The organism is Pacificispira spongiicola (assembly GCF_012926505.1).
Lineage (GTDB): Bacteria > Pseudomonadota > Alphaproteobacteria > UBA8366 > Aestuariispiraceae > Pacificispira > Pacificispira spongiicola.
Map to the genome: position 1 here is coordinate 659122 of NZ_JABBNT010000003.1, position 56178 is coordinate 715299.

The window sequence follows — 56178 nt, forward strand, 5'->3', positions numbered from 1 at the left end:
ATCAGTCGAGCGAGTCGAGCGCCTTCTGGAAGCGGCCCGCATGCGACTTTTCGGCTTTCGCCAGGGTTTCGAACCACTGGGCGATTTCGTCGAAGCCTTCTTCACGCGCGGTGCGCGCCATGCCTGGATACATGTCGGTGTATTCGTGCGTTTCGCCCGCGATGGCGGCCTTCAGGTTCAGCGAGGTATCGCCGATCGGTTCGCCCGTCGCCGGGTCGCCGGTTTCTTCGAGATATTCCAGGTGGCCGTGGGCGTGGCCGGTTTCGCCTTCCGCGGTCGAGCGGAAAACGGCGGCGACGTCGTTGAAGCCTTCGATATCGGCCTTCTGGGCGAAATACAGATAACGGCGGTTGGCCTGGCTTTCACCGGCGAACGCTTCTTTCAGATTGTCTTCGGTTTTTGAGCCTTTGAGCGACATGGTGACTCTCCTGTCCTGTTGACCCGATAGGCGGCCCGGATCCCCTCCCGGCCTTGTATCGAGGCGATTGGTCTCAGATCCACCGGCGACGGGCGATGGGCGCCTCTATCGCCGGATCCCGCGGGGCGAAGAGCGCACGCGATCCTGCCCGTTCAACGCGAGAACGGGGAAAGTATGAGCGGGGTTCAGGGCAGAGTCAATAGTTTAGAATTTTTATAATTCTATGAATAACGCACTGAAAATGAAAATAATTCTCAATTACGATTGACCCGGATTATGACGTCCACGCGGCCCAAAGCGGTGCCTTCCGGTGGTGTCGGCAGGCGCGAAACTTCCACGGATTCCATGGGGATATCGATCAACTCGCCCTGCGGCTCGACATAGAAGTGATGGTGATCGTGGGTGTTCGTGTCGAAATACGACCGGCCCGGCCCGACGACGACTTCGCGCAGCAGACCGGATTCCCGGAACTGGTGCAGGGTGTTGTAAACCGTGGCCAGGGAGACCGACACGGAGGCGTCGCGCGCCAGGACGTGCAGTTGTTCGGCCGTCACATGCTGGTCGCCGCCGTCGAACAGAAGCTTCGCCAGGGCGAGCCGCTGACGCGTCGGCCGCAGCCCCGCTTCCTTCAATCGGCCCAACGCATCGGCAAACGGCCGCTGCGCGCCGGTAGTGGATATGTCCTTGAAACTCTTCGCCATCGGTACGCTCCCGACACAATCTCGTCGCTCAATCCCTCAAATGGGGGCAGTGAGATCTAAATTCAATCGATATCACAATACGCTATATCATACTTTGGAACAAGACCAAGAAAGCGAGCGTGCGTGATCCTTCGAACTAACCTACAATATATCGCGATTCTTTCTGAACGATACGCAATATCAGCCTCGTGGTGGTAAATATGTCGCGGAAACCGGCGGGTTCCGGCGCCCGAAAAGGTGCCGGCAAGACCTCTTCCAAGAAGGCAGCGGCCAAAAAGGCGAGTGCCAAACAGTCGGGCGCCAAGCGCGCCCCGGCCCGGACGCTGACCGCCGACAGGGATGCCCCGCGCCGTTCGTCCGCGTCCCGATCCGCACCGCGCCGCGGATTGTGGCCGCGTCTTCTGCGCCTCGGTCTGTCCGTGATGATCTGGGGGGCGGTTCTGCTGGCCGGGGTGGTCGGTTGGTTCGCCTGGGACATGCCCGACCCGAATGCCGTCATGGCGCAGGCGGGCCGGGAACCCGGTGTGACCGTCTTGGCGTCGGACGGATCGGAATTGATGAAGGTCGGCGACCTGTATGGTACGCGGGTCCGGCTGGAAGACTTGCCGCCCTATGTCCCGCAGGCCTTATTGGCGACGGAAGACCGACGGTTTTATATGCATCCTGGCATCGACCCGATCGGGATTGTCCGGGCGATGATCGCCAACTATCGATCCGGGTCCGTGCGGGAAGGCGGCAGCACGCTGACCCAGCAATTGGCGAAGAACCTGTTCCTGTCCCGCGACCGCACGATCCGGCGCAAGGTGCAGGAGGCCCTGCTGGCCTTTTGGCTGGAGGCCCGCTACGGCAAGGACCGTATTCTCGAGATTTATCTGAACCGTATCTATCTGGGGGCCGGGGCCTATGGCGTCGACGCGGCGGCGCGGCGCTATTTCGGTGTTCCGGCGACACGCCTGACCCTATGGCAGGCGGCGGTTCTGGCGGGTCTGCCGCGTGCGCCGTCTGCCCTCAACCCCTATCGCAATCCCGAACGGTCCGCGACGCGGGCGCGGGAGGTCCTGGACGATATGGTCCGGGCTGGGTTCCTGTCGGAAGCGGATGCGACGGCGACAAAGCGTGCCCGTGTCGATACCGCGCCGACCGACGGGGCGGGCGAACAGACGCGCTGGTTGGCGGAATGGGCCTTCGATCGGGCGGCGGACCTGCTGGGCGGTGTCGATCGCGATATCCTTGTGGACACGACGTTGGTGCCGATGCATCAGCGCGCGGCGGAAGCGGCGGCGTCAGAAATCGGGCCGCAGGCGCGCGCGCAGGGCGCGCGCGAACTGGCCTTCGTCGCCATGCGGCCCGACGGGGCGGTGACGGCGCTGCTGGGCGGGGCGGATCGGCGGAAGTCGGCTTTCAACCGCGCGGTGCACGGCCTGCGGCAGCCGGGATCGGCGTTCAAGCTGTTCGTCTATCTGGCCGGATTCGAAAACGGCCTGACGCCGGACAGTCCCATCGACGACCGGATCGCCCCGATCAAGGGCTGGTCGCCGCGCAATGCCGGTGCGGGCAATCGCGGCGTCGTCTCCCTGCGCGAAGGCGTGGCGCGGTCGATCAATACGGTGGCGGTCGCGGTGATGGAAACCGTCGGCCGCGACAAGGTCGTCGACATGGCGCGGCGTTTGGGCATCACCGCGCCGCTGCGGCCCGATCCGGCATTGGCGCTGGGCGTGTATGAGGTCAGCCCGATGGAGCTGACGGCGGCCTATGCCACCGTTGCCGGGAACGGACGTGCCGCGACCCCCTATGTCGTCAGCCGTATTCGCGCGGCGGCTGATGGCGAAGTCCTCTATGAACGCGACCGCGCGCCGGGGCCGCGCCTTCTGTCCCCGGAAACCGTGGCGCGGGCGAATGACGTATTTTCAGCGGGCATGTCCTGGGGCACGGGCAAGGAAGCGGCGCTGCCCGATCGTCCGGCGGCGGGCAAGACCGGCACGACGCAGGATTACCGCGACGCGTGGTTCGCCGGCTATGTCCCGCAATTGACCGGCGTCGTCTGGATGGGCAACGATGACGGCAGCCCGACCGACGGCGTCTATGGCGGGTCCTATCCTGCGCGTTTCTGGAAGGCCTTCATGACCCGCGCGATGGCGGGGGAACCGATTGTGCCGCTGACCGGGGACGCGGGCAGCTAAACGAAAAACGGCACCGCCGGTTGTCCGACGGTGCCGCTCTTCTGCCACTCCCTAACGCTTAAGGTCAGGTCGTCATGCCCTTTGCCATCGGCAGGGTCCGGATGCGGTTGCCGGTCAATTTCGCCACCGCATTGGCGACGGCGGGACCGATCGGCGGGACGCCCGGTTCCCCGACACCCGTCGGGTTGGCGTCGCTGTCGACGATGTGGACTTCCACCACCGGCATCGCATCGATGCGCAGCGGTTCGTAGAGGTCGTAATTGCCTTGATCGACCTCCCCATCCGTCATCGTGATCTCCTCCCGCAGGATGGCGCCGAGGCCGAAGCCGACACCGCCTTCCATCTGGGCCTTGATCGTGTCCGGGTTGACGGCGATGCCGCAATCGACCGCGCAGACGACGCGATGGACGCGGATTTCGCCGTCCTCCATCGATACCTCCGCGACCTGCGCGACATAGGACTGGAAGCTTTCGTGCACGGCGATGCCCAGCGCCCGTCCTTCCGCAACCGGTTTGCCCCAGCCGGCCTTTTCCGCCGCCAGTTTCAGGACCGCCGCATGCCGCGGATGGTCCTTCAGCAAGTCGAGACGCAGGGCGACCGGGTCCTTGCCGACGGCTTCCGCGATTTCGTCCAGGAAGGCTTCCGTCGTGTAGGCCGTATGGGTCGACCCCACGGACCGCCACCACAGAACCGGGACCTTCACATCCGTCGTGGTCAGGCCGACCGACAGGTTCGGAATGGCATAGGGCAGGTTGGACGCCCCTTCCACCGATGTCGGATCGATGCCGTTCTGCACCATGCCGCCGAAGGGACCGCCCGCCATGATCGACTGACCGACGATATGGTTTTCCCAGGCGACGATGTTGCCGTCCTTGTCCAGACCCGCCTTCAATCGGTGGGTATAGGCCGGACGATAGCGGCCGCCGCGCATATCGTTCTCTCGGGTCCACTGTACTTTCACCGGTGCTTTCCAGCCGATGGCCTGACCGATCGCGACCGCTTCGGACACGACATCCGCATCGCCGACCGCGCGACGGCCGAAACCGCCCCCGGTCTTCATGATATGCATGCGGATATTCGCCATATCGACGCCGGTGACCTGGGACACGATATGCTGGTACAGGTCCGGCATCTGATGGCCGCCCCAGACTTCCAACGTACCGTCCGCATTCATCCGGGCGGCGGCATTCAGCGGTTCCATCGCGGCATGGGCGAGGAAGGGGAATTCGTAATCCGCCTCCAGGACCCGATCCGCCGCGGCCAGGGCCGCCGCCGTATCGCCATCATTGCGGGCGACCGCTTGCGGCGGTTGATCCAACAGCGCGCGGTATTCCGATAGAATCTGCTCCGTGCCCCGGGTTTCGGCCTGGCTTTCGTCCCATTCGACGGTCACCAGGTCGCGCCCGGTGATGGCGGACCACATATCCTTCGCGACGACCGCGACTCCACGGTGGATGGTCACGACGTCGACGACGCCGGGCTGTGCTTTCGCCTGCGCCGCATCGACCGATTTCACCGTCGCGCCGAATTTCGGCGGATGGATCATCACCGCCGTCAGCATGCCCGGCAGTTTGACGTCCAGGGTGAAGTCCTGCTGTCCCTTGGTCTTGCCGACCCGGTCATAGCGTTTCAGATCCGGATTGCCGATTTCGGTCCAGGTATCGGGAGCTTTCAACGTCACATCGCCCGGTACCGGCAGTTTTGCGGCGGCGGCGGCGAAAGCGCCCAGGGAGGCGGCTTTGTCGCCATGGCCGATCAAGCCGTCGGCGATGGTGATCTCCCCGGCGGGGACGCCCCATTCCTGCGCGGCGGCTTGGGTCAGCATGGCCCGCGCGGTGGCCGCCGCCTGACGGTAGCGGTCCCAGGAGGTGAAGATGGAGGTCGATCCCCCGCTGCCCTGGAACGCCCCGCCGAAGGCGATGTTGCCGTATAGCGCGGTATTGCCGTTCACGCCCCGGACGGACAGTTTCTCCCATCCGCAGCCCAATTCCTCGACCACCAGCGTGGCGAGGCCGTGGTAAGACCCCTGACCCATATCGAACTGCGAAGACAGAACGGTGACCGATCCGTCCTCGGCGATTTCGATATAGGCTTCCAGCGGATTGGCGGCGTCCGAAGTCGCTTCCGTCGAAGTCGCTTCCGTTGCCTGGGCCGGACGGAAGCCGATGGCCAGACCGCCCGCACTCGCGGTGACGCCCAGCAGGAACCCGCGCCGGGACACCGACGACAGGTCGAGGCGCTGGGGAACGCGTTTCGCAATCATTTCGGGCAGGTTTTCGGGTAGCATTGTCGTGTTGGGTAGCATGGATCAGGCCTCCAACCGGTTGGCCGCTTCATGGATCGCGGCGCGGATGCGATGGTAGGTGGCACAGCGGCACAGATTGCCGGCCATGGCGTCGTCGATATCGGCGTCGCTGGGCTTCTGCGTTTCCGTCAGCAGGGCCACCGCCGACATGATCTGTCCCGATTGACAGTAGCCGCATTGCGGCACGTCCAGATCGGCCCAGACTTGCTGCACCGTTTCGGCGACCTTGTCGGAAAGCCCTTCAATTGTGGTGACGGATGCGCCTTCGATATCGCCGACAAAGGTCTGGCAGGATCGCATCGGCACCCCGTCGACATGGACGGTACAGGCGCCGCATTGCGCCAGACCGCAGCCGAATTTGGTGCCGGTCAGGCCGACATGGTCGCGTAGCGCCCATAGCAGCGGCATGCCGGGATCGACGTCGAGCGTATGCTCCGTCCCGTTGAGCGTGAATTTTGTCATGGTCTATCCCCTGATGTGAAGCCGTTCCCAAAAAGAACTCACAGCCGAGCCCGGCATCTTCTTTTGGGGAAGGGGTCGGGGCGCGGCGGCTCGGGTTAAGAGATAAGATATGACGGCCATCAAACAATGTCGTTTAAATCGCATACATTATTCGATATCATTCACGAATGAATTTGGATCGCGATATTCTCATCCACCTTCCCGCCGTCCTGGCCGTCGCCCGGTGTCAAAGCTTCGCGGCGGCGTCGAAGGAATTGAAGATGAGCCCTTCCGCCGTCAGCCATGCCGTGCGCGCGGTGGAGGAACGCCTGGGCCTGCCCCTCTTCGCCAGAACGACGCGCAGTGTATCCCTGACCGAAACGGGGCGCAGCTTCGTCGCCGCGACAGCGACCGCTACGTCGGACATCGCCGACGCCATCGAAAGCGCGCGGGCCGACCAAAACCGCGTGGCGGGGCTGTTGCGACTGAACGTACCGATGCCCGCCCTGTCCATGGGGATCGACCGGATCGTTCGGGAAACGGTGCGCCGTCATGCCGATCTGCGGGTTGAGGTCTTTTGCGACAACAGCCTGTCGGACATCGTCGCCGACGGATTCGATATCGGGGTGCGTATCGGCACCATGGTGGCCGAAGACATGGTGGCGATCCGCATGACGCCGCCGATCCGGTCCCTGCTGGTGGCGGCGCCGTCTTATCTCGAAAAATACGGGACACCGACCTGCGTCGCGGATCTGCAATCCCATAACTGTATCACCTATCGGAAGCGCAAGGACGGTCCGATTTATGACTGGACCCTGATGGAAGACGGGGGGGCGGTCGACCTTCGGGTGCGCGGCACCTTCATCGTCAACGAGGCATCCTATGCCAGACAACTCGTCCTGGACGGGGTCGGGATCATCTATGCTTATGACCGTCTGGTGGAAGACGAACTGGCCGATGGGAGTCTGGTGGAGGTCCTGCCGGAAACCCGCGTCGAGAAGCCCGGCTTGTATCTCTATTATCCGCAGCGCGCGTCACGCACGCCGAAGGTCCGCGCCTTCATCGATATCGCACGTGAAATCATGGCACCGGAACTGCGTCGATATGATCAGGAGGCCGCTGAGTAAGGCTTTGTCGATTTAGTGGTGGCCGCCCAAGGGCACGCCGTCCTTCAGGACGAAGCGCTTATCGCAATAGGGACAGTCGACCTTACGGTCCTGGCCCATCTGCAGATAGACTTTCGGATGGCCGAGAGGCCCGCCGCCGCCGTCGCAGGATACGCGGCTGTGGTCGACAATTTCGATTTCCGGCTCGTCGATCGACGGTACAGGCATGGTCACGAAACCCTTGGTTACGGTCAGGTCGGCCCTTCGGATAAGACGGAAACGCGACGGAACGCTTGCCCGTCGAGGTGTCGAGGCCTATCTAAAGGGCGCGGCTGTCCAACAGCCGCATTGCCGTTATGACCCAGGCCGCCCCTTTTGCGCAAGTCCGCTTGCGCGATTCTTACGACCGGCGGACGAACGAAGTGAAGTTGAGGAAACGCGATATGCCGCTTGATGCCCGCGACCAGACAGAAAGCCGGACGGGAACCGATCCCGATTTCGCGATTGAGGCGAAAGGCCTGACGAAGGTCTACAAGGGCCAGGGCAAGTCCGGGGAAAAGCGTGCGCTGGACAATGTCGACCTGCAGATTCCGCGCGGCAGCCTGTTCGGGTTGTTGGGGCCGAACGGCGCGGGGAAGTCCACCTTCATCAATATCCTGGCCGGGTTGGTCGTGAAGACGTCCGGGTCCGCGAAGATTTGGGGCTATGAGGTGGAGGACAATCCGCGCATGGCCAAGGCGGCGATCGGCGTCGTGCCGCAGGAACTGAATATCGACCCGTTTTTCACACCGGAAGAAATGCTGGATGTGCAGGCGGGTCTCTATGGTGTGCCGAAGGCGGAACGCCGGACCGACGCCATTCTGGAAACCATCGGCCTGACGGATAAGCGCGGCGCGTACGCCCGTACGCTTTCCGGCGGGATGCGTCGTCGCCTGCTGATCGGCAAGGCGATGGTGCACGATCCGCCCGTCTTGGTACTCGACGAACCGACCGCCGGGGTCGATATCGAACTGCGCCAGCAGCTGTGGGAAAATGTCGTGGAACTGAACAAGCGGGGCACGACGGTCCTGCTGACCACGCATTATCTGGAAGAAGCCCAAGAATTGTGCGACCGGATCGCGATCATCAACAACGGGCAGGTCGTCGCACATGACGACAAGCGTCACCTGCTGGGCCGGTTGGATGCGAAGACGGTGCGGGTCACCGTGCGCGAAAACCTGACCGATATCCCGGCGCCGTTGCAGCCTTTCAATCCGACGATTCAGTCGGATGGGGTGGAAGCGGACGGCAGGACCGTGATGACCATCGCCTATCGCCCGTCTTCCATGACGGCGGGTGAAATCATCAACGCGTTGAACGTCGCCAATCTGACGATCCTGGACCTCTCCACCGAGGAAACGGATCTGGAAGACATTTTCCTGCAACTCACCAGCCGGTCCAAAGGTTAAGGGCGGCCGCGCATGATAGGTGGGACGAATCCGTTCCGCCTGAGCGCGTTGCTGTTCCTTCTACTGGCCGCCTGCGCCCCACGGGTTGACGGCGTCGGTCCGACTACGACCACGGCGCGGATGGAAGCGGATGCCTTCGTTACGGCGGACGGATACCGTCTGCCGTATCTGTCGGCGGTGCCGTCCGATCCGCGGGCCGTGCTGCTCGCCCTGCACGGGATGAACGATTATTCCAATGCGTTCGCGGGTTCCGCGCCGATCTGGGCGGAGGCCGGGATTGCCGTCTACGCTTATGACCAGCGCGGTTTCGGACGGACGCAGGGGCGCGGAATTTGGCATGGGACGGCGGCCCTGACCGGCGATCTGGCGACGGTTTCGTCCTTGTTGCGCGCCCGGTATCCGGGCTTGCCGCTTGTCGTGTTGGGGGAAAGCATGGGCGGCGCGGTGCTTCTGGCTGCGCAGACCGACCCGGACCTGCCGCATCCCGATCTGGATCGTGCCGTCCTGTCTGCGCCCGCGGTTTGGGGCAGGGCGTTGATGCCCTGGTGGCAGCGCGCGCCGCTGGCCTTTTTCGCCCACACCCTGCCCTGGCTGGAAATCGCGCCGCGCATCCGGCGCAAGGTTTCGGACAATATCGACATGTTGCGCGGTCTCGCCCGCGACCCGGTGATGATCCATCAAACCCGGATCGATGCGATCTATGGATTGGTGAACCTGATGGACCGGGCCTATGAAGGCGTGCCGGACCTGGGAAAAGACACGCTGCTGCTGTTCGGATTGCAGGAAGACATCCTGCCCGATGCCGCGTGGAAGGGGGCCGTTTCGCGCCTGACACCCGGCGCCGGATGGCGCATGGCGTTTTACGACACGGGCTATCACATGCTGACCCGCGACCTTGCCGGGGACCGGGTTATCCGGGATATCGCAAGCTTTGTCCTGACCCCGGAAAGACCGCTTCCGTCCGGTCGCGAATGGGTGTCGGACTCCCCCTTGCCCTTTGCCGTCAAATAGGCGAACACTCCGGCTCGATTTTATGGTGTGGGAGGTCAAGACATGCGGTATTCCGACTTGAAAGAGCGCGTCGGAGGAATGAGCGGCGAAGCGTGGAAAATCCACGATCTTGCTAAGGCGCGGGCTGCCGCCGGTCACGACGTTATCATTCTGTCCGTGGGCGAGGATCGCACCGCCGTGACGCATCCGGCGCTTGTCGATGTGGCGAAACACAGCCTGGATGCCGGCAAACACCATTATGCCCCGACAATCGGTTCCGAGGATTTGCGCGCGGCCATTGCGAAACGGCACTTCCGGACCACCGGCCAGACGGTTACGCCAGATTCCTGCTGCCTTTTTTCCGGGGCCCAGAATGCCCTGTTCTCGGTCTCTCTTGCCCTGCTGAACCCCGGCGATGAAATCATCGTGCCGGAGCCGTTCTACGCCACCTATCCCGGCGTCGCGCGTGCCGGTGGGGCGAATATGGTCACGGTCCGGACCGACCCTGAGGCCGACTTCGTTCTAGACCCCGACCGTCTTTCCGCCGCGGTGACGGATCGCACGCGGGTCATTCTGATAAATTCGCCCAACAATCCGACCGGCGCGTGCTATCCGCGCGACGTCATGGAAGCCGTGGCGGATATTTGTAAAAAGCACGATCTGTGGCTGATTTCGGACGAGGTCTACTCCGATTTCGTCTATGACGCGGACCATGTCGCCCCAGGCGCCTTGCCGGGAATGGCGGAGCGTACGGTGACCATCGGGTCGTTGTCCAAGTCGTACCGTATGAGCGGCTGGCGGATCGGTTGGGCTGTTTCGAACCCGGAGTTGAACGGTATTCTGGACGACCTGATTTGCTGCATGCTCTATGGCGGACCAAGCTTCGTGCAGGACGCGGCTCTCTCGGCCTTGGCCGAGCCGCCGCTGCCGGGGGTTGAGGAAGATAAGCGCGACATGCTGGAGGCCTATCACCGGAAACGCGATATGGTCATGGGCATGCTGGGCGATACGCCGGGTTTGATCTTGCGTCGTCCGTCGGCGGGCATGTTCGTCATGGTGGATATCCGGCCCACCGGACTGAGCGATTTCGAATTCGCTTTCAAGCTGCTGGAGGAAGAGGACGTCAGTGTCATGACGGGCTCAGCCTTCGGGCCCAGCGCGGTCGGTCATTTGCGCCTCGGCCTCGTGGCGCATGAGGACATGCTGGCAGAAGCTTGCCGCCGCATTGATCGCCTTGCCCGGAAATTGATGGCCTAGGTCAAGGTCAGGCCGAATTCCAGGCTCGATTCCGTCAGCCAGTGATGCATGTCGACGGCATAGGACCGGGCCGCGTAAAGGTCGGCGCTGTCGTCCGTCCGGCAATGCAGGATGGCGCTGAAATGGCCTAAGAGCGTGACGATGCAATCGCCCGGCGCCATCCGGTCGACATCCACCGTCGTGCCCTTGGCCAGGAGGTCGCGCAGATTCGGCCCGGTAATACGCCAGACGGTTCGGGCATGACCCTGGTCTGTCAGCGCAGCGGCACCGCCCAAGGCGGTTTCCAACGCGGCGAGCAAGTCGCCCGCTTCCGGTTCCACGACCAGATACCGGTTCGGCCCGGTATTCAGGATGGCGCGGCCAGCCGCATCCTCGACGGCTTGCACCGGCGCGGGGACCGCCTGACCGGCGATATCCGTCAGGGCGCCCCAGGCATCGACCTGCACCATGGACAGCGGTGTGCGCAGGGACAGCGTGATTCCCGGTCCGGCGGGACCGATGGCGCCGCTGGTTCCCGCCTGCCAATGCCCGTCCAGGGCGGATCGTCGTTTCAATACCGTATCAGTCATGCAGGCGCTTTCCTTCCGGATCGACGAAGACAGGGCCGGTCACGCGGGCCTGAACCGCGATATTCTTCAGTGGATGCGTGACCAGAACGGTTTCCCCCTCCCGCGCCAGCCCGCCTTCCAACAGGGCCAGGGCGACCGGGATATTCCGTTCCGGACTGAACCCGTTGGCCGTGACATGGCCCAGCATTTTGACGGGTGGATCGGTATGGTCGACGGATACGATCTGCGACCCGTTGGGCAGGGACGACCGCCCGTCCACCGGAACCAGCCCGACCAGCTTCTTCCGCGTCTCGCCGGTCATGCCGGGGCGGAAGGCCAGGGCCTTGCCGATGAAATCCTTCTTCTTGGACAGCATCTTGCCCAGGCCCAGATCGTCGGCGGTCGTGCGCCCGTCCAGTTCGGACCCGGCGACGTGGCCTTTCTCGATCCGCATATTGCCCAGGGCTTCCAACCCGTAGGGCACGATGTCGAATTCCCGCCCAGCCGCCATCAGGGCATCCCAGACCTGCTGGCCGTAATCGCTGGGCACCGCGATTTCGTAGGCCAGTTCACCGGAAAAGCTGATGCGGAACAGGCGGCCCGGCACACCGTCTTTCGTCCGGCAGGGCGCGCAGGCCATGAAGGGGAAGGCCGCGTTCGAAACATCCAGATCGACGACCCGTTGCATGACCTCGCGGGCCTTCGGTCCGGCGACGGCGATGGCGGCATATTGTTCGGTGACGCTGGTTGCCTTCACCTTCAATTCCGGCCAAACGGCCTGCAGCAGAAATTCGATCTTCGCCATGACCGGCACGGCGTTCGCCGTCGTCGTGGTGATGACGTAATGCGTCTCGCCCAGACGGGCGACCGTGCCGTCATCCAGCACCATGCCGTCTTCGCGGAGCATCAGACCATAACGGACCTTGCCGACGGGCAGGTTGGAAAAGCCGTTGGCGTAAATCCGATTGATGAAGTCCAGCGCGTCCGGCCCTTGCAGGTCGATCTTGCCCAGGGTCGTGACGTCGCAAATCCCGACCGATCCGCGTGTTTGCCGGGTTTCGCGGATATAGGCGTCGCGCATGCTTTCGCCCGGCGTGGCGGGGTAATGGCGCGGGCGATCCCACAGTCCTGCGGGCACCCATTCGCCGACGCGGGCGTCGTGCCAGTCATGCATCGGCGACCGGCGGCGCGGCTTATACTGCTGACCGCGTTCGGACCCGCCCATCGCCCCGATCGAAATCGGCGTATAGGGCGGGCGGAACGTCGTCGTCCCGACCTTTTCGATCGGTTCCCCGCGCAGCGCCGCCATGATGGCAAGGCCGGTCAGGTTTGACGTCTTGCCCTGATCCGTGCCCATGCCCAGCGTCGTGTAACGCTTCAAGTGTTCGACGGAGATATAGCCTTCGCGATGCGCCAATTGGATGTCCGACGCCGCGACATCATCCTGATGATCGACGAATTTCTTCGGATGACCGCCGAACAGGCCGGGCGGCGGGTCCGGCGCCTCCCACAGGGGCGCGGTCGGCGCGAAGCGTTCGATATCGACCTGCGGAATGGCGAAGGTGCCGGTGGCGGAGAAGCCCGCCGCCTTGGCGGCTTCCAGCCCGCGGACGCTGCCTTCGGACAGGCAGCCATAGAGCGTGAAATGACCGGCGGCGGACCCGGCGGAGCGTTCCGGTCGTTTCGGAACGCCGGGCAGGAAGCAGCTCAATTCCGCGTTCCAAACGGGTTTCGCCCCGGTCTGGCTGGACAGATGGACGGACGGTTGCCAGCCGCCGGACATGGCCAGCAGATCGCAGGTGAACTCCCGCACCGTGCCGCCGGTCAAGGGCATGACGTCGACGCGCTGCAAGGTCGGGCTGCCATGCGTGTCGACCACGGCATGACCGGTCAGAACCTCAATCCCCGCATCGCGCACGGCTTGGGTTAACGCGGATTGGGCCGTGTCGCGGGAATCGACGACGGCCATGACCTGCGCGCCCGCCGCCGTCAGGTCCAGCGCGGTGCGATAGGCATCGTCGCCGCTGGTGAAGATCACCGCCCGCTTCCCGGGCAGGACGCCGAACTGGTTCAGATAGGCGCGCACGGCCCCGGCCAGCATGACGCCGGGCCGGTCGTTGTTGCCGAAGACCAGGGGCTGTTCCAGCGCACCCGTGGCGAGGACGACCTGCGCCGCGCGAATCTGCCACCAGCGTTGTCGCGGTTTATGATCGACCGGGACGGCCAGATGGTCGGTGACGCGTTCCACACAGCCGATCATGTTGTTGTCGTAATAGCCGAAAGCCGACGTTCGGGACAGCAGCCGGACAGTGTCACGGCTTGCCAGCGTGGCGAGGCTCTTCGCCACCCAGTCGGCGGCCGGCATGCCGTCAATGTCGTATCGATCCTGACGCAACCGCCCGCCGAATTCGGCATGTTCGTCGATCAAGATCACCCGCGCCCCGGTCTCGCTGGCCGCCAGCGCCGCCGACAGGCCGGACGGCCCGCCGCCGACCACCAGGACGTCGCAATGGACGCTGCGCCGGGCGTAGGTGTCGGGATCGGTTTCATAGGTCGCGCTGCCCATGCCTGCCGCGCGCCGGATGACGTGTTCGAACATCATCCACAGCCTGGTATTGGCAAAGGGACCCATGAAGGTTTTGTAATAGAATCCGGCCGGTAGGAAGCGCGCGAAGACCTGGTTCACCGCCTGCACATCGAAGGCGAGGCTGGGCCAGCGGTTTTGGCTTTCCGCGACAAGCCCGTCATACAGCTCCACCATCGTGGCGCGGGTGTTCGGTTCGCGGCGTGCGCCGCTGCGCAGGGCGACCAGGGCGTTCGGTTCTTCCGGCCCGGCAGAAAACACGCCGCGCGGCCGGTGATATTTGAAACTGCGCCCGACCAGGGACACGCCGTTCGCCAACAGGGCGGACGCCAGGGTATCGCCCTCGAACCCTTGATAGGTTTTGCCGTCGAAGGTGAAGGACAGCGGCTTGCTGCGGTCGATGCGTCCGAATCCGTCGATACGGCTCATTTCTGTGTCTCCGACGCGGCGCGGCAGCCGTGGATTTCATGGGTCAGCGTATCACGGTCAACCACGACCCATTGGCGGCATCCGCCGGCATGGTGCCAATATTCCCGATGCGGGCCGCGCGGATTTTCGCGCTGATAGACGGCGTCGAACCATTCCTGTTCCGACGCGCCCAGATCGGGCCATGCGATTGTGGCGTCGCCGCCATAGGTGAACTCGTTGGCGTCGCGCAGGCCGCAATGGGGGCATTTGAATTGGAACATGGCTTACGCCCTTCTTTCTCGCGCCGGCCCTCTCCCCCACCCGGCCACCCAATAGCTTACGATGCCGTGGGTGGCCGGGTGGGGGAGAGGGCTGGTGCCGACCGAAAACATATTAATGCGCGCCGGGGACCGGACCGGCCCCGCGTTCATCGACCATGCGGCCCTCACGGAACCGGGCGAGGTCGAGCCCCTTGTTGATCCAATGCGGCTCGTCATGGGCGATCGTATGGGCGAAGACCCAGCCGGAGCCCGGTGTCGCCTTGAACCCGCCATAGCACCAGCCACCGTTGAGGTAGAGGCCCTGTACCGGCGTTTTGCCGATGATCGGACTGCCATCCATCGTCATGTCCATGATCCCCGCCCAATGGCGCAACAGGCGCAGGCGACCGACCGACGGGATCATGGCGCAGACTTCCTCCCCCAGATGTTCGATCAAGGGCAGGTTCCCACGCTGGGCATAGGAGTTATAGCCGTCCAGATCGCCGCCGAAGACCAGCCCGCCCTTGTCGGACTGACTGATATAGCAATGACCCGCGCCGAAGGTGACGACCCCGTCGATGAAGGGTTTCAACGGTTCGGAGACGAAGGCCTGCAACAGATGACTTTCGATCGGCAGCGTCACCCCGGCCATGGCCATGACGTGGCTGGTATGACCGGCGACGGCGACCCCGACCTTTTCCGCGCGGATCGGCCCCCGGCTGGTTTCGACGCCCTTTACCGTGCCATTTTCGATATGGAAGCCGGTGACCTCGCAATTCTGGATGATGTCGACGCCCAGACGGTCGGCACCGCGCGCCAGACCCCAAGCGACCGCGTCGTGTCGCGCCGTGCCGCCGCGCGGCTGCAACAATCCGCCGACGATGGGGAAGCGGGCATTGTCGGTGAAATCCAACATTGGGGCATATTGCCGGACCTGTTCGCGGTTCAGCAGTTCCGCGTCGATCCCGTTCAGACGCATGGCGTTGCCGCGCCGGGAATAGGCATCCATTTGTGCGTCGGAATGGGCGAGGTTCAGCACACCGCGCTGGGAGAACATGACATTGTAGTTCAGGTCGACCGACAGGCCTTCCCAGAGCTGGAGCGACTTCTCGTAAAAATGCGCGTTGTCTTCCAGCATGTAGTTGGATCTCACGATGGTCGTGTTCCGACCCGTATTGCCGCCGCCCAGCCAGCCTTTTTCCAGCACCGCAACATTCGTGATGCCGTGTTCCTTCGCCAGATAATAGGCCGTTGCCAGTCCATGGCCGCCGCCACCGATGATGATGACGTCATAGGCCTCGCGCGGGGCCGGATCGCGCCAGGCGCGGCTCCAGTTACGCTGGCTGGTAAGGCCGCCTTTAAGAACGCTGAAGACTGAATAATGGGACATGGTCCGTCGGAATCCTCTCCCCCAGAGATGGTTCAGTTTTAGAGAGAGGGCGCGCCGACGGAAAGGCTCATTCAGGTCATGCGGTGTTCTGTTTCCGACATGTTGAATGTCGTATTACGCGGTCGGGCGTTTAAATGCCGCGCGGGCGGCCTCCGCTTCCGCGCGCAGGGCGCATCCGGTGGCGTGATCGTTGATCAGGCCCATGGCCTGCATGAAGGCGAAAATCGTGGTCGGGCCGACGAATTTCCATCCGCGTTTCTTCAGGTCCTTTGACAGGGCGATGGAGACGGGAGAGGTAGAGACCGTTTGCGGCTTCGGCAAATCGCGCGGGTCCGGTTCGAATCCCCAGAAATAGGCGGCGAGCGACCCTGTCTCGGCCACCAGTTCTTGCGCGCGTCTGGCGTTGTTCAACACGGCCTCGATCTTGCCGCGATGGCGCACGATTCCGGCATCCTGCAACAGACGGTCGATGTCGGTTTCGTCATAGAGGGCGATCTTGTCGTAATCGAATCCGTCGAACGCGTTTCGAAAGTTTTCGCGTTTGGTCAGGATGGTCCGCCAGCTCAGGCCCGACTGAAACCCTTCCAGGCAGATCTTTTCGAACAGACGGATATCATCCCCGACCGGAAAACCCCATTCGCGGTCGTGATAGGCGAAGAATTCCGGCGCGGCGGCGCACCAGGCGCAGCGCGGACGGCCGTCGGGACCTTCAACAGTTTTTGCCATCGCTTGATCTCTCAACGGGTCAGAAAGGCCAGGGGTGCCGCCGTCATCGACGGTGCCACTTCCAGAATTTCCGGAACGACCACGTTTTCCGCGACGAAGGGGTCGGCATTCACTCTGTCGGTTAGGTCGGCCAGTGTCGTTTTATGCGCCAGGATCGTGCCGCCCGCCGCCGGTTGCAGCGACCCGGCCAGCAGGAAGACGCCATCGTCAAATCCCTGTTTGATCCAGGCCTTGTGCCCGTCCATGAAGGATTGTGCGCGGTCCTTATCGGCGCCGAAGCGCAGGAAGACGATGAACATGCTGGGTCCCTTAGCTCAGTATTTTTGGGGCGGATAGGGCGGTCAACCAGTGCTCCATCTCGACGACCTCCCGCTCCACGAAGGCCTTGTCGCGGAAGGCGGTCGCCAGGGTCGCGACGCCCTGACTGCGGGCCAGCAGTTGCATGGCAAGGGTATCGGCATCCGCCGTGCGGCCCATCAGGGCGAATTGCCGTTTCAGCCAGTCCCGGAACAGGGTGAACAGCGCGTTTGCCTGTCCCTGCGCCGGATGGTTCAGTTTCGCCAATTCGGTCGACAGCGTCCCGATGGGGCAGCCGTAGAGCATGATCTTCGATTGGTTGACGATCAGGATGCGGATGAAGTTTCGGATGCGCGCCTCCGGCGTCGCGCCGTCGGCCTCCCACATGTCCAGCATCTCCTGCCGGTCCATCAGACGCTTCTGGATCACCGCGTCCAGAATCTCGTCCTTGGTCTTGAAGTGGTAGGAGATATTGCCGCGCGCGATCCCCACCGCTGCCGAGATATCGGCAAAGGATGTCTGCTCGAACCCCTGCTCATAGAACAGCCGGTCGGCGGCATCGATTATCTGGTCGCGTGTTGCGTTTCGGGTCATGGGGATGCCGTAATTAAGACGTTTGTCTTATAATTAGGGCAGTCGTCTTAATCGTCAAGGATTATTGTCTGGATATTCGGGAGTCGGTTTGGCGGAAAGTCGGGATCAGTCCCAGTCGCGGAGCTTGTCGGTTTCCCGCCGTTCCTTCTTGGTCGGACGGCCCGCGCCGTCTTCGCGCTGGGCGACGGGCGGCGGCAAATCTTCCCGGCGGCGCGGCTGCGGTGGGGACAGGTCCTTGTAGAGGGCTTGCGCTTCAGCGGCGGGGCCGCGGCGCTCGCCCAGCGCGACGACTTCAATCACACGGATGGCGTCGCCCTGTGGAAAGGTCAGAACGTCACCGACGGAAATGCCATGGCTGGCCTTGCGAATATGCTGCCGATTGACCCTCGCATGCCCGGCGGTCACCGTTTCCGACGCCAAGGTCCGCGTCTTGAAGAAGCGTGCGAACCACAGCCATTTGTCGATGCGCAGCTTCTCGGTCATCGCTTGCCCGCCTTGGCCGACGGCATCAGCCCCTGAAGAACGGCGAAGGGGGAATCGGGGTTCGGCTTCGTTCGGGGCGGCGCGTTCTTTCGCGCGGTCTGTGCTTTGCCGGACTTTTTCGCCCCTCGGTTTCGGGTGGCGAAAGCGTAAACGACAGGGCCATCCTGTGGTGTTTCCGATGCCTTTTGGTCTTCCGTCTTCTTCAGGCCCAAGCCTCGCAACACGCTGGACAGATCCGGGCTGTCCGGGGGAATCCCCAGTTCCTCACAGAAGGCGGGGTCGGCGGTCAGCGTCTCGCCGCGTTTCATCTGCCGGATGCGGGCGGTCAGGCGTTCCCACCGATCGATGCGGATCGCTAGGGCGCCCGCCTTCGTATAGCCCAATAGGGGCCACGCCTCCTCCGGCATCCGGGAGGCAGGCAGGCTGAAAGCCGTCTTATTTGGGATCTCTGGCACCGGATTGCCGGTCCAGGCGGCCCAAAGGAAAGCCCGCGCCCGCACCGACTTCGGGTCTAGCTGCGAGGCGAGGTAAATCCAATCCCGGCCGAAGCGCACACCGATCCGCGTCAGCGCCGCGCGCGCATCGTCGCCGAGGGCCTTCAAATTCCCGGTAGCGTCCTTGCGGTTTAGGCAGCCCATGCCTTCCCGCAATTGAAACATCAGTCCCCGTGCCGCGGAATCCAGGGCGGCGGCGTCGATTTCGGGCGCCAGGATAGGTTTCAGGCGGCGCAGGAAAAAACGGTCCAGAAAGGTCTGGATACGCTGGCGCGCCCGATCCGCGAGACTGCTGTCCGGGATCGCATGGGCCAGTAGGACGGCGCGCGGGGCCAGCGGCGTGTCGCCCTTGTCCAGTCGGGCGATGGCGCGGCCTTGCCAGGTAACGCGCCCTTCCGGCGTCATGCCGAAGGCCTGGTCGTCCGCTTCTTCCAATGCCTTGATACGGCGGGGTGCTTCCTCCGCCAGGGCGCGGTGGGCGGCGGCCAGAAGCGCGCGCGCTTCCCGCCGGTCGGCGGCCTCATGCGGTTGGAAGGCGAGGCCTTCCAGATGACCGACGACATGGCCTTCGACAATGACCTCACCCTTCGAGGTCACGGCGGACAACATGCCCGCCCCGGCACCCTTGGAGCGGACGAGCACCGCCGCGCGGCGGTCCACGAAACGGTCGGTCAGACGCTGGTGCAGTGCGTCCGACAGGGAATCTTCGATTTGTCGGGCGCGCGCCTGCCAACCGGCACTGTCATCGACCCAATCCGCGCGGTGGGTGATATAGGTCCAGGTTCGGATATGGGCCAGACGCACCGTCAGCATGTCGATATCGCCGTCGACTCGATCCAGGCGTTCGACCTGTCCTTCGACCCAATCGCGGGGTAGGCGACCGCCCCCACCGATGCCGTTGCCGTCAACAAGATGCGTGAAAATCTGCGCGACCAGGGTGGCGTGGTGATCCGGCATGACTTTCCGGAAATCCGGAATCTGGCAGCAATCCCACAGAAGCTGCACCCGGTCCCGGCTGGTCGCGCGGTCCAGGATCGTTTCGTCGCGGATCAGCGCGCCCAGCACGGATTGATCCTCCGCCTCCCGCGCGCGCACCAGTTCCTCGCGCGGTGGCGGCCGGTTCAGGCTGCCATACAGGCGTTTCGGCGATCCGAAATCGAGCGATCGGTTGCGCCAGAAAATTTGCCGAAGCGCGGGGTAATCGTGTTCCTCCACCCGACGGATGATGTCTTCATCCGGGGGCGGGACGTTGTTGGTGACCCCGAAGGTGCCGTCATTCATATGCCGCCCGGCGCGGCCGGCGATCTGGCCGATTTCCGGCGCGGTCAGGGGGCGTCGTCGCGCGCCGTCGAATTTTCGCAATTGGGCGAAGGCGACATGGTCGACATCCATGTTCAGCCCCATGCCGATGGCGTCCGTCGCGACCAGATAGTCGACCTCCCCCGATTGATAGAGGTCGACCTGCGCATTGCGGGTACGGGGACTGAGCGCGCCGAGAACGACCGCTGTTCCACCGCGCTGCTGACGGAGCGCTTCCGCCAATTCGTAGACCTGATCGACGGAAAAGGCGACAACGGCGCTGCGCCGTTTCAACCGATTCAGCTTCTTCGATCCTGCCCAGGACAAGGTCGACAGACGCGGGCGGGTTTCGACCGTCGCGTCGGGGACCAGCAGGCGGATCATATCCGTCATGCTGTCCGATCCCAGGAACATTGTTTCCTGCCGTCCGCGCGCATGCAGCAGGCGGTCGGTGAAGACATGCCCGCGTTCCGGGTCGCCGCAGAGCTGGATTTCATCGACGGCCAGGAAATCGACCCGCCTGTCCAGCGGCATCGCTTCCACCGTGCAGACCAGGAAGCGGGGATTGGGCGGGATGATCTTTTCCTCGCCCGTGATCAGGGCGACAGCGTTGCGGCCGACCCTCTCCGCGATGCGGTCGTAATTCTCCCGCGCCAGCAGACGCAGGGGGAACCCGATCATGCCGGTGGCATGGCCGAGCATCCGCTCCACCGCGAGGTAGGTCTTGCCGGTATTGGTTGGGCCGAGCACGGCCCGGACCGGCGCATAGTCGCCGCTGCGTGCCGATCCGACTGATCGAGAAAAGGTCATGTCCTGACTTTCGGCCCGATGAGATTTCACTTCAAGGCTCTAACGCGATTCCGGTAAGGCCGCGCAACAGACCATTTCGTGAAAAAATAGATTGAATGACCAATCAATTTTTGAAACGATCATTCATCCACTTGAAAAATAGAGGTTCTATCCGTGGCGCGGCGGTCGATTGAAGATATCCGAAAAGCGGAACTGATCGTCGCGGCGCTGGATGTCGTGGCGGAAGACGGACATGACGCGGCGACGGTGCAACGCATCGCGGCGCGGGCCGAAACATCCCCCGGGATCGTGCATCACTATTTCGGTGACAAGCATCGGCTGATGTTGGCCGCGATGCGCACGGTCCGCAAACCGGTGGCGGAGGTCTACCGAACGGCGACGCATGATGCCGGAGAATCGGGCCGTGCCGCCTTGGATGCCTGTGTCGCCGCCCATCTCGGTCCCGGTGTGCTGACGGTCCGACGGGCGGCGGCGTGGCTGCAATTCGCGGCTCGGGTTGCCTATGAACCGGACTATGCCCGTATTCATGCGGCTGTTCGCTGCCGACAGGTCGCGGCTCTGCGGCGGGCGCTGACACCGCTTATTGCGGACCCGCAGGCCCGTCATCTGACGGCATTGCGGATCGCGGTGGCATTGGACGGCTATTGGACGGAAACGGCGACACGGGAAGGCGGCCTTTATCCCGGTGAGGCGGAAGCGGGTATCGCAAGTCTTTTGCGCGAAAGCCTTTTGTAAGCGACACCGACGCGGGATACACTTCGACCATGTTTGGAACCGTGCGCCTTGTTCAGTCCCTGCCGAAACTCCTTGTCTTGATCCTGGGGTTCGCGGTCCTATCCGGCTGTTATTTGCCGAACAAGTTCACCCTGACCATGCAGGTCGCGCCGGATGGGCGCTTTGCCGCCGCCTATGACGGGACGCTGACGCAGCTTCAGTTCCTGCAACGCATCGGCAGCGGCGAATTGCAGGGCGCCCAGGTCGACGAATATGTCACGATCTACGAAAACGACATGCGGCGCAGCCCCAGCTTCAAGGAAGTGACCTATCTGGGGAATGCCGAATATCAGGTGAAATACGAACGCCAGGGCAGCCTGACCGAAGACCGGCAATTCAGTTTCCCCAGCCGCAACGGCACGATCATGGGCCTACGGTATTGGACGGCGGAAACCGCACAGGATCATCTGAACCGCATTCGCCAGACCAACCCGCCCGCCTTCAATGCGATTGCGGAGGCCGGGTTCTTGCGCGAGCCCTATATAATGGAAGTGTTCGGCGACCGGCTTCCCGCCAAGATCCGTCAGGACCTGACCGCCAACGGGTTCTGGATTCGCGGAGAGATCCGCATCTGGACCGATGCCCGCGTCGCCTATAGCAATGCCGATCAGGTCGTCCAGGGCAGCCCCAGTCTTTATATTTGGAACATCGACGATCTGAACGATAACGCGCCGCAAATGGTCATGGCCTGGATGCCGCCGAACAGCTGACGCTGGCGCAAATATCCTAAATATTCCTTTGAAAACGGTTGCGTGAAAGAACTTTCGTTCGGGCGCAATCCGGGCACAGGGCCATGTCCTAAATAAGATGAAGTCTTTAATGGCGCGGATAGGGAAACCGCCGTCTGCTTGTCTTTCGCGGAATCGAACTCTACGGTCACTGTCAGGCCGCGTCCGGGCCTTCCCCCTCCGAAACGGAGAAGCATGATCCATGCAGGACGGTATGCATTCGAACCGACTCTGATCGAGCCGACGCATGAGGAGGGATTGCGGCACCCGCTCGCAGGAGAAGGTTACCATGACATTATCCGCACCGATTTACCGACTGAAACGACAGGCCAAGCTCCGGTCGCGCGAAACCGGCATGCCGCTGCATGCGGCGCTGGATGAGGCGGCGCGACGAGAAGGTTTCCGCAATTGGAACCACTTGTCCCAATCCATCCCGGACAATCGCGGGGCGGCCGTCTTCCGGGACTTGATGCCCGGCGACTTCATGCTGCTGGGCGCGCGTCCGGGACAGGGCAAGACATTGCTGGGCCTGGAAATCGCGGTCGCCGCCGTGCGGGCCGGCTGGGACGCGACATTCTTCACGCTCGACTACACGGCGGAAGACGTCGTCGGTCGATTGCGATCCCTGGGGATTGATCCGACTTCTTTGGGAGACGGATTCCATTTGGACATGTCCGACGAGATTTGCGCGGAATACATGATTGCGCGGCTGGAGGAACGGTCGGGGCGCAGGCTCGCGGTGATCGATTATCTCCAGCTATTGGATCAACGCCGGGATAGGCCCATCCTTCGACAACAGGTGGAAGATTTGAAGGTCTATTTAGGGAATTCCGGCTCGATCGGGGTGGCGATCTCTCAGGTTGACCGCGCCTTCGACGCGGGCGGGAAGGCGATACCCGATCTGACGGATTTGCGCCTGCCCAATCCGGTGGATGTCACGTCCTTCACGAAGTCCTGCTTTCTGCATGACGGGCGTATCGAATTCTCTGGCGTGGCGTAACCCGCATAGGAACGGAGGCCTCCAGAAGAGGCCTCCGTCAGAGTTTCGCGCCTTGTCGCGCGCCATTTCTGATGGTTCCCAGACCCACCGGCCGTTGTGAGCAGGGCCCGTCCACCGCATCGGTTTTGCGGCGGATGCTTCACCGTCGGAATCCCACCGACCGCGTAAGAAGAAGTGTCGCGCCGAACGATTTTCGAGTCAATGCAGCCGTCTCGCACCGCGAATTCGCGGCGCATCAGACGTTAAACGCCTGAACCGGATGATAATTCGGCGAGGATCGGGCCGGTATCGTTGCGGCGCGAAGTCCATAGTCCGCGATTTTGTGCTTCTGTAAGACGCGCGGCGATGTCTTTCAGGGCGTCCGGATTGTGATCGCGCAGGAAGTCGCGGACGGTATCGTCCATCAGATAGGCCTCGAACACCGCGTCGAAATGATGGTCGGACACGGCGCGCGCGGTGGCGGCGAAAGCGAACAGGTAATCGACCGTCGCGGCCATTTCGAACGCGCCTTTGTAACCGTGCCGCATGACACCTTCGATCCATTTCGGATTGACGACGCGGGCGCGGACGACACGGCCGATTTCGTCTTCCAGCCGTCGGACCTTCGGGCTTTCCGGGCGGCTGTGATCGTTGTGATAGACCGGCACGGCCTCCCCGGACAGGGTGCGCGCCGCGACCGCCATGCCGCCTTCGAACTGGTAGTAATCGTCGGAATCCAGCAGATCGTGTTCGCGGTTGTCCTGATTGTGCAGGATTGCCTGCACCCGTCCCAACCGGCGCTCGAAACCGCTGCGGTCGGCCTCTCCCTCCCGGCCCGCGCCATAGGCATATCCGCCCCAGGCCAGATAGGCATCGGCAAGGTCGCCTTCCGTCGTCCAGCCTTTCTCGTCGATCAAGGCCTGGAGACCCGCGCCATAGGCCCCTGGTTTGGACCCGAAGACCCGTGCCCCGGCCCGACGTCGGGCATTCTCTTCGTCCAGGCCGGTGCTTTGAAGTTCCGCGACCTCCGCCGCGACATTGGCGGCCAGCGGGTTAACGTCAGCCGGTTCGTCCAGGGCCGCGACGGCGCGTGCGGCGCTGTCCACCAGATCGATCAGACCGGGGAAGGCATCGCGGAAGAAGCCGGAAATGCGCAAGGTCACGTCAACGCGGGGCCGGTCCAACAGGTCGGCGGGCATGATTTCGAATCCGGTGACACGGCGGGACGCGCTGTCCCATTGCGGACGGACGCCCATCAGCGCCAGGGCCTGGGCGATATCGTCGCCGCCGGTGCGCATATTGGCGGTGCCCCAGCAGCTGAGAGCCAACCGCGTTGGATAATCGCCATGTTCCTGCGCATAGGTTTCGACCAGCAACTGCGCCGACTTCCAGCCCAGGGTCCAGGCGGCGGGCGTCGGCAGGGTGCGGGTATCGACGGAATAGAAATTCCGCCCCGTCGGCAGGACATCCGGGCGCCCGCGCGTCGGGGCGCCGGAGGATCCCGGCATCAGGAACCGTCCGTCCAGCGCGGTCAGGGCGCCGGACAGTTCGGCTGCGCCGCAGGCGGTGACGGTGTCGCGCAGGGACCCGTTGACCCAATCCAAGACAGCCGCGCTGGCCGGGCCGGGCGGCGACACCTGCCCATCGATCAAGCGGCGCGCCAGGCCTTCCAGGCGTTCCACGGTGTCGCCATTGCTGCGCCAGCTATCCGAACCGGACAAGGCCGCCGGTTTCGGGCCGGTCCAGGCATCGCCCATGGGGCAGTCCAGCGGATCGAAATCGCTCGGAAACGCGAAATCCTTGGCCATCGCCCGGATCAGACTGGCATCCGCGCCCTCGCCCTTCGCGCGCGGCACGCGGGTCAGCGCGACCAGCAGATCGGACAGCTGATCGCCGTCCGGGCTCTTCCCGAAGATATGCAGCCCGTCGCGGATCTGCATTTCCTTCAATTCGCACAGATAGGTATCCAGCTTGGCGAGCGCCCGATCTTCGTCGTCACCGTCGGCGATGCCGCAATCCTTGGACAGGCCGATACGATAGGTCAGGTCCAGAATATCGCGTTTCAGCACCTTGATGCGGCGCGGATCCGTCCCGGCGGCCTCAAAATACTCATCGACCAGCAGTTCCAGATCCTTCAGCGGTCCATAGCTTTCGGCGCGGGTCAGCGGCGGGGTCAGGTGATCGACGATCACCGCCTGGGCGCGGCGTTTCGCCTGCGTGCCTTCGCCGGGGTCGTTGACGATGAAGGGATAGATATGCGGCATGGGGCCGAACACGGCCTCCGGGAAGCAGTCTTCGGACAGGGCGACGGCCTTGCCGGGCAGCCATTCCATATTGCCGTGTTTGCCCATATGGATCATCGCATGGGCATGGAAAGCGTGCCGCATCCAGGCATAGAAGGCCAGATAGCCGTGCGGCGGGACGAGGTCCGGGCTGTGATAGGTTTCCTGCGGGTCGATGTTGTAACCGCGCGCGGGTTGCAGGCCGATGGCAATCTTGCCCAAGCGGAAGACGGGCAGGGCGAAAGACCCGCAATCGACCTCTCCCGTCCGATAGAAAGGATCGTCTTCCGGACGACCCCACCGTTCCGTGACGGCATTCCGGACGCTTTCCGGCAGGCTGCCGAAGAACAGGTGATAGTCGGCGAGGCTCAGGCTTTCCCGGACCTCGCGCCCCCTGACCGCGGCATTGGTCGGCCCGGCCTTCAGATAGTCGATCAGAGCGTCCGAGGTGTCGAAGCCGCCGTCGACCGTGTATCCGGCATCCTTTAGCGCCGCCAGCAGTTCCAACGTCCCGGCGGGCGTGTCCAAGCCAACGCCGTTCCCCAGGCGCGCATCCCGGTTCGGATAGTTGGCGAAGACGATACCGACGCGGCGGTCGGCCGCCGTCGTATATCGCAACTTCAACCAGTTTGCGGCCAGATCGGCAGTGAAGCGGCATCGGTCGGCGACGGGTTCGTATTCGACGATATCCGCCTGGATCAGGGGATCGCGCCGTGCCCCACCCTTGAAACTGACGGCGCGGGCCAGGATTCGCCCATCCACTTCCGGCAGGGCGACGTTCATGGCGATGTCGCGGGCGGACAGGCCGCGCGTGCCGTCGCGCCAGGCGCTTTCGTTCCCGCCGGAAAAAACGACCTGGAGGACCGGGGCGTCGACCGCATCGAAGGGCGTCTGCGTCCGCGCCGCGCCCGGGATGGATAGGGCGAAACCGGTACCGTTCAGGACGATGCCCGCCCCGCCGTCGACCAGCAGACTTTCCACGGTTTCGGCGGCGACGGGGTCCTTCAGGCTGGCGGCATAGATCGGCAGCGCATCCACGCCCGCCTTGTCCAAGGCGTCGATCAGCGCATCGATGACTTTCAGATTCGCGGCCTGATACAGGGCGCGATAGAAGATGATCGCCGCGACGGGCCGGTCTTCATGGCGCGGCAGGTCGGCGAGGCTCGGAAGTGTCAGGCCCGGCCAATAGAGTCCCGCACGCAGCAGCGGCGCCGGTTCCTTCCAGTCCGTTTCCCGCCCCAGAAGATCGGCGGCATAGGCTAATAGATGTTCCGTATTGTCGATGCCGCCCTGGACGCAATATTGCCACATCCGATGAACCGCGTCGCCGGGGAGGGTAGACAGGCCCTGCAATTCGGCATCCGGTTGATCGTCGCCCGGCAGCCATGCCAGCTTGATCCCCTTCTTGCGGCACAGGTCGGTCACCTCGTCCGTGCCATAGGGCCAATAGCCGCGCCCGCCCAGCAACCGCCCGATGACCAGCTTCGCCCCGGCCAGGGTTTCTTCCAGATACAGATCGACGGAATAATTGTGGCCCAAATGCAGAAGGTTCGCGGCGCGCAGGCTGGGCGCGCCCGCATCCTTTGCCAGCCGCCGCGATTGGGCGGCGGCGAGGCAGGCGATTTCGGTATCGGCGGCGGTCAGAAAGACGATCTCACCGGGTTCCTGACCCAGATCGACCGCTTCCGATCCGTCGTCAATTCCGCCGGGGGTCGCGGCTAGAAGATGCATCGGTTACCAACACCTAAGGTCGGGCACCCGAAGCCGGGTGGATGGATTATTCGTCGCCGCCCGCCGGGATCGCCATACCGACCAGATGGTATCCGCTGTCGACATAGTGAACTTCGCCGGTCACGCCCGCGGACATGTCGGACAGAAGATAGAGGGCGGAATTGCCGACCTCTTCCAATTCGATGTTCCGACCCAGCGGAGACGACTTGCCCTGCCAGTTATAGGTGAAGCGCGCGCCCGCGATGGCCGATCCGGCCAGGGTGCGCATCGGTCCGGCGGACAGCGCGTTGACGCGGATGCCGTTCCGGCCCAGATCGACCGCCAGATAGCGCACGGAAGCTTCCAGCGCGGCCTTCGCGACGCCCATCACGTTGTAGGACGGCATGACCCGCTGCGCCCCTTCATAGGACAGCGTGATCAGGCTGCCGCCGGGGTTGAGCATGGGTTCGGCGTATTTCGCCACGGCCGTAAAGGAATAGCAGGAGATATCCAGCGTATGCTTGAAGTTCGACCGCGTCGTGTCGACATAGCGGCCCTTCAATTCTTCCTTGTCGGAATAGGCGATGGCATGGACGACGAAATCGAACTTGTCCCAGACCTTGCCCAGATCGGCGAAGGTCTGCGCGATGCTGTCGTCCGAATCGACGTCGCAGGGCAGGCAGGCCGCCGCCCCGACGGATTCCGCCAGCGGCTTCACGCGCTTCCCGAAGGCTTCGCCCTGATAGGTGAAGGCCAGTTCGGCGCCATGGGCATGGCAGGCTTCCGCGATGCCCCAGGCGATCGAATGGTTGTTCGCCACACCCATGATCAGGCCGCGTTTTCCGGCCATCAGTTCGGTCGTGTTCATGGGCGGATCAGTCCGTGTATTTTCTGAAGGCGAGGCTGGCATTGGTGCCGCCGAACCCGAAACTGTTGGAAAGGACGAGGTTCAGACCGGCATTGTCGATCCGTTCCCGTGCGATGGGCATGCCCTCGGCCTCTTCGTCCAGTTCGTCGATATTGATCGACGGGGCGATGAAGTCGTTTTCCATCATCAGCAGGGAATAGATCGCTTCCTGCGCACCGGTCGCGCCCAGCGAATGCCCGGTCATCGACTTGGTGGAGGAGATCGTCGGCAGTTTGTCGCCGAAGACTTCCTTGATCGCCTGAAGTTCGCGCGTGTCGCCGACCGGGGTGGAGGTGCCGTGGGTGTTGATATAGCCCACCGGCTCGTTCAGCCCCTGAAGCGCCAGTTTCATGCAGCGCACGGCGCCTTCGCCCGACGGCTGCACCATGTCGAAGCCGTCGGAATTCGCACCGTAGCCGACCAGTTCGCCGTAAATTTTCGCGCCGCGCGCCTTGGCGTGTTCCAGTTCTTCCAGAACTACTGTCGCGCCGCCGCCCGCGATGACGAAACCGTCGCGGTTCTTGTCATAGGCGCGGCTGGCCTTTTCCGGGGTGTCATTATAGCCGGAGGACAGGGCCGGCATCGCGTCGAACACGACGGTCATGGTCCAGTCCAGTTCTTCGCCGCCGCCGGCGAAGACGATGTCCTGCTTGCCCCATTGGATCATTTCCGCGCCGTTGCCGATGCAATGCGCACTGGTGGAACAGGCGGAGCTGATGGAATAGTTGACGCCCTTGATCTGGAACGGCGTCGCCAGAGTGGCGGAGTTGGTCGAAGACATGATGCGCGGCACCATGAAGGGGCCGACCCGCTTCGCCGATTTCTCGCGCGCAGTGTCCCAGGCCCACAGCATGTTCTTGGTCGACGGGCCGCCGGATCCCATGATCAGGCCGGTGCGTTCGTTCGACACTTCGCTTTCGGTCAGGCCCGCATCCGCGATCGCCTGTTCCATGGCGATGTAGTTATAGGCCGCGCCGTCGCCCATGAAGCGCATCAGCTTCTTGTCGATATGCTCGGTCACATCGATCTTCGGCTTGCCGTGCACATGGCTGCGGAAACCGCGTTCGGCATAGTCTTCGCTATAGCTGATCCCGCTTCGGCCGGCCTTCAGGGAATCGAGCACTTCCTCCTTGTTGTTCCCGATGCAGGACACGATGCCTATACCGGTAACGACCACACGCCGCGTGTTCATGGTCTTTCGCAGCTCCATTCTGTTATCTGTTGGACCCGGCGGACCGGTTCCGAAATTGCCTATAGGCGCCGGTCTCTTGGACCCGCTGTGACCCGTCTCGTAACCGATATGGGGTCTCTACGCCTAAATGATAGTCGTTTCTTCAGGACGCGCCGGTCTTCAGGAAGCGCCGGCGGCGTCTGTCGTGAACAGGCCGACCTTCATATCCTTCGCTTCCGCCGCGGGTTTGCCGTCGACCTTCATGATGCCGTCGGCAATGCCCATGACCAGCTTGCGCATGATGACCCGCTTCAGGTTGATCTCGTATGTGACCTTCTTCGCGGTCGGCAGGACCTGATCGAACAGCTTCACCTCGCCGACACCCAGCGCACGGCCCTTGCCCGGCGCGCCCAGCCAGCCCAGGAAGAAGCCGACCATCTGCCACATGGCATCAAGGCCCAGGCAGCCCGGCATGACGGGGTCGCCTTCGAAATGGCATTCGAAGAACCAGCGGTCCGGCGTGATATCGAACTCCGCCAGGATCTGGCCTTTCCCATGCGGGCCGCCGTCCTCGGTGATGGAAGTGATCTTGTCCATCATCAGCATCGGCGGCAGCGGCAGTTGCGCGTTGCCCGGCCCGAAAAGCTTACCCTTCGCGCAGGCAATCAGATCCTCGTAGGAGAAGCTGTTCTGGCGCGCGGATTCGGTCGCTTGTTGTCCCGTCAAATGTTCGCCCTCGTTATCGTTGAAGCCGCCCGCCGCTCCGTGACTTCCGAATCGGTTGTCACGGTCGGCCCGGCCGACAGCCTGTTACACAGGTCGAGTCTTACCGAAACTGACCGGGTAACACAATGGATTGCGGCTTATGTGCCGGGGGAACATGTATTTTCGATTGGATCGGCAGGGTTGAAAAAAACAGACTTGACGTTCATTTCGTGAACGCGCTATGCGTTCGCGGCGTGAACATGGCTGCGGACCTTATGAAGCAGCGCCTGCCCACCGATGTTTCCGACCTGAAAGAACGCCGTCAGACATGACTGACAAGAAAGCTCAGGACGACACCCTTTCCGATGCGGATCTTGCGATCACGCTGGGGTTGTTGACGGCGGTCGAACGGGAAGATCGGGTCACGCAACGATCGTTGGCCAGCGAATTGGGAATCGCCCTGGGCCTTGCCAATTCCTATTTGAAGCGCGCCGCCCGTAAGGGCTGGATCAAGGTGCAGCAGGTTCCGCCGAATCGCTACAGCTATTTTCTGACGCCCCAGGGGTTCAGTGAAAAGGCGCGGTTGACGGGGGAATATCTGACGTCCTCCCTGACATTCTTCCGGCGGGCGAAAGACCAGATCGGCACGGCGCTGACCGATTTCTCGGAACGGGACTATCGCAAGGTCGTCCTGTTCGGGGTCAGTGAATTGGCGGAGATTGCCGCCCTCTGCGCCCTGGGGATGGATATCGAACTGGTCGGGATTGTCGACCCGTTCAGCGGCAAGGATCGCTTTGCGGGGCTGCCGGTCGCCCGGCGCGTGGAAGACCTGCCGGCGGCGGAGGCCTATCTAGTCACCGATGTACGACGATCCCAATCCTGTTACGACGACCTGATCGCCCGGTATGGCCGTACCCGCGTCGCGGCGCCTCGTTTGTTGCATATCCGTCAGAAACCCTTGGCCGCGGCCGATCAGGGCGATGAAGGTAGGGCGTCATGAAGCGCTGGTTCGTCGTCTATACCAAGGCCGCGCAGGAACGGATCGCGGAAATCAACCTCAAGAAACAGGGGTTCGAGACCTATCTTCCCCGATTGGCGCTGCGCAAGAAATCGGCGGGGCGCGCGATTTCCGCCGTCGTGCCGATGTTCAGCCGCTATCTGTTCGTGCGGCTCGACCTGGACGCGATGCCGTGGCGGTCGGTGAACGGCACTTTCGGCGTTTCCAATCTGGTTTCTTTCGGAGAACGCCCGGCACCGGTCGCGGATGCCGTCGTCACGGAAATCATGCAGCGGCATGACGAGGACGGCGTGGTGCGTCTGTCCGCCCAGGACGTCTTCACCCCCGGTGAAAAGGTCGAAATCGAAGACGGCCCCTTGGCGGAGGTCAAAGGGCTTTTCTCCGCCGCGTCCGCCAAGGAACGCGTGATCGTCTTGATGTCGCTGTTGGGTCGGGACGTTCCGGTCCGAATCAGCCCGGATCGACTGCGCCGGGCGTCTTAAAGCCCGGCAACGACTTAGTGAACCGTGACCGGTTCGATTTCCAGGTGTTCGGCGGCGAACATCGCGGCGTCCACGGTTTCCGCCGTGGCCAGTTGAATACCGTCCGCGCCGCGCAATTCGTATTGCACGCCCTCGTCGGTTTCGATTTCCCGGATATAGCCGACGACGCCGATTCCAAGCCCCTCTAACTCGCCTGCCGTCAGGGTTTTCAATTCACCCTGGGTGACGAATTCACTGGGGATGACATATTCGTTTTCGTAATCAGACATCTTCTACATCCAGGGCCCGGGTCTTTCGGCCGTTATTCGCCTTGCCGCGCCCTTTATCGGCATTGATGGCGATCGTTTGTACGCGGGTTTCCTGCTTCGGCCGTTTCAGGTCGATATCCAGAAGCCCGTTGGTCAGGCTGGCGCCTTCGATCTCGATCCCGTCCGCCAGGACGAAACGCCGCTGAAACTGACGCGCGGCGATGCCTCGGTGCAGGAAGATACGGTCCTGTTCGTTGGCGTCGACCATCTGGCGGCCGACGACGACCAATTGGTCGCCCTCGCGTTGGATCGACAGGTCGTCTTCGGAAAAACCGGCCACCGCCAATGTGATGCGCAGCCGGTCTTCGTCCAACTGCTCGATATTGTACGGGGGGTATCCGTCCGAGGACATTTTAGCGACCCGGTCGAGAGTCCGCTCAACCTCGTCGAAGCCGAGAAGCAGCGGACTGTTGAAAAGCGTCATGCGCGCCATGGCGATCTCCTTAGTCTCAAGCGAGAGCCTACCGGCGCGTTTCGGAACCCTGCCATAGGCATTCCCGCGCCACTGACCCTTATTTGGCCGGGAAGACCGGAAAATTCAAGCCGCGCGATTCCTGACATCGGTCCGACGCAGCAGGGTTTCCCCCGCGCGGCGGCGCGGGCATACTGCGGCCCGCATCCTGCCAGTCCATCCGCATCGAGGGTTTTCATGTCCGAAACGCCGCAGCATCTCTATCTCGTCGACGGGTCGGCCTATATCTTCCGGGCCTTTTTCGCATTGCCGCCGATGAACCGGGAAGACGGTACGCCGACCAATGCGGTTTTCGGCGTGACCAGCATGCTGCTGAACCTGATCGAACGCACGGATGCGGATCACGTTGCCGTGATCTTCGACGCAAAACGCCAGAATTTCCGCAACGACATTTATCCCGACTACAAGGGGCACCGTCCGGACGCGCCGGAGGAACTGCGCCCGCAATTCCCGATCATTCGGGAAGCGGTGGAGGCATTGAGCCTGCCCTATGTCGAAATGGAAGGGTTTGAGGCGGACGACCTGATCGCGACCTATGCCAAGCAGGCTGCCGCCGCCGGTGCGGAAGTCACGGTCGTTTCTTCCGACAAGGACCTGATGCAGCTGGTCGACGACCATATCTCCATGTGGGACCCGATGAAGAATCAGGTCATCTCCTATGATCAGGTGATGGAGAAATTCGGCGTCGGCCCGGACAAGGTGGTGGATGTGCAGTCGCTGGCCGGGGATTCGACCGACAACGTGCCCGGCGTCCCGGGGATCGGCATCAAGACGGCGGCGCAGTTGATAAACGAATACGGCGATCTGGATACGCTGCTGGAACGCGCGTCGGAAATCAAACAGCCGAAACGCCGCGAAAGTTTGATCGAATTCGCGGAACAGGCCCGCATTTCCCGCCAATTGGTGCGCCTGAAGGACGATGTCGCGGTCGAGGTACCGATCGCCGATTTGAAGCGCCGGGCGATGGACAAGGACCGCCTGCTGACCTTCCTGAAGGAAAACGGATTCAAGCGCCTGATCGCCCGCGTCAGCGACGGCAGCGAGACCGGCGCATCCGCTTCAGACGCCCCCGCGCCGCCGAAACCGGCGGATGCCAGCTACGACCTGGTACAGGATGCGGATGCGTTGAAGGCCTGGATTGCCCTGGCGGAAAAAGTGGGGACGGTGGCCGTCGATACGGAAACCACCAGTCTGAACCAGATGCAGGCCGAACTGGTCGGCGTGTCCCTGTCGGTGGAGGCCGGGAAGGCGTGCTATATCCCGTTGGCCCATGTCGCGCCGGGATCGGCGGGGGATGGCGATCTTTTGAGCACCGGCGACGATGCCGAAGTCCCGAAGCAGATGGACAAGGCGGAGGCGCTGGCCCTGCTGAAACCCATGCTGGAAGATCCGGGCATTCTGAAGATCGGGCAGAATATCAAATACGACGCCGTCGTGTTGGCGGGGGAGGGCGTCGCCGTCACGCCGATCGACGATACGATGCTGATCAGTTTCGTGCTGGAAGGCGGCATGCATGGCCATGGCATGGACGAACTGTCGGAATTGCATCTGGATCATAAGCCGATCGCTTTTTCCGAGGTCGCGGGCAAGGGCAAGTCGCAGATCACCTTCGCCGAGGTGCCGTTGGACAAGGCGCGGGACTATGCCGCGGAAGATGCCGATATCACCCTGCGCCTGTGGCAGGCGTTGAAACCCCGCCTGTTGGAAGAAAAGCTGGTCACCGTTTACGAGACGATCGAACGGCCGCTGGTGCCCGTTCTGGCGATGATGGAGCGGGAAGGGATCAAGGTCGATCCGACCGTGCTGCGCAGCATGTCGACCGATTTCGGCAAGCGTATCGCCGATCTGGAAACCGAAATTCATAAGGAGGCGGGCCGCAACTTCAATGTCGGTTCGCCGAAGCAATTGGGCGAGGTTCTGTTCGACGAAATGGGTCTGGACAGCGGGCGCAAGACCAAGACCGGGGCGCAGTCCACAAGTTCCGATGTGCTGGAGCCGCTGCGCGACGCCCATCCGATTGTCGCCAAGGTCCTGGACTGGCGCATGCTGTCCAAGCTGAAAAGCACCTATACCGATGCCTTGATGGAAGATATCCATCCCCGAACCGGACGGGTGCATACGTCCTATATGATGACCGGGGCGCAGACGGGACGGTTGAGCTCGACCGATCCGAACCTGCAGAACATCCCGATCCGAACGGAGGAAGGCCGCGCCATCCGCAAGGCCTTCGTCGCGCCGTCGGGGTCGAAGCTGATCTCCCTGGATTATTCGCAGATCGAATTGCGGCTCGTCGCCCATGTTGCGGGAATCGAACCGTTGATCCAGGCGTTCCGGGACGGTCAGGATATTCACGCGGCGACGGCGTCGGAAGTCTTCGGCGTGCCGATGGCGGACATGACGTCGGATGTGCGCCGCAAGGCGAAGGCGATCAATTTCGGCATCATCTACGGCATTTCCGCCTTCGGTCTGGCCAACCAGATCGGCGTGGCGCGGGGCGAGGCCCAGGCCTTTATCGACCGGTACTTCGAACGCTTCCCCGGCATCCGCGCCTATATGGATGAAACCGTCGAATATTGCCGCAAGCATGGCCGGGTGGAGACCCTGTTCGGGCGCCGTATCCATATCCCGACCATCAACGACAAGAACCCGATGCGCCGCAACTATGCGGAACGACAATCGATCAATGCGCCGATCCAGGGGACGGCGGCGGATATCATCAAACGCGCGATGATCCGCATTCCCAAGGCCTTGGAAGATGCGGGCCTGTCGGACCGGGTGAAGATGCTGCTGCAGGTGCATGACGAACTGGTCTTCGAAGCGCCGGAGGGCGATACGGAAGCCGCCATCGCCTGCATCAAGGCGGTGATGGAAGGGGCCGCCCAGCCGCTTCTGGATCTGAAGGTCCCCCTGATCGTGGAGGCCGGAACCGGCGACAGCTGGGCGGAAGCGCACTAATCTTACGCGCTGTGTTCCGCCCTCGGCGCGGGGCTAGGGCGGGTCGCGATCGACAGGAACAGGGCGAAGACCGACAAACCCACGGCTGTCAGGAATGTCGTGGAGAATGCCCCGGCTATCAGGTCGGGGGGCGTTTCCGCGGCGTTTTGGGATCCGGTTGCCGCAGCGAAAACAGTCGCCATTACCGACGCGCCGATGATGAAACCCAGATTGCGGGAAAGACCCAGCAACCCGGCGATCATCCCCCGTTTGTCGTCCGGGGCGGCGACCATGACCGACGCATTATTGGCCGCCAGGAAAAGCTGGAAGCCCGGCGTCAAAAGCATCAGGGACAGGATATAGCCGGTCGTGCCCAAATATCGCGGCGCCATCGACAGGCAGATCAGACCCAGGATCGTTTGCGCAAGCCCCAGCACCAATGCCCGCCCTGCGCCGATCCTGTCGGTGATGCGGCCTGCGGGTATACCCGACAGGGCTGCGGTCAGGGGGCCGACGGCCATGACAAGGCCGACCGTCGCTTCGTTCAACCCCAAGGCATAGGCCAGGAAGAAGGGTCCGACCACTAGGGTCGTCATCATCACCGCCGTGATGAGGAGATTGGTGACGAGGGCCGCGGCAATGTACCGGTTCTGTAGCACGGTGAAATCCACCAAGGGCGACTTCCGCGTTCGTTCGACCCAGACGAAGATGATTCCCCCGATCCCGGCGGTCAGCAGCAGCAACAGGCTATCCGTTGAAAACCCGGTTCGACTGCCGGTCACGGAAACGGTGAATGCCGCCAGCGTCAGTGTCAGGACCATCATCCCGAAGATATCTATTTGCGGCCGATTTTCCGACGGCTCGGCGGCTTTTCCGGGGACGCCGCGCAGGGTTACGATTGCCGCGACGATACCGCCCGCGGCTAGGGCCACGAACATAGGACGCCACCCGGCACCGGCAATCGTCAACCCGCCGAGGGAGGGGCCGAGTGCGGTTCCGATCGCCGACATTGTGCCCATGAGACCCATGGCGGCGCCGGTTCGTTCCGTCGGCACCGTATCGCGGACGATGGACAGCGGCAGGGCCATTAGGATCGCTGCCCCGATCCCCTGCACCGCGCGGGCGGCGATCAATCCGGTGAAAGTCGGCGTCACGGCGCAGGCCGCCGATGCCGCGGAGAAGAGGACGAGCCCGGCGAGGAAGACCCGGCGATGTCCCAATAAATCGCCGAGCCGCCCGGCCGTTACGATGGTGACGGTGACGGCCAGCAGATAGGCCAAAATGACCCATTGTACCTGTGATGTCGGAACGGAGAAGGCGGTTGCCAATGTCGGCAGCGCGACGGTCGCGATACTGATACCGAGTGAGGCCAACAAGACCGCCAAGGCCAGCGCGGGGAGGCTGCCGTAAGAGGATGAGAGTCGCTTTTTCATGGTCTTGCCCTTGATGAAAATTGATCTTGGGTGCACGCTGCCACTTCAAGTCAACTTGAGGTCAAGCATGAAAATGATCGATATCGGCCAATTGGCCGCGCAATCGGGCGTCCCGGCATCGACATTGCGGTATTACGACGAAATCGGCCTGATTTCGTCGGTTACCCGGCATGGGTTACGGCGGCAATTTGGGCCGGAGGCGATTTGGCGGCTGCGTTTGATCGCCTTGGGTAAAAAGGCCGGGTTCTCCTTGTCTGAAATCGCCGATGTCGTCGGCGCGGGCGGTGTAACCGAATTGCCCCGGCCGGTCCTGAAGGCCCGGGTCGCCGAAATTGACAAACAGATTGAGGAATTACAGGTCCTGCGCGATACGATTCAGCATGTGGCGGAATGCACGGCACCGTCGCATTTGGAATGCCCGCGTTTTCAGAAATTGTTGCGGATCGCGACGCGCCAGAAATCAGGCGACGGGTAACGCGGGCAATCAGCCCAGGGCCGCGACTTGTTCGCCGACATCGATGTCCAATTCGGCGGCGACTTCCAAGCCGCGATCTTCGAACGCATCGGTGTCGGGATGCCGGGCGGCCCAATCCGCGACCACGGCGTCGCGGGCGTCGAGCAGATAGGCGATCTGCGGTTTGAACAGGATCATCATGGCGCTCAGCCATCGGTTCGTCGCCCAGGACGGGAAGGCGTGATCCATTTCAAACCGATCGATCATGCGCTTCATCGCATCGGCGGGATACCAGGTTTCATCCGTGACCCAGCGATTCACGGTGAACAGCTTCGATGCCCGGCCGCGCTTGTCCATGCTGATGGCAACGATATGCGCGCCGACGCGGCTGTCGTTTTCCGCCTGCGGCACGGTCAGCGGCAGGGGGGCGACATCGTCGGGCATGCCGTCGTAACACAGGAAGGTGTGGAAATGCCCGTGTTCGTCGGGCCGTTCTTCCTTCGGATGGGAATGGTAGTAGTAGAGGGAATGCGTTTCCCAATCCACGGCGTCACCCTTGGGGTAGTGGCTCCATTCATAATAGGAACCCTGATGACGCAGGATTTCGGAAACGACATTGCTTGAGGTCTTTTTCAGGATGCGCTGACAGTTCAGCACCTCCGCCCCGGCGGCGCGCAGCGTCGAACGTTCCTCATCGCTCATCACCGTCAAACAGCGCGCGAGGTCGAACGGTTCCAGCGTGGAGCCGTCGCCATTCACATGGACCGATTTGGGCGCAGCCGATTGCGGCATGGATTACTCGTCCCACAAGGAAAAGGCCGGATGCGTCAGTTTTGCATCCGGCCCCTTCGGGAACAAGTCGGCAGTTGCGCGGATTAGGCCGCGAGCTGTTCGATTTCAGCCGTCGCCCGGTCCACCGCCGTCTCATCGAGGTTCTGTCGGTCGGCGGCCACCACTTGCACGTCGGTAATGCCCAGGAAGCCAAGCATGAACTTCAAATACGGCGTGGTGAAATCGGCGACGCCGTTCAGGTCCACCCCACCGGATGCAAAGGTGAGAATTGCCTTTTTGCCTTTCAGCAGGCCTTCGGGGCCGCTTTCGGTGTACTGGAACGTTTCCCGGGCGCGGGCGACGAGATCGATCCACGACTTCAGCGCGGCCGGGATTTGGAAATTGTAGACCGGCACCCCGATCACTAGGACATCTGCGGCCCGGAGTTCGTCAATCAAAGTATCGGAAAGGGACAGGGTCGCTTTCTGGTCGTCGCTGCGCTCCGCAGGATCGGTGAAGGTCGCGCCGAGCCACGCGCCGTCCACCATTGGAAGGCCGGCGGATACGTCGCGCAGGGTAACGGAAACGTCGCCGTGTTCAGCTTTCAGTTTCTCGATTACGCGGTCGCTCAGGGCGCGGCTGGTGGATGCGTCGCCGCGGGCGCTCGAATCGACACGCAGGACAGCAAGCGGGCGATTGTCGTTTTCGGAAGATGTGGTCATCGTCGGTCTCCATCATCGGATCGGGTTAAAATCTGTATGGGCGTAAAATAACCATGCCTGATTTGGAAAAAATCCCGGTATAAAGAACAATATTGTTTCCAAAATCCGCCAAATCTCCGAGGCTTCCCGAATCCTGTAGAATCGGGTCTTGTCGGCATTCTCGTCTCAGAAGGCCCGTCTCAGAAGGCCCGTCTCAGAAGGCCCGTCTCAGAAGGAAGGAAAACTCCGATGCCATTCGAACTCCAGATCGCGGCGATTTTGGCCGGCGGGGGCGTCGCGGTCGGGGTAATCCTGTCCTGGGTGACGCTCGTTCGGGGCAAGGCTGCCGAACTCTCCGCCATGCGCGCGCGGGAAACGGAACTGGCGCAGATCGTCGAACAGGTGCGAAGCGACCTGTCGGCAGCGTCGGCCCGGTTGGGGGCGCTGGGAGAAGACCGCGAGGAAATCCGACAGGAACGGGACGTCCTGCGGACCAAGCTGGAGGCCGCCCAATCCGACCTGACCGACCGGCGCGTGCAAATCGAAAACCTGCAAACCACGTTGGACGCCGAACGCAAATCCCATGCGGAAAAACTGGCGGAACTGGAAAACGTCCACGGCCAGATTGAAAAGGAATTGAAGATCGCGATGTCCGGTCTTCTGGACGGGGCGAACAAGACCTTCCTGGAACGCGCCCAGGAAGTCTTCAAACAGCAGCAGGAAAAGGGCGAGACCGGGATGAAGGCCATGGTCACGCCGATGAAGGAAGCCCTGGACCGTTTCCAGCGTCAGGTCACGGACATGGAAACCCAGCGAAAGCAGGACGAAGGCGCGCTCAGCCAACAAATCCGCCATATCGCGGAAAGCCATGGGAAGCTGAACGACACGACGGTCAGTCTGGTCAACGCCCTGCGCAGTGCCCCGAAAACGCGCGGGCGCTGGGGGGAGCAGCAGTTGCGCACGCTGTTGGAACTGTCCGGCATGGCCGAACATGTGGATTTCGAAACGGAAAAGCATTTTTCGACGGAAGACGGCGCGCGCCGCCCAGATGTCGTTCTGAACATGCCCGGCGGTCGGACGCTGGTGATCGATGCCAAGACCTCGCTTTCCGCCTATCTGGAGGCGATGGAAGCGGAAACCGAGGAGCAGCGGGAAGCCAAGCTGGTGGAACATGCGCGTCAGATCCGCACCCATGTCGACCAACTGGGCCGCAAGGATTACTGGAAGAACCTGCCCTCCGATACGGTCGATTTCGTCGTCATGTTCGTGCCGGGGGAACCGATGTATTCCGCCGCCATGGCCCGCGACCCGGCCTTGTTCGAGGACGCCTGGGACAAGCGTGTCATCGTCTGTTCGCCGACGACCCTGTTGGGGCTGGCGAAAGCGATTGCTTACGGCTGGCGGCAGGAAAAGGCGTCGAAGGACGCCCAGAAGGTGCACGAGGTCGCGACCGAACTGTACCGCCGCATGGTGAAGCTGGGCGGCGATGTCGCCGGATTGACGAAATCCCTGCAAGGTCACGTCAACAAGCACAATGCCTTCATCGGCAGCCTGGAAGGATCGGTCCTGCCCCAGGCCCGGAAGATGACGGACCTGTCGGTCGGCGACAGTCACGGCACTGTTCCGGAATTGGAGCCGGTGGAAACCGACGTCCGGGAGCCCAATCCGAATCGGGACCTTCTGTTCGACGACGCGCCGAAACTGCCAAAGCGTTAAGGCAACCGGTGTTTACGCCAGATCGGCGTCCGAAAAGCTTTCGGTACGCGAACAGAATTCGCAAGTGACCTCGATCAGGCCGTTGTCCAGCTTCAAGTCGTCCAGCGCGCCGGGTTCCAGCGACTTCAGCACGCCCTCGATCTTGGACCGGGAACAGCGGCATTCCTCCACCAATTCCTGTGGCGGGAAGACGCGCACGCCGTCTTCATGGAACAGGCGATAGAGCAAATCGTTCGGCGGCAGGCCGGGGTCCAGCATTTCCTCCGGCTTGGCGGAACTCATCAGCGCCACGGCGCGGCGCCAGGCGTCGCTGTCCGCCTTGCCGATATCCTCGTTGCCGCCTTCGTCCGGCAGACGCTGCACCAGCAGGGCGGATGCCGCCATGCTGCCGTCATCCCGTCGTCCGGCGCAGAGTTTGACGGTGGAGGCGAACTGTTCCGATTGTTCGAAATAGCGTTGCACGCATTCTTCGACCGTCGCGCCTTCCAGGGCCACGATGCCTTGATAGCGTTCCATGTCGCTGCCCTGGTCGACGGTGAAGGCAAGATAGCCCTGACCCAGCAGTTTCGGGATCGGGGCCGCCACGACATCGTGCAGTGGCGGCACCTCCCCTTTCACTTGGGCATATCCGCGCATCTTTCCGCCGCTGGTCACATCGGCGACCAGCATCGGGACGGGGCCGTCCCCTTTCGTCTGAAGGGTGAAGACGCCGTCGAACTTCAACGCCGCCGCCAGACCCGCACACAGGGCCAGCATCTCGCCCAGCAGATAGGCAACCGGGTCGGGATAACCGTGACGGGACAGGATCGTATCGACGCTTGCGCCCAGCTTGACCATGCGGCCGTGCAGGCCGGTCCGGTCGATCATGAACGGCTGAACGCAATCGTCGGTCAGCGGGGTGCCGGTCGGCGGGGTATCCCCGCCTTCCGGGATGCGGATTTCTTCTGCCATTTTACGGGCCTTAGCTTTATGGGCCTTAAACCTTGTCCAGGCACCAAAGAAGGATGCCCTTCTGTGCGTGCAGACGGTTTTCCGCCTCGTCCCAGACGACGCTTTGCGGGCCGTCGATCACACCGGCGGTCACTTCCTCCCCGCGATGCGCGGGCAGGCAATGCATGAAGATCGCATCCGGCTTCGCCTTCGCCATCAGCTCTTCATTGACCTGGAAGGGTTGCAGCAGATTGTGGCGCACCGGTGCGTCGCGGTCTCCCATGGACACCCAGACATCGGTGACGACGCAATCCGCATCCTTCACGGCATGGTCCGCATTGTGGACGATTTCCAGCTTGCAACCTTCCTTGACCGCCCAATCGACCACGTCGCGCGGCGGCTGCAATTCTTCCGGGCAAGCGATGCGAAGGGTGAAATCGAACCGCGCGGCGGCGTGAATCCAACTGGTGGCCATGTTGTTGCCGTCCCCGGCCCAGGCCACGACCTTGCCCTTGATGGACCCGCGATGTTGTTCATAGGTCATCACGTCGGCCATCAACTGGCAGGGATGGGTGCGGTCGGTCAGGCCGTTGATGACGGGCACCGTCGCATGTTCCGCCAGTTCCAGCAGTTTCGATTCTTCGGTCGTGCGGATCATGATCGCGTCGACGTAACGCGACAGGACGCGCGCCGTGTCGGCAATCGTCTCGCCACGGCCCAATTGAGTTTCCGCCGGGGTCATGACGACCACCTCGCCGCCCAATTGCTTCATGCCGACATCGAAGCTGATGCGCGTACGGGTCGAGGGCTTTTCGAAGATCAGGGCCAGAACCTTGCCGTCCAACGGCTTTGGCGCACCGGGTTTGCGGTCGCGCTCGCGGCCCGCATTGCCGCTGTCCAGCATGGTCCGCAGCGCGGCTTCGTCGAAATGGTCCAGGTCTAGGAAATGTTTAGGCATCTTTTTTACTCCACTGACCGGCGACCGTGTCGATAATGGCGGCTGCTTCGTCCACGTGTTTCTCTTCGACGATCAGCGGCGGCAGCAAACGGATCACGTTTTCTCCCGCCCCGACGGTCAGAAGACCCGCCTCGCGCAGGGCGTTCAGGAATTCGAGATTGCTGACATCCGGCTGGCAGGCCAGGCCCTGCATCAGGCCCGCGCCGCGCTGTCCGGCGAAGACGGTGGGGTGTTTGGCGACAAGGCCCGCCATCTTATCCCACAGATAGTCGCCGACCTTTTCGACGCGTTCCATGAATCCGGGTTCACCGATCACGTCCAGCACGGCATTGCCGACGGCCATGGCCAGTGGGTTGCCGCCGAAGGTCGTGCCGTGGGTGCCGGGCGTCAGGCCACGCGCGGCCTCTTCCTTCGCCAGGATCGCGCCCATGGGGAAGCCGCCGCCGATGCCTTTCGCCGTGGCGATGGCGTCCGGTTCGATCCCGGCCCATTCGTGCGCCCACATCTTGCCGGTCCGGCCGTTGCCCGACTGAACCTCGTCCAGGATCAGCAGAATGCCGAATTCGTCCGCAGCGGCGCGCAACTGACGCAGATAGTCCAGGTCCGCGGCACGGATGCCGCCTTCGCCCTGGATCGGTTCCAGCAGGATCGCGGCTGTTTCCGGCCCGATCGCATCGCGCAACGCGTTCATATTGCCGAAGGGCACGTTGTCGAACCCATCGACCTTCGGACCGAACCCGTCGAGATACTTCTTGTTATTCGCCGCCGCGATGGTCGCCAGCGACCGGCCGTGGAAGGCGCCCTCCACCGTGACCACGCGATAGCGCTCGGGATTCCCGCCGGCGGCATGGTAGCGCCGCGCCAGCTTGATCAGGCCTTCCAGGGCCTCGACGCCGGAATTGGTGAAGAAAACCCGATCGGCGAAGCTGTTTTCGGTCAACCGTTTCGCCAGCTTCTCGCCTTCCGGGATCGTGTACAGGTTGGCGACGTGCCACAGCTTTTCGGCCTGCGCCTTCAGCGCGGCGACCAGATGCGGATGGGCGTGGCCCAGACTGTTCACGGCGATCCCGGCATAGAAGTCGAGATATCGTCGCCCGTCCGTATCCCACAGATAGACGCCTTCGCCACGGTCGAACGCAATGGGGGACCGGGCATAGGTGTTCATGACTGCGGATTGTTGGACTTCAGACATCTCCTGACTCTTTCTGCTGGGGTGTTCCAACGGGCCGACCCCGCCGGAAAGCGGCGAAAGTGCAGGGGAAACCGGCTTAAGTCAACGGGAGAGACCGAACAATGAGCCCTGCCCGTCGCGGATCACGTCGCTGAGGCGTTCGACGATGGATGCGCAGCAGTCGGCGGCGTCGAAAACGGGCCGCCAATCGTCCGCGTCCCGGGTGGCAATGGCGGCGGCGAGAGCGGCCCGCGTGGCAGCGGGGTCCTTGCGGTCGTCGCGCAGGGCTTCGGGCAGATTGACCGCCGCGCAGAGCGCCTGCCAGAATTTTTCCTCCAGCGCGCCGACGGCGATGGCGCGTCCATCCCGCGCGGCGTAGATGCCATAGCGCGGCGATCCGCCGTTCAGCAGCCAGTCGCCGGGGCCGGGTGTCTTGCCGGTGGCCGAGTGGATCGCCTGCGCCCACCAGGCGAAGGGCCTTAGATTGTCGGTCATGGCGATGTCCAGATGCGCGCCGTCACCGGTTCGGGTTCGCCGTAACAGGGCCAGCGCGATCCGCATGACGGCGGGATAGGTACCGCCCGCGATATCGGCGGTCAGCACGGGGGGCAGGATCGGCAGGCCGTCGGCCCCCGTTGTCAGACCCAGGATGCCGCTTTCGGCCATATAGGTCAGGTCGTGCCCGGCCTTGCGCGCCTTCGGCCCCGTCTGACCGTAGCCGGTGATCGAACAATAGACGATGGACGGATTGATTTTGGCGACAGCGGCGTAACCGAGCCCCAAACGGTCCATCACACCGGGTCGGAACTGTTCGACCAGGACATCCGCGTCCTCGATCAACGGGGTCAAAAGCGCCAGCGTGTCCGGTGCTTTCAGGTCCAGTTCCCGGACCGTCTTGCCGCGATTGAGCAACCGATAACAGGCCCCGCTTCCATCCGGCAGAAAGGGCGGAAACCGGCGCATATCCTCGCCGCCAGGCGGTTCGATCTTGGTGACTTCCGCCCCGGCCTCCGCCATCAGCAACGTCGCCAGAGGCCCCGGCAGCAGCGTGGAAAAATCGAGAACCCGGATACCCGAAAGGCTGTCCTGCACGCTCACACTCCTTCAACGGCCCTTCTGCGTCGTCGGAAGGGCAAGACCTCCAGGAACCCGGCCCCGGCGATCAGCAAGGTACCGGTAATTTCCCGGACACCGAAAGGTTCGTCTTCCAACAGGATCGCGGCGGAAGCGACGGCGACCACCAGATCGCCCAGCAGCAGGATGCCCGCCGTCGCCGGTGACAGGCGTTTCGTGCCCCAGACAGTGAGGAACAGGATGGGCATCATCAGAACCGCAATCCCGATGGCCAGGATGGCCAGCGCCTTGGCCGGATCGGACGGGGTGGGGAATCCGCCGATCACATCCGCCGGGAAGATCGCAAGCATCGCTCCGGCGACGACCACCGTGCCCAGGGCCATGCTGCAGGAAATTTCGAACGTCCCATGGCCGCGGCTGGTATAGATTTTCGCCGATCCGATGGACCAGACCATGCCGGACACCAACGCCATCCAGTCGCCGACGGATTGCGGCAGGGGGATGCCGTCCTCGATCCCCAGAACGACGACCAGACCGGCGAACCCCATGGTCAGGGCGGCGATCCGGCGCAGGGTCAACCGTTCCCCCAACCAGATCAGGCCGATTAGCGTGGACCAGGCCGGGGACAGGTAGAACAGCAAAACGGCGCGCACGACATCGGTCAGGTTCAAGGCGATGCCGTACAGACCCAGGGCCGCGCCGATGGACAGTCCGGCGATGGCGAGCTGCCCCGGCTGAAACAGGAATCGCCGCCAGCGGAGGGCAATGCCGGGCAGCAGAACCGCCAGGACACCGACGTTCAAGACCAGGGACGGCCAGCCCTTTTCGATGCCGACCTCTTCCAGGCTGCGCATGGGAATCCAATACAGTCCCCACAGGACGGAGGCGACGACGATCGCCAGACTGGGCCAGAGCGGCGTTTCAAGTTTGTTTTCCGTGACGGAACTCACGCCACATACTCCCCGACACGCGATCGCAACACGGGTAAAACCTCTTCGTCGAACCAGGGGTTCTTGCGCTGCCACGCCGTCGTGCGCCAGGACGGGTGGGGCAGGGGCAAGAAACCCGCGGACAGATGGGTCCGGAAGTTCCGGACGGATTCCGTCATTGTGGCCGATGCGGCGGATCCCAAGTATCGCTTTTGCGCATAAGAACCGACCAAAAGCGTTAAATCGATGTCCGGTAGATGCAATAGCAGCCTGTCGTGCCAAGTTCGGGCGCATTCGGGGCGCGGCGGTTTGTCCCCGCCCTTCGGATCGCGGCCCGGATAACAGAACCCCATGGGCATGATCGCGATTTTGGTTTCGTCGTAGAAAATGTCCTTGGACAGGGACAGCCAATCGCGCAAGCGGTCGCCGGATGCATCGTTCCAGGGGATGCCGGTTTCGTGGACCTTCGTGCCTGGCGCTTGGCCGACGATCAGGATGCGCGCCCCGCCCTGCATCCGCACGACGGGGCGCGGACCCAGAGGCAGATGATCGGCGCAAAGCGTACAGCCGCGCACCTCCATCAGCAGATTGTCCAACGTCTCCGGCTTGGTCATGCCGTATAGGTCAGAATCTGGTCGACCACGGCGGGAACGGTTTCCGTCGCGGGGCCGTAGACGCCTTCCTGAAACAGGGTCGCCCCTTCCGACGGTTCCAGGTTGATTTCGACCGTCTGGGCGCGGCCCGTTTCGTTCGCCGCCGCTACAAATCCGGCGGCGGGATAGACATTGCCGGATGTCCCGATGGACAGGAACAGGCCGCACTTGGCCAGGGCGGCGTAAATTTCCTCCATCATGAAGGGCATTTCACCGAACCAGACGATATGCGGGCGCATGGTGCCGCGCGTCCCGCAATTGGCACAGGCGGATTTCACCGACATGTCATTGCCCCAGGCGGAAACCGTCTGGCATCGCGTGCAGCGGGCCTTCAGCAGCTCCCCGTGCATATGGATCAGATTGCGGCTGCCCGCGCGTTCGTGCAGGTCGTCGATATTCTGGGTGACGATCAGAACCTCGCCCGGCCAGTCCTTTTCCAATCGCGCCAGCGCCGCGTGGGCGGCATTCGGCTGGACCGCCGGGTCCAGCAGCCCGCGCCGCCGCTCGTTATAGAAGTCGTGCACGCGCGCCGGATCGGCGGCGAAGGCTTCCGGCGTCGCCACATCCTCTATGCGCACCGTCGCCCAGATGCCGTCCGCGTCCCGAAAGGTCGCCAGTCCGGATTCCCGCGAAATGCCCGCGCCGGTCAGCACGACGATCGGAAAGGCGGCGTCAGCGGTGGCCATCGGTCAATTCCATCCCGTAAATCTTTGCGAAATTATTCGGTCATGCTAACCAAAGTCGAACCCGCTTTCGAGAGGCGAAATGAGCACGGCATCCGCACCCTATCGTATCCTGATGGTCTGTACCGGGAACATTTGCCGTTCCACCACGGCGGAAGGCGTCCTGCGCCATATGCTGACGGAAGCGGGGCTTGCGGATCGCGTCACGGTCGACAGCGCGGGCACCAAGGATTGGCATGAAGGGGAATCGCCGACCCAACAAGCGGTCGTGAGCGCGGCGGCGCGCGGTTATGACTTCACGGGCATTTTCTCGCGCCCGCTGCGCCCCGCCGATTACACCGATTTCGATTTGATCCTGGGCATGGACGACAGCCATATCGCCCATCTGACCCGGTCGAAACCGGCATCGGCCAGCCCGGATATCCGGTTGTTCCTGGATGCCGCGCCGGATGTCGGGCGGCACGACGTGCCCGACCCTTACTACGGCGGCGTGGCCGACTACGAATATTCCCTGGACCTGATAGAGGCCGGGTGCAAGGCCTGGATCCAGGCGCTGCGGGAGCGTCTGTGACGGCGCCGCTGCGCCGCCGCATCGAAACCGCGCTGAACAGCGCGATCCGCCAAAGACGCCCGCTATCCGGGGGCAATATCTGCGACACCTCCCTGTGCGAGATGGCGGATGGGCGTCGCGTCGTGGTCAAGGTCCTGGAACCGCGGCCGCAGCCGACGGATCTGAAACCCGTTTCCCTGCGCGAGGAAGCGGCCATGCTCAACCGTCTGCGCCGCACGGAAACCCTTCCGGTGCCGGCGGTGCTGTATTCCGAACGGGATTTCCTGATCCTGGATCATATCGACAATGATGGGGTCGGCGGCGGATCCGGCATGATGGATCTCGCCGACGGTCTGGCCGCATTGCACAGTCAGCAGTCGGTGCGGTTCGGTTATGATCAGCCGACGCCGATCGGCCCGTTGCAGCGGCCCAATCCCTGGACGGATAGTTGGCCCGACTTTTTCCGCGACCATCGCCTGCTTTTCCTGGGGCGATTGGCGGAAGAGGTGGGCCGCCTGCCGCCCGGTTGTTTCGCGCGGCTGGAACGGCTGTGCGATCAAATCCATGCCTGGATTCCCGGTGAGGGGCCCAGCGCCCTGATCCATGGCGATCTGTGGATGGGCAATGTGTTGTTCGACAAGGGACGGCTGGCGGCGGTGATCGACCCGGCGGTTTACTACGCCGACCCGGAAATCGAACTGGCCTTCCTGACCCTATTCGGCGGGGTCGGCGATGCGTTCTTCGCACGCTATGCAGACCATAGGGCGATCGATCCCCTGTTCTTCGAAGAACGGCAATTGCTGTATCAAGTCGAACCTTTGCTGGCGCATGCCTGGTTTTTCGGCGGGTCCTATGGCCGCCGCGTGGACGAGATTGTGACGCGGTATGTCGGGCCGGGTTAAGCGCGTCCTGCGGTTCGGGGCTTTGCTGCCGCTGCTGCTTCTGGCGGCATCGGTTTATCGTCCCGTGCCGGAATTGGGCATGGGGAGCGGATTCGTCGGCGATCCGCCGGGGCGGTCGGCCCGCGAGCCGTTTCGATCCGCCGCGCCGCGCGTCTTCATCGTCTATCTGAACGGCTCCGTCGCGGAAGGCAAACCGGACCCGTGCAGCCGTCTGGCCCTGCCGCCGGTGGCGGCCGATCTGGACGGGCGGATGGTCGACGGATATCGCCTGACCGTTTTCCAATACTGCACACCGACGAAGACCGGCGGCTTCAATCAGGAGGACGGCGACGGCGTGGCGAAGGTCCGGCGCCGGGCGGCGGATACGGAATCCCTGTTGCTGCGGATGATGGCGGACGGGGTATCGTCGGATCACATCGTTCTGATGGGGCAATCGGCGGGCGCCTGGGCGGGATTGCTCATCCAAGCGCAGGGGCGGGTTCCGGTCGCCGGATTGATCGGCTTTGCCCCGGCTTTTGCGGGCCGTCGGGCCTATCGCGGCGCTGCGTGGCAGGCGGAACGCGACCGGCAGATCGCGGAGATCACGGCGTCGGATAGGTTGGACGGCTTGATCTTCGGCTTTTCCGGCGATCCGTTCGAACCGCCGGACGCGATGACATGGCTGGCCGCCCGCCCGGGCATCGCCTATCGACACTCGCCCTGTATCGTCGCCAGACCCCATGCCGCCGCTTTCAGCCCGTGCTTTCAGGCAACCGAAGCCGGACGGATTTTCGCCTATATCGCGATGCGTCTGCGGGCCGGGGCCGTCAATCGTTCAGAAAGGCAGTGATGGCCGGGATCAGTCCGGCATGTAGCGGCAGTGACGGGTCGGTGTAACTGACGAACGGCTGACCGGGGACATCGTCTTTCAGCATATGTGTCGCGCCGGTCAGATCGGCACGCACGGCCTGGGGCATCGCGGTGGCCAACAAGTCGGCGTCCTTCGGCTTGATCTGCATATCCGCATCGCCCTGGACGATCAGCGCCGGACCTGCCCAGTCGCGCGCCAACGCTGTCGGATCATAGGAGAACAGGTCGATCATGTAGCGTTGCAGCCCGGCGGTGAACATCGGTCGCAGGAACGGTGGCAATGCGGCGGGGTCGTGGATATGGCCCGCCTCCAGCGCGGAGACGGCGGCTTCGATTTGCGGCATAAAGGGGGCGTTGCCCGGCATGGCACGCATCTGGTCGACCAATAACCGGCCGATGGGACGCCCCGCCGCCGCCAGCAGGATCAGACCGCAGAGGTTTTCCGGCGGCTCCTGCGCGGCCAGCAGCGCGACCAAACCGCCTTCCGAGTGACCGGCGATCCAGACGCAGGGGGCCAGATCCGCTGCCCGCCGCACCCAATCGCGGGTGTCCTGCGCATAGGCGGCGACGGTCACGTCGTTCGGGTCGGCGATGGCGGATCGGCTGCCGAAAAAGCCGCGCTTGTCGATCCGGATAGACGCGATTCCCGCCCCGGCGAGACCTTCCGCCAGCAGTTTATAGGTGTCCGAATGCAGGCCCATCTGCTTGCCGTTCCCGTCACTGTCGGTCGGCCCCGATCCCGGAACGATGACGACCGCGTGCCGCGCGCCGTCGACGGCGATCATTTCCCCGGCAAGCGGCCCTGCGGGGCCGTCGATCCGCACCGTTTCCGCCGATGCCGTGGCGGCGACCATCAGGAAGAGCGCCGAAAGCAGGACATGATACCCCATCCGTAGATTGGAATAACCGCTAAACATCCACGACGGACCCGGCGCGCAGCCCGTATTTCTGGGCGGCGCTGCCGCCGTTCACGGCGATTTCGGCAAGGCCGATGCTGTTTTCGTACCAGAAGCCGAAACGTTCCGGCACATCGGAAAAGGTACGCGCGCGCGGCGGGGCGCTGCCGTCGGACAGGGTCAGGCGCACCGGGTCGGGCAGGACCGCCGCGCGAATGCCGGTCATCGCATTGCCGTAGCCGTCGATATAGATCACCTGCGCCAGATCGTCGGGCCAGGTCGCGCCGGGCCGGTTTTCCGGAAAGGCGGGCAAGGGAGTGCAGGCGGGCCGGTGACCGGCGGCCCAGCGCGCGGCGGCGGGGGCGAACAGGTCGCGCCCGTGGAAGGACGCGGACAGGCGTTCCGGCCGCCATTGCAGGGCGGTGCGTTCGACATGCATCGCCTGCCGCATGGCGATTTCGAACAATCCGTTATCCGGGCCGACCAGCCGCTTGCCGTCGACGTCGACCATCAGGGCCTCCCGCGCGCTGCCGACGCCGGGATCGACGACGCCGACGACGGTCGCGCCCTCTGGCAGGTCGCGCAGCAGCGCCGCCAACAGATAGGCCGACAGTTTCGGGTCGCGGCTGGGCGCGTCATGCATCAGGTCGACCAGATGCGCGTCGGGATTGGCGGCCAGCGCCGCGCCGTGCATCTGACCGACATAGGGGCCGTCCCATCGGAAATCGGTGAAGAAGAAAATCGGGCTTCGCATCGGGGCGCCTTTATCCGATCAGTTTCGCGGTGGTGCGGGCCAGCGCGCCGCCGACATCGCGCAACTGTTCGGCGCGGGCCTCGTCCTCCGGCACGCCGTCGTCGCCGAACAGCTTGTCCGCGCCGAACACCGCCAATTGTTCGGGGATCACGACGGCCCCCAGATTGGTCAGGATCTGGCGCACATGGACCAGCCCGCGCATGCCGCCGAGGCGCCCGGCGCTGGCGGAAATCAATCCCGCCGTCTTGCCCTTGTAATAGCGGCCGCCCGGCCCGCCCGCATCCTTGCGCGACACCCAGTCCAGCGTGTTTTTCAGCAAGGGCGTGATCGACCCGTTATATTCCGGGCAGGCGATCAACAGCCCGTCCGCCGCCGCGAACAGGGTCTTCAGCCGCGCCGCGCCGTCGGGTTCGCCCTGCTCGGCTTCCAAGTCCTGATTGAACAGCGGCATCGGATAGTCGGCGAGCGTTACATGCGTGACATCCGCGCCTTCCGCCTGCGCCCCGGCCACGGCGACCCGCAGCATGGCCTCGTTCAATGACCCTTTCCGGGTGCTTCCGGCGAAGGCGAGAAGTTTCGGCTGTGTCATGCGATCCTCCTGTTCTGTCCTGTCGGGTCCAAGGTAACGCGCCGTCCCATCGGGGCAACCCGAAACGACGCAGGGCCGATTATGCGGTGTGCACTGCGGAAAGCTTGCTGGACGGATCGCGTTTCCTCCGCTACAAGCCGCGCAAAGCGCTTTACTGAGACAAGAGGATCACGATGCGTCTGGGCATCCTGGAAGCCGGGCGGCCGCCCGCGCCGCTGGACGAAACCCATGGCTATTATCCGGCCATGTTCGCCGACCTGTTGCGGGCACACCTGCCGGAAGGGTCGGAGATCGTCGACTATCCGGTCATCGACAATGAATTCCCGGACAGCGTGACCGATTGCGACGCGTGGCTGATCACCGGCAGCGCGCTGGGCGTCTACGATGCCGAACCCTTCATCCCGCGCCTGCTGGACTTCATTCGCGGCGCGGCGGATGCGGGCGTGCCCATGGTCGGTATCTGCTTCGGCCATCAGGCCATCGCCCAGGCCCTGGGCGGCAAGGCGGAAAAGTCGGATCGCGGCTGGGGCGTCGGCACCCATCGCTATACTTTCGCCAACGTGCCGGACTGGCTGTCCGATGCGGTGGCGCCGGGCACGGAATTCGACACCTATGTCTCCCATCAGGATCAGGTGACGGTTCTGCCGGAAGGCGCGCAGGTCCTGGCCGGCAGCGACTTCTGCCCGAATGCCATGGTCGCCGTCGGGAACAAGATCCTGACGCTGCAAAGCCATCCCGAAATGCCCAGCGCCTATGTGAAGGATCTGTATACCTTCCGGCGCGACCGGATCGGGGCCGATGTGGTCGATCCGGGGCTGACAACCGTCGTCGAAACGCCGCGGGCGCGCGATGCAGACCGCGCCGCCGCGTGGATCGGCGCCTTCTTTACCCATGCTCTTGAAAGCTGAAGAATACCATGTCCGCTCAAAACACCCTTCGTAACATCGCGATCATCGCGCATGTCGACCACGGCAAAACCACCATGGTGGACAAGCTGCTGACCCAATCCGGCGCGGTGCAGTCGCACCAGCAACTCGCCGAACGCGCGATGGATTCCAACGACCTGGAAAAGGAACGCGGGATCACCATCCTGGCGAAATGCACGTCGGTCGATTGGAAGGGCACGCGCATCAACATCGTCGATACCCCCGGCCACGCCGATTTCGGCGGAGAGGTCGAACGCATCCTGTCCATGGTCGACGGGGTCGTGCTGCTGGTCGACGCCGCCGAAGGGCCGATGCCGCAAACGAAATTCGTGACCATCAAGGCGCTGGAACTGGGCCTGAAGCCGATCGTCGTCATCAATAAGGTCGACAAGCCGGATGCCCGTCCCGACTGGGTCATCGATCAGGTTTTCGACCTGTTCGTCGCGCTGGACGCCAATGAGGATCAGTTGGACTTCCCGGTCCTCTACGCCTCGGCGAAGCAAGGCTGGGCCGCGCGCTCCCTGGACGACGACCGCACCGATCTGACGCCGCTGTTCGAAACCGTCCTGGACAAGGTTTCCCCGCCGGAGGCCGATACGTCCGGCCCGTTCCGCATGCTGGTCACGACGCTGGAAAGCGACCCCTATCTGGGCCGCATCCTGACGGGCCGCATCGAATCCGGCACGATTGCCGTCAACCGCACGGTCAAGGGCCTGTCGCGCGACGGCAAGCAGTTGGAAAGCGGCCGCCTGACCAAGCTGCTGGCCTTCCGGGGCCTGAAGCGCGAACCGGTGGAAACGGCCAGCGCGGGCGATATCGTCGCCATCGCCGGGATGACCGTCGCCACCGTGGCCGACACGATCTGCGATCCGTCCGTGACCGAACCGGTGCCGGGCCGTCCGATCGCCCCGCCGACCATGGCCATGACCGTATCCGTGAACGACAGCCCGCTGGCGGGCCGCGAAGGCGACAAGCTGACCGGCCGCATGATCGGCGACCGGCTGGAGCGGGAGGCGGAAAGCAACGTCGCCATCCGCGTCACGGAAAGCGCGGAAAAGGACGCCTACGAAGTCGCCGGTCGCGGCGAATTGCAACTGGGCGTGCTGCTGGAAACCCTGCGCCGCGAAGGCTTCGAACTGACCGTCGGCCCGCCGCGCGTTCTGTTCCGCAAGGACGAAAAGGGCCAGCGCATCGAACCGATGGAGGAAGTCCAGGTCGACGTGGACGAGGAATTTTCCGGCGTCGTGGTGGAAAAGCTGGGCCTGCGCAAGGGCGAAATGACCCAGATGGCCCCGTCCGGCGGCGGCAAGACCCGCATCGTCTTCGACATCCCGTCGCGCGGCCTGATCGGCTATCAGGGCGAATTCCTGGCCGACACGCGGGGCACGGGCATCCTGTCGCGCATGTTCACCGGCTTCGCCCCGTATAAGGGCCCGATCCCGGGGCGCCGCGCGGGCGTGCTGATCTCCGCCGAACAGGGCACCGCCGTGCCCTATGCGCTCGCCAACCTGGAAGAACGCGGCCCGCTCTTCGTCTCCCCCGGCGACCCCGTCTATGGCGGCATGATCCTGGGCGAACACAACAAGGGCAACGATCTGGAAGTGAACCCGCTGAAGGCGAAACAGCTGACCAACTTCCGCGCGTCCGGCAAGGACGACGCCCTGAAGCTGACCACGCCGGTCCGCCGCACCCTGGAAGAGGCGCTGGCCTATATCCAGGACGACGAACGCGTCGAGGTCACGCCGAAGTCCATCCGCCTGCGCAAGGCCATCCTGGACCCGCACGAACGCAAAAAAGACAAACGCAAACGCGACGCGGAAGAAGCCGCATAACGCCGCGTCAAACGCCTGAAATGACCAAGCCGCCCGGATCGCAAGGTTCGGGCGGTTTTTTATGCATGGAGTAGGTGATAAAAACAAAATTCATAAATGAATGTGGGCAGCTAGCTACTAACTAGCTGCCCACGCAATTGTCTGTTATTTGGCTGCGGGAACGTTAGCATACCGCTTTCCAGACAACACTTCAGACACGCGACCTTGATTGATTTCAAGGCGCGCGGCTATCTGGTGCTGAAACAGGTCCGTTGTGGCAGCCAACTTCTTGATCTGAGCGGCGATCGCTGCAGTCATTTGTTTGCGTCCGTAACTTCGCATCCATATCAACCTCCTTTCCGAGCGGCCTTGTCCAACCCGAGGCTTTGGTTTAGCCTTCCGTCTGTCAGAACTATCGAGTTGCTTGGCCCGACCGCATCTTGAGATTTGGGCCATTTAACTTCCAAAAAGGGAAGGCATCATCAATGCCTTCCCTTTATTGGTTTTTCATATGAGTGCCTCCGAACTTTCGCTCGGTAGTGAGTCGATGCTCAGGGCCGCTCGAACTTTTTTAACCATCTCGCGCTTTGTCGAAGCGCCAGCACTATGAAGTACTAGTTCTTTCGTTCCATCAGAATGCTCTTTCTCTACCACAAGATCAGACCAAAGCGGTCCAGACCGGCTCCAATCAATTTGGGCTAGGTTTCTGGCGGTTTCCACAGGGTCTTTGGAAGCGAGTGCATGAACAACGTCATGGTAGATAACCCCAATCGTTTGCCAGCCTGGAGACGATAAATGGAGGGATTTCCGGTCTTTTGAAAACGCTTCCCCCATTGCATCTGCGAAAGCATCCAAGAATTCAGCCATCGCTTTGGCATGTTCTAGAGTGTTTTCTGCAGAAAGCGTTGGGTTCTCTATTTCCGCTTTGTTGCTTTCTTGGAAGGAAGCGCCTTCCATTGCTCCGCGGACGAAACGGAGCAGCACTTGCTGAACAACTATAGCTGTTGATTTGGCACCCAGAGACGCCGCCCTTTCTTCCATGCCGCCATGGTTCTTAATTGCGTTACTTTCGCGGGCGAGCCTGTTCGTAACCTGAATGTAAGGGTCAGACATATCTAGGGAAATGGCGATCCGGGGAGGGACAGCTACAGCTTTGAAGTTAAAGTCGAAGAAAAGTTGGCCCATTTCTGCACGACTGAGAGGTTCAGATTCAGGATGCGGCGCGTAAATCACGACCGGGATCGAGAAACTGCTAAGTAAGTCAACTAATTGCTGACGGTCATCGCTAGGCCTGCTCTCGTCGTAACTCATTTCTAACAACTCTAGAACACTGGAAAGACGTCCAAGACCATCGACTACGATACGGGCATTTCGAGAACTCATATCAATTTGGATGTGACCGACGCCTTCTGTGTCTGGAATCGCTAGAGGTCGGAAACCGACATGGTTTTGAATTGCGATAGAAACTGCAGGAAATGCTCCAATGAGCGTAGAACGCGGACTAAATCTTAAGCGTACATAGTCCATAATGCCACGAAGCCTTTGTCCCGCAGTCGCTCTTTGTACTTTCGAGTAAATCGCTTCGATGTCGCCGGGCAGCTTTTTCCAATGGCGAGAGCGCGGGTCGTGCCCTAGCAGGCCTTCGATGGCATGAGGGGGGATTTGAGTCGAATATGTTACAAGACGGTCGCCCACGCGGCCTTGCATGGCAGGAAAGTTTGTCGTGGGGGTCGTTACAGTGATCATAAATCGTTTCCTTGGTCGCTTTGAATACGGGTTCGGCCGCAGAAACGCGTCGCCGGCGATCAAATAAAAACAAAAATCACGCGGGATGTCAATATCCCCGCAATATAAATGTGCTTCCCCGCGTAAAAACGCACGGGGAAAGGGTTGATTTGTCCGGCAGAAAATTTTGTCGAAGCGCCTTTAACTCACTGTTTATATTGGGTTTTTCGTTTCGACAATCGGCGAGATTCAGAAACCCATTTGGCGGCATGAAATGTTCTCTTGATATGTTTAAACGCTTAATCGCCTAGCCATCTGAACCACCACCTCCAGCCTATTCAAAAACTCCGACCGGTCCGCCTTTGAGAACGGCCTTGGGCCGCCGGTGATTTGGTTGGTTTCGCGGAGGGACTGCATCAGCTCGCGGGTGGCGAGGGCTTGGCCGATATTGTCTTGGGTGTAGGTCTGGCCGTTGGGTTTGAGGGCCAGCGCGC

At 62.7% G+C, this 56178-nt stretch carries 54 protein-coding genes (1 of these 54 only partly in view); 18 read left to right on the forward strand and 36 right to left on the reverse strand.

Features of this window, described 5'->3' with window-relative positions; translation table 11 throughout:
* Position 1: 1 nt before the first annotated feature.
* Positions 2-418 carry a rubrerythrin family protein gene (locus tag HH303_RS12635; RefSeq protein ID WP_169625680.1) on the reverse strand — a complete coding sequence of 139 codons (417 nt, stop codon included), beginning with the start codon at positions 416-418 and terminating at the stop codon, positions 2-4.
* Between the two features lie 254 nt (positions 419-672).
* On the reverse strand, positions 673-1119 hold the full coding sequence (irrA, locus tag HH303_RS12640; RefSeq protein ID WP_169625681.1) for an iron response transcriptional regulator IrrA: 447 nt from the start codon (positions 1117-1119) through the stop codon (positions 673-675).
* A 200-nt stretch (positions 1120-1319) separates the two neighbouring features.
* Between irrA and HH303_RS12645 the strand changes: the two genes are divergently transcribed.
* Complete coding sequence (locus HH303_RS12645; protein ID WP_169625682.1) at positions 1320-3299, forward strand: transglycosylase domain-containing protein; 1980 nt, start codon at positions 1320-1322, stop codon at positions 3297-3299.
* Positions 3300-3363: 64 nt separating this feature from the next.
* On the opposite strand, the gene HH303_RS12650 is transcribed toward HH303_RS12645, so the two are convergent.
* Together HH303_RS12650 and HH303_RS12655 are read right to left on the reverse strand one after the other, a co-directional pair.
* Positions 3364-5604 (reverse strand): xanthine dehydrogenase family protein molybdopterin-binding subunit, encoded by a 2241-nt coding sequence (locus HH303_RS12650; protein ID WP_227421748.1) that lies wholly within the window; start codon positions 5602-5604, stop codon positions 3364-3366.
* A gap of 3 nt (positions 5605-5607) precedes the next feature.
* Positions 5608-6066 carry a (2Fe-2S)-binding protein gene (locus tag HH303_RS12655; RefSeq protein WP_169625683.1) on the reverse strand — a complete coding sequence of 153 codons (459 nt, stop codon included), beginning with the start codon at positions 6064-6066 and terminating at the stop codon, positions 5608-5610.
* A 167-nt stretch (positions 6067-6233) separates the two neighbouring features.
* Here HH303_RS12655 and HH303_RS12660 point away from each other — a divergent pair, with 167 nt between their 5' ends.
* Complete coding sequence (locus tag HH303_RS12660) at positions 6234-7172, forward strand: LysR substrate-binding domain-containing protein (RefSeq protein WP_227421749.1); 939 nt, start codon at positions 6234-6236, stop codon at positions 7170-7172.
* A 12-nt stretch (positions 7173-7184) separates the two neighbouring features.
* Here HH303_RS12660 and HH303_RS12665 read toward each other — a convergent pair whose 3' ends face one another.
* Positions 7185-7379: a zinc-finger domain-containing protein gene (locus HH303_RS12665; protein WP_169625684.1), complete on the reverse strand. Its 195-nt coding sequence runs from the start codon at positions 7377-7379 to the stop codon at positions 7185-7187.
* Between the two features lie 215 nt (positions 7380-7594).
* On the opposite strand from HH303_RS12665, the gene HH303_RS12670 reads away from it, so the two are divergent.
* The 3 genes from HH303_RS12670 (at position 7595) to HH303_RS12680 (ending at position 10846) form a co-directional block, all read left to right on the forward strand.
* On the forward strand, positions 7595-8599 hold the full coding sequence (locus HH303_RS12670) for an ABC transporter ATP-binding protein (protein WP_169625685.1): 1005 nt from the start codon (positions 7595-7597) through the stop codon (positions 8597-8599).
* Positions 8600-8611: 12 nt separating this feature from the next.
* A complete protein-coding gene (locus HH303_RS12675) occupies positions 8612-9610 on the forward strand; it encodes an alpha/beta fold hydrolase (RefSeq protein ID WP_169625686.1) in 999 nt (332 codons plus the stop codon).
* Between the two features lie 78 nt (positions 9611-9688).
* Positions 9689-10846: a pyridoxal phosphate-dependent aminotransferase gene (locus HH303_RS12680; RefSeq protein ID WP_227421750.1), complete on the forward strand. Its 1158-nt coding sequence runs from the start codon at positions 9689-9691 to the stop codon at positions 10844-10846.
* On the opposite strand, the gene HH303_RS12685 is transcribed toward HH303_RS12680, so the two are convergent.
* The 9 genes from HH303_RS12685 to HH303_RS12725 form a co-directional block, all read right to left on the reverse strand.
* Entirely contained in the window at positions 10843-11415 is a 573-nt protein-coding gene (locus HH303_RS12685) for a sarcosine oxidase subunit gamma (RefSeq protein WP_169625688.1), read from the reverse strand. The genes HH303_RS12680 and HH303_RS12685 overlap by 4 nt on opposite strands.
* Complete coding sequence (locus HH303_RS12690) at positions 11408-14407, reverse strand: sarcosine oxidase subunit alpha family protein (protein WP_169625689.1); 3000 nt, start codon at positions 14405-14407, stop codon at positions 11408-11410. The genes HH303_RS12685 and HH303_RS12690 overlap by 8 nt, the downstream gene beginning before the upstream one ends.
* Entirely contained in the window at positions 14404-14667 is a 264-nt protein-coding gene (locus HH303_RS12695) for a sarcosine oxidase subunit delta (protein ID WP_169625690.1), read from the reverse strand. Before HH303_RS12695 ends, HH303_RS12690 begins: the two co-directional genes overlap by 4 nt.
* 112 nt (positions 14668-14779) lie before the next feature.
* Entirely contained in the window at positions 14780-16036 is a 1257-nt protein-coding gene (locus HH303_RS12700) for a sarcosine oxidase subunit beta family protein (protein WP_169625691.1), read from the reverse strand.
* Positions 16037-16150: 114 nt separating this feature from the next.
* Positions 16151-16762 (reverse strand): DNA-3-methyladenine glycosylase I, encoded by a 612-nt coding sequence (locus tag HH303_RS12705; RefSeq protein ID WP_169625692.1) that lies wholly within the window; start codon positions 16760-16762, stop codon positions 16151-16153.
* A gap of 11 nt (positions 16763-16773) precedes the next feature.
* Complete coding sequence (locus tag HH303_RS12710) at positions 16774-17061, reverse strand: YciI family protein (protein ID WP_169625693.1); 288 nt, start codon at positions 17059-17061, stop codon at positions 16774-16776.
* Positions 17062-17071: 10 nt separating this feature from the next.
* The gene (locus tag HH303_RS12715; RefSeq protein WP_169625694.1) at positions 17072-17653 is read right to left on the reverse strand and encodes a TetR/AcrR family transcriptional regulator; all 582 of its coding nucleotides are present in this window, start codon (positions 17651-17653) and stop codon (positions 17072-17074) included.
* Positions 17654-17758: 105 nt separating this feature from the next.
* On the reverse strand, positions 17759-18136 hold the full coding sequence (locus tag HH303_RS12720; protein WP_169625695.1) for an RNA-binding S4 domain-containing protein: 378 nt from the start codon (positions 18134-18136) through the stop codon (positions 17759-17761).
* Positions 18133-20739: a helicase-related protein gene (locus tag HH303_RS12725; protein ID WP_169625696.1), complete on the reverse strand. Its 2607-nt coding sequence runs from the start codon at positions 20737-20739 to the stop codon at positions 18133-18135. The genes HH303_RS12720 and HH303_RS12725 overlap by 4 nt, the downstream gene beginning before the upstream one ends.
* Positions 20740-20892: 153 nt before the next feature.
* Here HH303_RS12725 and HH303_RS12730 point away from each other — a divergent pair, with 153 nt between their 5' ends.
* The 3 genes from HH303_RS12730 (at position 20893) to HH303_RS12740 (ending at position 23241) form a co-directional block, all read left to right on the forward strand.
* Complete coding sequence (locus HH303_RS12730; protein WP_169625697.1) at positions 20893-21474, forward strand: TetR family transcriptional regulator; 582 nt, start codon at positions 20893-20895, stop codon at positions 21472-21474.
* Between the two features lie 29 nt (positions 21475-21503).
* Positions 21504-22223, forward strand: coding sequence for a hypothetical protein (locus HH303_RS12735; protein ID WP_169625698.1), 720 nt, complete (start codon positions 21504-21506; stop codon positions 22221-22223).
* Positions 22224-22530: 307 nt separating this feature from the next.
* The gene (locus HH303_RS12740) at positions 22531-23241 is read left to right on the forward strand and encodes a DNA helicase (RefSeq protein WP_169625699.1); all 711 of its coding nucleotides are present in this window, start codon (positions 22531-22533) and stop codon (positions 23239-23241) included.
* Between the two features lie 242 nt (positions 23242-23483).
* Here the strand turns inward: HH303_RS12740 and cobN are convergent, their stop codons facing one another.
* The 4 genes from cobN to fabA all read right to left on the reverse strand — a co-directional run bounded on the left by cobN (position 23484) and on the right by fabA (position 30016).
* Complete coding sequence (gene cobN, locus HH303_RS12745) at positions 23484-27233, reverse strand: cobaltochelatase subunit CobN (RefSeq protein WP_169625700.1); 3750 nt, start codon at positions 27231-27233, stop codon at positions 23484-23486.
* A gap of 46 nt (positions 27234-27279) precedes the next feature.
* Positions 27280-28080 carry an enoyl-ACP reductase FabI gene (locus HH303_RS12750; protein ID WP_227421751.1) on the reverse strand — a complete coding sequence of 267 codons (801 nt, stop codon included), beginning with the start codon at positions 28078-28080 and terminating at the stop codon, positions 27280-27282.
* A gap of 7 nt (positions 28081-28087) precedes the next feature.
* The gene (gene fabB / locus HH303_RS12755) at positions 28088-29329 is read right to left on the reverse strand and encodes a beta-ketoacyl-ACP synthase I (protein ID WP_169625701.1); all 1242 of its coding nucleotides are present in this window, start codon (positions 29327-29329) and stop codon (positions 28088-28090) included.
* A 141-nt stretch (positions 29330-29470) separates the two neighbouring features.
* Entirely contained in the window at positions 29471-30016 is a 546-nt protein-coding gene (gene fabA / locus HH303_RS12760; RefSeq protein ID WP_169625702.1) for a bifunctional 3-hydroxydecanoyl-ACP dehydratase/trans-2-decenoyl-ACP isomerase, read from the reverse strand.
* Positions 30017-30323: 307 nt separating this feature from the next.
* On the opposite strand from fabA, the gene HH303_RS12765 reads away from it, so the two are divergent.
* On the forward strand, positions 30324-30995 hold the full coding sequence (locus tag HH303_RS12765) for a winged helix-turn-helix transcriptional regulator (RefSeq protein WP_169625703.1): 672 nt from the start codon (positions 30324-30326) through the stop codon (positions 30993-30995).
* Entirely contained in the window at positions 30992-31495 is a 504-nt protein-coding gene (gene nusG / locus HH303_RS12770) for a transcription termination/antitermination protein NusG (RefSeq protein ID WP_169625704.1), read from the forward strand. The genes HH303_RS12765 and nusG overlap by 4 nt, the downstream gene beginning before the upstream one ends.
* Positions 31496-31509: 14 nt before the next feature.
* Here the strand turns inward: nusG and HH303_RS12775 are convergent, their stop codons facing one another.
* Together HH303_RS12775 and HH303_RS12780 are read right to left on the reverse strand one after the other, a co-directional pair.
* Positions 31510-31764 carry a hypothetical protein gene (locus HH303_RS12775; RefSeq protein WP_169625705.1) on the reverse strand — a complete coding sequence of 85 codons (255 nt, stop codon included), beginning with the start codon at positions 31762-31764 and terminating at the stop codon, positions 31510-31512.
* Positions 31757-32236 carry an Hsp20 family protein gene (locus HH303_RS12780; protein ID WP_227421752.1) on the reverse strand — a complete coding sequence of 160 codons (480 nt, stop codon included), beginning with the start codon at positions 32234-32236 and terminating at the stop codon, positions 31757-31759. Before HH303_RS12780 ends, HH303_RS12775 begins: the two co-directional genes overlap by 8 nt.
* 216 nt (positions 32237-32452) lie before the next feature.
* On the opposite strand from HH303_RS12780, the gene polA reads away from it, so the two are divergent.
* Positions 32453-35230 (forward strand): DNA polymerase I, encoded by a 2778-nt coding sequence (gene polA / locus HH303_RS12785; RefSeq protein WP_169625706.1) that lies wholly within the window; start codon positions 32453-32455, stop codon positions 35228-35230.
* Between the two features lie 2 nt (positions 35231-35232).
* Here polA and HH303_RS12790 read toward each other — a convergent pair whose 3' ends face one another.
* On the reverse strand, positions 35233-36642 hold the full coding sequence (locus tag HH303_RS12790; protein ID WP_169625707.1) for an MFS transporter: 1410 nt from the start codon (positions 36640-36642) through the stop codon (positions 35233-35235).
* A gap of 67 nt (positions 36643-36709) precedes the next feature.
* Here HH303_RS12790 and HH303_RS12795 point away from each other — a divergent pair, with 67 nt between their 5' ends.
* Positions 36710-37117 carry a helix-turn-helix domain-containing protein gene (locus HH303_RS12795; protein WP_169625708.1) on the forward strand — a complete coding sequence of 136 codons (408 nt, stop codon included), beginning with the start codon at positions 36710-36712 and terminating at the stop codon, positions 37115-37117.
* Positions 37118-37126: 9 nt separating this feature from the next.
* Here the strand turns inward: HH303_RS12795 and HH303_RS12800 are convergent, their stop codons facing one another.
* Both HH303_RS12800 and HH303_RS12805 read right to left on the reverse strand, forming a co-directional pair.
* Positions 37127-37888: a DUF6969 family protein gene (locus HH303_RS12800; RefSeq protein ID WP_169625709.1), complete on the reverse strand. Its 762-nt coding sequence runs from the start codon at positions 37886-37888 to the stop codon at positions 37127-37129.
* 83 nt (positions 37889-37971) lie between these two features.
* Entirely contained in the window at positions 37972-38589 is a 618-nt protein-coding gene (locus tag HH303_RS12805) for an FMN-dependent NADH-azoreductase (RefSeq protein ID WP_169625710.1), read from the reverse strand.
* 228 nt (positions 38590-38817) lie between these two features.
* On the opposite strand from HH303_RS12805, the gene rmuC reads away from it, so the two are divergent.
* Complete coding sequence (gene rmuC, locus HH303_RS12810) at positions 38818-40284, forward strand: DNA recombination protein RmuC (RefSeq protein WP_169625711.1); 1467 nt, start codon at positions 38818-38820, stop codon at positions 40282-40284.
* A gap of 12 nt (positions 40285-40296) precedes the next feature.
* On the opposite strand, the gene hslO is transcribed toward rmuC, so the two are convergent.
* The 7 genes from hslO to HH303_RS12845 form a co-directional block, all read right to left on the reverse strand.
* Entirely contained in the window at positions 40297-41235 is a 939-nt protein-coding gene (gene hslO, locus HH303_RS12815; RefSeq protein WP_169625712.1) for an Hsp33 family molecular chaperone HslO, read from the reverse strand.
* A gap of 25 nt (positions 41236-41260) precedes the next feature.
* Entirely contained in the window at positions 41261-42172 is a 912-nt protein-coding gene (argF, locus tag HH303_RS12820) for an ornithine carbamoyltransferase (protein WP_169625713.1), read from the reverse strand.
* Positions 42165-43364, reverse strand: a complete 1200-nt coding sequence (locus HH303_RS12825) for an aspartate aminotransferase family protein (protein ID WP_169625714.1) — start codon at positions 43362-43364, stop codon at positions 42165-42167. The genes argF and HH303_RS12825 overlap by 8 nt, the downstream gene beginning before the upstream one ends.
* An 81-nt stretch (positions 43365-43445) precedes the next feature.
* Positions 43446-44435 carry a CaiB/BaiF CoA transferase family protein gene (locus tag HH303_RS12830; RefSeq protein ID WP_169625715.1) on the reverse strand — a complete coding sequence of 330 codons (990 nt, stop codon included), beginning with the start codon at positions 44433-44435 and terminating at the stop codon, positions 43446-43448.
* Positions 44436-44437: 2 nt separating this feature from the next.
* Positions 44438-45367, reverse strand: a complete 930-nt coding sequence (locus HH303_RS12835) for a DMT family transporter (protein WP_169625716.1) — start codon at positions 45365-45367, stop codon at positions 44438-44440.
* Positions 45364-45960, reverse strand: a complete 597-nt coding sequence (locus tag HH303_RS12840; RefSeq protein WP_169625717.1) for a uracil-DNA glycosylase family protein — start codon at positions 45958-45960, stop codon at positions 45364-45366. The genes HH303_RS12835 and HH303_RS12840 overlap by 4 nt, the downstream gene beginning before the upstream one ends.
* Positions 45957-46685: an NAD-dependent deacylase gene (locus HH303_RS12845; protein WP_169625718.1), complete on the reverse strand. Its 729-nt coding sequence runs from the start codon at positions 46683-46685 to the stop codon at positions 45957-45959. The genes HH303_RS12840 and HH303_RS12845 overlap by 4 nt, the downstream gene beginning before the upstream one ends.
* Positions 46686-46764: 79 nt before the next feature.
* Here HH303_RS12845 and HH303_RS12850 point away from each other — a divergent pair, with 79 nt between their 5' ends.
* Genes HH303_RS12850 through HH303_RS12860 form a run of 3 tightly spaced genes read left to right on the forward strand, consistent with a single transcriptional unit; the run spans position 46765 to position 48963 of the window.
* Entirely contained in the window at positions 46765-47253 is a 489-nt protein-coding gene (locus tag HH303_RS12850; protein ID WP_169625719.1) for a low molecular weight protein-tyrosine-phosphatase, read from the forward strand.
* Positions 47250-48134, forward strand: a complete 885-nt coding sequence (locus HH303_RS12855; protein WP_169625720.1) for a fructosamine kinase family protein — start codon at positions 47250-47252, stop codon at positions 48132-48134. The genes HH303_RS12850 and HH303_RS12855 overlap by 4 nt, the downstream gene beginning before the upstream one ends.
* The gene (locus HH303_RS12860; RefSeq protein WP_169625721.1) at positions 48118-48963 is read left to right on the forward strand and encodes an alpha/beta fold hydrolase; all 846 of its coding nucleotides are present in this window, start codon (positions 48118-48120) and stop codon (positions 48961-48963) included. Before HH303_RS12855 ends, HH303_RS12860 begins: the two co-directional genes overlap by 17 nt.
* Here the strand turns inward: HH303_RS12860 and HH303_RS12865 are convergent.
* Genes HH303_RS12865 through HH303_RS12875 form a run of 3 tightly spaced genes read right to left on the reverse strand, consistent with a single transcriptional unit; the run spans position 48941 to position 51222 of the window.
* Positions 48941-49900: an alpha/beta hydrolase gene (locus HH303_RS12865; protein WP_227421753.1), complete on the reverse strand. Its 960-nt coding sequence runs from the start codon at positions 49898-49900 to the stop codon at positions 48941-48943. The genes HH303_RS12860 and HH303_RS12865 overlap by 23 nt on opposite strands.
* A complete protein-coding gene (locus tag HH303_RS12870) occupies positions 49893-50633 on the reverse strand; it encodes an SAM hydrolase/SAM-dependent halogenase family protein (RefSeq protein ID WP_169625722.1) in 741 nt (246 codons plus the stop codon). Before HH303_RS12870 ends, HH303_RS12865 begins: the two co-directional genes overlap by 8 nt.
* 10 nt (positions 50634-50643) lie before the next feature.
* The gene (locus tag HH303_RS12875) at positions 50644-51222 is read right to left on the reverse strand and encodes an NADPH-dependent FMN reductase (protein WP_169625723.1); all 579 of its coding nucleotides are present in this window, start codon (positions 51220-51222) and stop codon (positions 50644-50646) included.
* A gap of 173 nt (positions 51223-51395) precedes the next feature.
* On the opposite strand from HH303_RS12875, the gene HH303_RS12880 reads away from it, so the two are divergent.
* Both HH303_RS12880 and typA read left to right on the forward strand, forming a co-directional pair.
* Positions 51396-52130 (forward strand): type 1 glutamine amidotransferase, encoded by a 735-nt coding sequence (locus HH303_RS12880; protein ID WP_169625724.1) that lies wholly within the window; start codon positions 51396-51398, stop codon positions 52128-52130.
* Positions 52131-52138: 8 nt separating this feature from the next.
* Positions 52139-53980, forward strand: coding sequence for a translational GTPase TypA (gene typA / locus HH303_RS12885; protein WP_169625725.1), 1842 nt, complete (start codon positions 52139-52141; stop codon positions 53978-53980).
* 144 nt (positions 53981-54124) lie between these two features.
* Here the strand turns inward: typA and HH303_RS12890 are convergent, their stop codons facing one another.
* The 3 genes from HH303_RS12890 to HH303_RS12900 all read right to left on the reverse strand — a co-directional run.
* A complete protein-coding gene (locus HH303_RS12890; protein WP_169625726.1) occupies positions 54125-54277 on the reverse strand; it encodes a hypothetical protein in 153 nt (50 codons plus the stop codon).
* 189 nt (positions 54278-54466) lie between these two features.
* The gene (locus tag HH303_RS12895) at positions 54467-55705 is read right to left on the reverse strand and encodes a DNA sulfur modification protein DndB (RefSeq protein ID WP_169625727.1); all 1239 of its coding nucleotides are present in this window, start codon (positions 55703-55705) and stop codon (positions 54467-54469) included.
* Positions 55706-55975: 270 nt separating this feature from the next.
* Positions 55976-56178: the 3' end of a YaiI/YqxD family protein gene (locus HH303_RS12900; RefSeq protein ID WP_169625728.1), read on the reverse strand. Its footprint extends 253 nt past the window's final position; only the last 203 of its 456 coding nucleotides appear in the window; the start codon falls outside the window, past its right edge; its stop codon occupies positions 55976-55978.

What these genes read in the sequence shown, in the direction of transcription:
- HH303_RS12635 (WP_169625680.1), bottom strand. Translation starts at nt 418, where the DNA reads ATGTCGCTCAAAGGCTCAAAAACCGAAGACAATCTGAAAGAAGCGTTC.
- irrA (WP_169625681.1), bottom strand. Translation starts at nt 1,119, where the DNA reads ATGGCGAAGAGTTTCAAGGACATATCCACTACCGGCGCGCAGCGGCCG.
- HH303_RS12645 (WP_169625682.1), top strand. Translation starts at nt 1,320, where the DNA reads ATGTCGCGGAAACCGGCGGGTTCCGGCGCCCGAAAAGGTGCCGGCAAG.
- HH303_RS12650 (WP_227421748.1), bottom strand. Translation starts at nt 5,604, where the DNA reads ATGCTACCCAACACGACAATGCTACCCGAAAACCTGCCCGAAATGATT.
- HH303_RS12655 (WP_169625683.1), bottom strand. Translation starts at nt 6,066, where the DNA reads ATGACAAAATTCACGCTCAACGGGACGGAGCATACGCTCGACGTCGAT.
- HH303_RS12660 (WP_227421749.1), top strand. Translation starts at nt 6,234, where the DNA reads ATGAATTTGGATCGCGATATTCTCATCCACCTTCCCGCCGTCCTGGCC.
- HH303_RS12665 (WP_169625684.1), bottom strand. Translation starts at nt 7,379, where the DNA reads ATGCCTGTACCGTCGATCGACGAGCCGGAAATCGAAATTGTCGACCAC.
- HH303_RS12670 (WP_169625685.1), top strand. Translation starts at nt 7,595, where the DNA reads ATGCCGCTTGATGCCCGCGACCAGACAGAAAGCCGGACGGGAACCGAT.
- HH303_RS12675 (WP_169625686.1), top strand. Translation starts at nt 8,612, where the DNA reads ATGATAGGTGGGACGAATCCGTTCCGCCTGAGCGCGTTGCTGTTCCTT.
- HH303_RS12680 (WP_227421750.1), top strand. Translation starts at nt 9,689, where the DNA reads ATGAGCGGCGAAGCGTGGAAAATCCACGATCTTGCTAAGGCGCGGGCT.
- HH303_RS12685 (WP_169625688.1), bottom strand. Translation starts at nt 11,415, where the DNA reads ATGACTGATACGGTATTGAAACGACGATCCGCCCTGGACGGGCATTGG.
- HH303_RS12690 (WP_169625689.1), bottom strand. Translation starts at nt 14,407, where the DNA reads ATGAGCCGTATCGACGGATTCGGACGCATCGACCGCAGCAAGCCGCTG.
- HH303_RS12695 (WP_169625690.1), bottom strand. Translation starts at nt 14,667, where the DNA reads ATGTTCCAATTCAAATGCCCCCATTGCGGCCTGCGCGACGCCAACGAG.
- HH303_RS12700 (WP_169625691.1), bottom strand. Translation starts at nt 16,036, where the DNA reads ATGTCCCATTATTCAGTCTTCAGCGTTCTTAAAGGCGGCCTTACCAGC.
- HH303_RS12705 (WP_169625692.1), bottom strand. Translation starts at nt 16,762, where the DNA reads ATGGCAAAAACTGTTGAAGGTCCCGACGGCCGTCCGCGCTGCGCCTGG.
- HH303_RS12710 (WP_169625693.1), bottom strand. Translation starts at nt 17,061, where the DNA reads ATGTTCATCGTCTTCCTGCGCTTCGGCGCCGATAAGGACCGCGCACAA.
- HH303_RS12715 (WP_169625694.1), bottom strand. Translation starts at nt 17,653, where the DNA reads ATGACCCGAAACGCAACACGCGACCAGATAATCGATGCCGCCGACCGG.
- HH303_RS12720 (WP_169625695.1), bottom strand. Translation starts at nt 18,136, where the DNA reads ATGACCGAGAAGCTGCGCATCGACAAATGGCTGTGGTTCGCACGCTTC.
- HH303_RS12725 (WP_169625696.1), bottom strand. Translation starts at nt 20,739, where the DNA reads ATGACCTTTTCTCGATCAGTCGGATCGGCACGCAGCGGCGACTATGCG.
- HH303_RS12735 (WP_169625698.1), top strand. Translation starts at nt 21,504, where the DNA reads ATGTTTGGAACCGTGCGCCTTGTTCAGTCCCTGCCGAAACTCCTTGTC.
- HH303_RS12740 (WP_169625699.1), top strand. Translation starts at nt 22,531, where the DNA reads ATGACATTATCCGCACCGATTTACCGACTGAAACGACAGGCCAAGCTC.
- cobN (WP_169625700.1), bottom strand. Translation starts at nt 27,233, where the DNA reads ATGCATCTTCTAGCCGCGACCCCCGGCGGAATTGACGACGGATCGGAA.
- HH303_RS12750 (WP_227421751.1), bottom strand. Translation starts at nt 28,080, where the DNA reads ATGAACACGACCGAACTGATGGCCGGAAAACGCGGCCTGATCATGGGT.
- fabB (WP_169625701.1), bottom strand. Translation starts at nt 29,329, where the DNA reads ATGGAGCTGCGAAAGACCATGAACACGCGGCGTGTGGTCGTTACCGGT.
- HH303_RS12765 (WP_169625703.1), top strand. Translation starts at nt 30,324, where the DNA reads ATGACTGACAAGAAAGCTCAGGACGACACCCTTTCCGATGCGGATCTT.
- nusG (WP_169625704.1), top strand. Translation starts at nt 30,992, where the DNA reads ATGAAGCGCTGGTTCGTCGTCTATACCAAGGCCGCGCAGGAACGGATC.
- HH303_RS12775 (WP_169625705.1), bottom strand. Translation starts at nt 31,764, where the DNA reads ATGTCTGATTACGAAAACGAATATGTCATCCCCAGTGAATTCGTCACC.
- HH303_RS12780 (WP_227421752.1), bottom strand. Translation starts at nt 32,236, where the DNA reads ATGGCGCGCATGACGCTTTTCAACAGTCCGCTGCTTCTCGGCTTCGAC.
- polA (WP_169625706.1), top strand. Translation starts at nt 32,453, where the DNA reads ATGTCCGAAACGCCGCAGCATCTCTATCTCGTCGACGGGTCGGCCTAT.
- HH303_RS12790 (WP_169625707.1), bottom strand. Translation starts at nt 36,642, where the DNA reads ATGAAAAAGCGACTCTCATCCTCTTACGGCAGCCTCCCCGCGCTGGCC.
- HH303_RS12795 (WP_169625708.1), top strand. Translation starts at nt 36,710, where the DNA reads ATGAAAATGATCGATATCGGCCAATTGGCCGCGCAATCGGGCGTCCCG.
- HH303_RS12800 (WP_169625709.1), bottom strand. Translation starts at nt 37,888, where the DNA reads ATGCCGCAATCGGCTGCGCCCAAATCGGTCCATGTGAATGGCGACGGC.
- HH303_RS12805 (WP_169625710.1), bottom strand. Translation starts at nt 38,589, where the DNA reads ATGACCACATCTTCCGAAAACGACAATCGCCCGCTTGCTGTCCTGCGT.
- rmuC (WP_169625711.1), top strand. Translation starts at nt 38,818, where the DNA reads ATGCCATTCGAACTCCAGATCGCGGCGATTTTGGCCGGCGGGGGCGTC.
- hslO (WP_169625712.1), bottom strand. Translation starts at nt 41,235, where the DNA reads ATGGCAGAAGAAATCCGCATCCCGGAAGGCGGGGATACCCCGCCGACC.
- argF (WP_169625713.1), bottom strand. Translation starts at nt 42,172, where the DNA reads ATGCCTAAACATTTCCTAGACCTGGACCATTTCGACGAAGCCGCGCTG.
- HH303_RS12825 (WP_169625714.1), bottom strand. Translation starts at nt 43,364, where the DNA reads ATGTCTGAAGTCCAACAATCCGCAGTCATGAACACCTATGCCCGGTCC.
- HH303_RS12840 (WP_169625717.1), bottom strand. Translation starts at nt 45,960, where the DNA reads ATGACCAAGCCGGAGACGTTGGACAATCTGCTGATGGAGGTGCGCGGC.
- HH303_RS12845 (WP_169625718.1), bottom strand. Translation starts at nt 46,685, where the DNA reads ATGGCCACCGCTGACGCCGCCTTTCCGATCGTCGTGCTGACCGGCGCG.
- HH303_RS12850 (WP_169625719.1), top strand. Translation starts at nt 46,765, where the DNA reads ATGAGCACGGCATCCGCACCCTATCGTATCCTGATGGTCTGTACCGGG.
- HH303_RS12860 (WP_169625721.1), top strand. Translation starts at nt 48,118, where the DNA reads ATGTCGGGCCGGGTTAAGCGCGTCCTGCGGTTCGGGGCTTTGCTGCCG.
- HH303_RS12865 (WP_227421753.1), bottom strand. Translation starts at nt 49,900, where the DNA reads ATGTTTAGCGGTTATTCCAATCTACGGATGGGGTATCATGTCCTGCTT.
- HH303_RS12870 (WP_169625722.1), bottom strand. Translation starts at nt 50,633, where the DNA reads ATGCGAAGCCCGATTTTCTTCTTCACCGATTTCCGATGGGACGGCCCC.
- HH303_RS12875 (WP_169625723.1), bottom strand. Translation starts at nt 51,222, where the DNA reads ATGACACAGCCGAAACTTCTCGCCTTCGCCGGAAGCACCCGGAAAGGG.
- HH303_RS12880 (WP_169625724.1), top strand. Translation starts at nt 51,396, where the DNA reads ATGCGTCTGGGCATCCTGGAAGCCGGGCGGCCGCCCGCGCCGCTGGAC.
- typA (WP_169625725.1), top strand. Translation starts at nt 52,139, where the DNA reads ATGTCCGCTCAAAACACCCTTCGTAACATCGCGATCATCGCGCATGTC.
- HH303_RS12890 (WP_169625726.1), bottom strand. Translation starts at nt 54,277, where the DNA reads ATGACTGCAGCGATCGCCGCTCAGATCAAGAAGTTGGCTGCCACAACG.
- HH303_RS12895 (WP_169625727.1), bottom strand. Translation starts at nt 55,705, where the DNA reads ATGATCACTGTAACGACCCCCACGACAAACTTTCCTGCCATGCAAGGC.